The organism is Stenotrophomonas sp. 364 (assembly GCF_009832905.1).
In the GTDB taxonomy this organism is placed as follows: Bacteria; Pseudomonadota; Gammaproteobacteria; order Xanthomonadales; family Xanthomonadaceae; genus Stenotrophomonas; species Stenotrophomonas maltophilia_AP.
Window position 1 is genome coordinate 3280763 of sequence record NZ_CP047135.1, and the last position, 57671, is coordinate 3338433.

The 57671-nt window shown below is 61.4% G+C and carries 51 protein-coding genes, 1 tRNA gene and 3 pseudogenes (2 of these 55 running past the window's edge); 27 read left to right on the forward strand and 28 right to left on the reverse strand.

Annotated elements, in window-relative coordinates:
* The 5 genes from GQ674_RS14830 to GQ674_RS14850 all read right to left on the reverse strand — a co-directional run.
* On the reverse strand, positions 1-628 hold the 5' portion of the coding sequence (locus GQ674_RS14830) for a HAMP domain-containing sensor histidine kinase (RefSeq protein WP_159497687.1). 740 nt of this gene lie to the left of the window's left edge; the window shows 628 of its 1368 coding nt (coding positions 1-628); it begins with the start codon at positions 626-628; its stop codon lies beyond the left edge, outside the window.
* Positions 591-1268 carry a response regulator transcription factor gene (locus GQ674_RS14835; RefSeq protein WP_017356179.1) on the reverse strand — a complete coding sequence of 226 codons (678 nt, stop codon included), beginning with the start codon at positions 1266-1268 and terminating at the stop codon, positions 591-593. Before GQ674_RS14835 ends, GQ674_RS14830 begins: the two co-directional genes overlap by 38 nt.
* An 8-nt stretch (positions 1269-1276) precedes the next feature.
* On the reverse strand, positions 1277-1741 hold the full coding sequence (locus GQ674_RS14840; protein ID WP_328803786.1) for a hypothetical protein: 465 nt from the start codon (positions 1739-1741) through the stop codon (positions 1277-1279).
* A 253-nt stretch (positions 1742-1994) separates the two neighbouring features.
* Positions 1995-2888, reverse strand: a complete 894-nt coding sequence (gene rimK, locus GQ674_RS14845; RefSeq protein WP_038686616.1) for a 30S ribosomal protein S6--L-glutamate ligase — start codon at positions 2886-2888, stop codon at positions 1995-1997.
* Between the two features lie 103 nt (positions 2889-2991).
* Positions 2992-4152, reverse strand: a complete 1161-nt coding sequence (locus tag GQ674_RS14850; RefSeq protein WP_159497689.1) for a hypothetical protein — start codon at positions 4150-4152, stop codon at positions 2992-2994.
* A gap of 262 nt (positions 4153-4414) precedes the next feature.
* Here GQ674_RS14850 and GQ674_RS14855 point away from each other — a divergent pair, with 262 nt between their 5' ends.
* The gene (locus tag GQ674_RS14855; RefSeq protein WP_159497690.1) at positions 4415-5152 is read left to right on the forward strand and encodes a hypothetical protein; all 738 of its coding nucleotides are present in this window, start codon (positions 4415-4417) and stop codon (positions 5150-5152) included.
* 837 nt (positions 5153-5989) lie between these two features.
* Here the strand turns inward: GQ674_RS14855 and GQ674_RS14860 are convergent.
* Complete coding sequence (locus GQ674_RS14860) at positions 5990-7519, reverse strand: MobA/MobL family protein (protein WP_159497691.1); 1530 nt, start codon at positions 7517-7519, stop codon at positions 5990-5992.
* 119 nt (positions 7520-7638) lie between these two features.
* Between GQ674_RS14860 and GQ674_RS14865 the strand changes: the two genes are divergently transcribed.
* The 3 genes from GQ674_RS14865 (at position 7639) to GQ674_RS14875 (ending at position 11334) form a co-directional block, all read left to right on the forward strand.
* On the forward strand, positions 7639-9420 hold the full coding sequence (locus tag GQ674_RS14865) for a patatin-like phospholipase family protein (RefSeq protein ID WP_159497692.1): 1782 nt from the start codon (positions 7639-7641) through the stop codon (positions 9418-9420).
* Between the two features lie 297 nt (positions 9421-9717).
* The gene (gene tcmP / locus GQ674_RS14870; protein ID WP_159497693.1) at positions 9718-10584 is read left to right on the forward strand and encodes a three-Cys-motif partner protein TcmP; all 867 of its coding nucleotides are present in this window, start codon (positions 9718-9720) and stop codon (positions 10582-10584) included.
* Between the two features lie 9 nt (positions 10585-10593).
* The gene (locus GQ674_RS14875; protein WP_159497694.1) at positions 10594-11334 is read left to right on the forward strand and encodes a phage Gp37/Gp68 family protein; all 741 of its coding nucleotides are present in this window, start codon (positions 10594-10596) and stop codon (positions 11332-11334) included.
* Positions 11335-11531: 197 nt separating this feature from the next.
* Here GQ674_RS14875 and GQ674_RS14880 read toward each other — a convergent pair whose 3' ends face one another.
* The 6 genes from GQ674_RS14880 to GQ674_RS14905 all read right to left on the reverse strand — a co-directional run bounded on the left by GQ674_RS14880 (position 11532) and on the right by GQ674_RS14905 (position 16167).
* The gene (locus tag GQ674_RS14880; RefSeq protein ID WP_159497695.1) at positions 11532-12134 is read right to left on the reverse strand and encodes a hypothetical protein; all 603 of its coding nucleotides are present in this window, start codon (positions 12132-12134) and stop codon (positions 11532-11534) included.
* 157 nt (positions 12135-12291) lie between these two features.
* Entirely contained in the window at positions 12292-13629 is a 1338-nt protein-coding gene (locus GQ674_RS14885) for a hypothetical protein (RefSeq protein ID WP_159497696.1), read from the reverse strand.
* 208 nt (positions 13630-13837) lie between these two features.
* Positions 13838-14065 carry a hypothetical protein gene (locus tag GQ674_RS14890; protein ID WP_159497697.1) on the reverse strand — a complete coding sequence of 76 codons (228 nt, stop codon included), beginning with the start codon at positions 14063-14065 and terminating at the stop codon, positions 13838-13840.
* A 49-nt stretch (positions 14066-14114) separates the two neighbouring features.
* The gene (locus GQ674_RS14895) at positions 14115-15188 is read right to left on the reverse strand and encodes a Shedu anti-phage system protein SduA domain-containing protein (protein ID WP_159497698.1); all 1074 of its coding nucleotides are present in this window, start codon (positions 15186-15188) and stop codon (positions 14115-14117) included.
* 37 nt (positions 15189-15225) lie between these two features.
* Positions 15226-15960, reverse strand: coding sequence for a hypothetical protein (locus GQ674_RS14900; protein WP_236546094.1), 735 nt, complete (start codon positions 15958-15960; stop codon positions 15226-15228).
* A 60-nt stretch (positions 15961-16020) separates the two neighbouring features.
* A complete protein-coding gene (locus GQ674_RS14905) occupies positions 16021-16167 on the reverse strand; it encodes a hypothetical protein (RefSeq protein ID WP_201290298.1) in 147 nt (48 codons plus the stop codon).
* A 354-nt stretch (positions 16168-16521) separates the two neighbouring features.
* Between GQ674_RS14905 and GQ674_RS14910 the strand changes: the two genes are divergently transcribed.
* The 3 genes and pseudogenes from GQ674_RS14910 to GQ674_RS14920 form a co-directional block, all read left to right on the forward strand.
* Positions 16522-17913, forward strand: a complete 1392-nt coding sequence (locus GQ674_RS14910; RefSeq protein ID WP_159497700.1) for a site-specific integrase — start codon at positions 16522-16524, stop codon at positions 17911-17913.
* A gap of 109 nt (positions 17914-18022) precedes the next feature.
* Positions 18023-18808 carry a hypothetical protein gene (locus GQ674_RS14915; RefSeq protein ID WP_159497701.1) on the forward strand — a complete coding sequence of 262 codons (786 nt, stop codon included), beginning with the start codon at positions 18023-18025 and terminating at the stop codon, positions 18806-18808.
* 1368 nt (positions 18809-20176) lie between these two features.
* Positions 20177-20302 (forward strand): annotated as a pseudogene (locus tag GQ674_RS14920) (IS3 family transposase); the annotation flags it as partial.
* Between the two features lie 8 nt (positions 20303-20310).
* Here GQ674_RS14920 and GQ674_RS14925 read toward each other — a convergent pair.
* Positions 20311-20910, reverse strand: coding sequence for a CGNR zinc finger domain-containing protein (locus GQ674_RS14925; RefSeq protein WP_159497702.1), 600 nt, complete (start codon positions 20908-20910; stop codon positions 20311-20313).
* Positions 20911-20987: 77 nt separating this feature from the next.
* On the opposite strand from GQ674_RS14925, the gene GQ674_RS14930 reads away from it, so the two are divergent.
* Both GQ674_RS14930 and GQ674_RS14935 read left to right on the forward strand, forming a co-directional pair.
* Complete coding sequence (locus GQ674_RS14930; RefSeq protein ID WP_236546095.1) at positions 20988-21965, forward strand: alpha/beta hydrolase; 978 nt, start codon at positions 20988-20990, stop codon at positions 21963-21965.
* Positions 21966-21978: 13 nt separating this feature from the next.
* A pseudogene (locus GQ674_RS14935) lies at positions 21979-22338 on the forward strand (IS3 family transposase); the annotation flags it as partial.
* A 183-nt stretch (positions 22339-22521) separates the two neighbouring features.
* Here the strand turns inward: GQ674_RS14935 and GQ674_RS14940 are convergent.
* Positions 22522-22902: pseudogene (locus tag GQ674_RS14940) on the reverse strand (H-NS family nucleoid-associated regulatory protein); the annotation flags it as partial.
* Between the two features lie 796 nt (positions 22903-23698).
* Between GQ674_RS14940 and GQ674_RS14945 the strand changes: the two are divergent.
* Positions 23699-24685: a hypothetical protein gene (locus tag GQ674_RS14945; protein ID WP_159497704.1), complete on the forward strand. Its 987-nt coding sequence runs from the start codon at positions 23699-23701 to the stop codon at positions 24683-24685.
* On the opposite strand, the gene GQ674_RS14950 is transcribed toward GQ674_RS14945, so the two are convergent.
* Together GQ674_RS14950 and GQ674_RS14955 are read right to left on the reverse strand one after the other, a co-directional pair.
* A complete protein-coding gene (locus tag GQ674_RS14950) occupies positions 24682-25095 on the reverse strand; it encodes a nucleoid-associated protein (protein ID WP_159497705.1) in 414 nt (137 codons plus the stop codon). The genes GQ674_RS14945 and GQ674_RS14950 overlap by 4 nt on opposite strands.
* 62 nt (positions 25096-25157) lie before the next feature.
* Entirely contained in the window at positions 25158-25493 is a 336-nt protein-coding gene (locus tag GQ674_RS14955) for a helix-turn-helix transcriptional regulator (protein ID WP_159497706.1), read from the reverse strand.
* A gap of 109 nt (positions 25494-25602) precedes the next feature.
* Here GQ674_RS14955 and GQ674_RS14960 point away from each other — a divergent pair, with 109 nt between their 5' ends.
* The 6 genes from GQ674_RS14960 to GQ674_RS14980 all read left to right on the forward strand — a co-directional run bounded on the left by GQ674_RS14960 (position 25603) and on the right by GQ674_RS14980 (position 31006).
* Positions 25603-26376 carry a hypothetical protein gene (locus GQ674_RS14960; protein WP_159497707.1) on the forward strand — a complete coding sequence of 258 codons (774 nt, stop codon included), beginning with the start codon at positions 25603-25605 and terminating at the stop codon, positions 26374-26376.
* A 39-nt stretch (positions 26377-26415) separates the two neighbouring features.
* On the forward strand, positions 26416-26721 hold the full coding sequence (locus GQ674_RS14965; RefSeq protein WP_159497708.1) for a hypothetical protein: 306 nt from the start codon (positions 26416-26418) through the stop codon (positions 26719-26721).
* Complete coding sequence (locus GQ674_RS21645) at positions 26700-27083, forward strand: hypothetical protein (RefSeq protein WP_236546312.1); 384 nt, start codon at positions 26700-26702, stop codon at positions 27081-27083. The genes GQ674_RS14965 and GQ674_RS21645 overlap by 22 nt, the downstream gene beginning before the upstream one ends.
* 677 nt (positions 27084-27760) lie before the next feature.
* The gene (locus GQ674_RS14970; RefSeq protein WP_159497709.1) at positions 27761-28321 is read left to right on the forward strand and encodes a hypothetical protein; all 561 of its coding nucleotides are present in this window, start codon (positions 27761-27763) and stop codon (positions 28319-28321) included.
* 81 nt (positions 28322-28402) lie between these two features.
* Positions 28403-29680 carry a retropepsin-like aspartic protease gene (locus tag GQ674_RS14975; protein WP_159497710.1) on the forward strand — a complete coding sequence of 426 codons (1278 nt, stop codon included), beginning with the start codon at positions 28403-28405 and terminating at the stop codon, positions 29678-29680.
* 48 nt (positions 29681-29728) lie between these two features.
* Complete coding sequence (locus GQ674_RS14980; RefSeq protein ID WP_159497711.1) at positions 29729-31006, forward strand: HlyD family efflux transporter periplasmic adaptor subunit; 1278 nt, start codon at positions 29729-29731, stop codon at positions 31004-31006.
* On the opposite strand, the gene GQ674_RS14985 is transcribed toward GQ674_RS14980, so the two are convergent.
* The 5 genes from GQ674_RS14985 to GQ674_RS15005 form a co-directional block, all read right to left on the reverse strand.
* On the reverse strand, positions 30921-33125 hold the full coding sequence (locus tag GQ674_RS14985; RefSeq protein WP_159497712.1) for a peptidase domain-containing ABC transporter: 2205 nt from the start codon (positions 33123-33125) through the stop codon (positions 30921-30923). The two genes, GQ674_RS14980 and GQ674_RS14985, sit on opposite strands and share 86 nt — an antisense overlap.
* Complete coding sequence (locus tag GQ674_RS14990; RefSeq protein WP_159497713.1) at positions 33125-33757, reverse strand: Fic family protein; 633 nt, start codon at positions 33755-33757, stop codon at positions 33125-33127. The genes GQ674_RS14985 and GQ674_RS14990 overlap by 1 nt, the downstream gene beginning before the upstream one ends.
* 200 nt (positions 33758-33957) lie before the next feature.
* Positions 33958-35013: a hypothetical protein gene (locus GQ674_RS14995; RefSeq protein WP_159497714.1), complete on the reverse strand. Its 1056-nt coding sequence runs from the start codon at positions 35011-35013 to the stop codon at positions 33958-33960.
* A 438-nt stretch (positions 35014-35451) separates the two neighbouring features.
* Entirely contained in the window at positions 35452-35772 is a 321-nt protein-coding gene (locus tag GQ674_RS15000; RefSeq protein ID WP_159497715.1) for a hypothetical protein, read from the reverse strand.
* Between the two features lie 943 nt (positions 35773-36715).
* The gene (locus tag GQ674_RS15005; protein ID WP_159497716.1) at positions 36716-37171 is read right to left on the reverse strand and encodes a hypothetical protein; all 456 of its coding nucleotides are present in this window, start codon (positions 37169-37171) and stop codon (positions 36716-36718) included.
* Between the two features lie 505 nt (positions 37172-37676).
* Between GQ674_RS15005 and GQ674_RS15010 the strand changes: the two genes are divergently transcribed.
* The 3 genes from GQ674_RS15010 to GQ674_RS15020 all read left to right on the forward strand — a co-directional run bounded on the left by GQ674_RS15010 (position 37677) and on the right by GQ674_RS15020 (position 42215).
* The gene (locus tag GQ674_RS15010; RefSeq protein ID WP_159497717.1) at positions 37677-37940 is read left to right on the forward strand and encodes a hypothetical protein; all 264 of its coding nucleotides are present in this window, start codon (positions 37677-37679) and stop codon (positions 37938-37940) included.
* A gap of 794 nt (positions 37941-38734) precedes the next feature.
* Positions 38735-40240 carry an EAL domain-containing protein gene (locus GQ674_RS15015; RefSeq protein ID WP_159497718.1) on the forward strand — a complete coding sequence of 502 codons (1506 nt, stop codon included), beginning with the start codon at positions 38735-38737 and terminating at the stop codon, positions 40238-40240.
* 238 nt (positions 40241-40478) lie between these two features.
* A complete protein-coding gene (locus GQ674_RS15020) occupies positions 40479-42215 on the forward strand; it encodes a sensor domain-containing phosphodiesterase (protein ID WP_159497719.1) in 1737 nt (578 codons plus the stop codon).
* Positions 42216-42535: 320 nt separating this feature from the next.
* On the opposite strand, the gene GQ674_RS15025 is transcribed toward GQ674_RS15020, so the two are convergent.
* From GQ674_RS15025 to GQ674_RS15035, 3 genes are all read right to left on the reverse strand, one after another.
* Positions 42536-44056 (reverse strand): site-specific integrase, encoded by a 1521-nt coding sequence (locus GQ674_RS15025; RefSeq protein WP_159497720.1) that lies wholly within the window; start codon positions 44054-44056, stop codon positions 42536-42538.
* 101 nt (positions 44057-44157) lie between these two features.
* Positions 44158-44231: transfer RNA gene (locus tag GQ674_RS15030), tRNA-Gly, on the reverse strand.
* 124 nt (positions 44232-44355) lie between these two features.
* A complete protein-coding gene (locus GQ674_RS15035; protein WP_159497721.1) occupies positions 44356-46185 on the reverse strand; it encodes an autotransporter domain-containing protein in 1830 nt (609 codons plus the stop codon).
* Between the two features lie 200 nt (positions 46186-46385).
* On the opposite strand from GQ674_RS15035, the gene thiS reads away from it, so the two are divergent.
* The 4 genes from thiS (at position 46386) to GQ674_RS15055 (ending at position 50050) form a co-directional block, all read left to right on the forward strand.
* Positions 46386-46586, forward strand: coding sequence for a sulfur carrier protein ThiS (gene thiS, locus GQ674_RS15040; protein WP_159497722.1), 201 nt, complete (start codon positions 46386-46388; stop codon positions 46584-46586).
* A gap of 63 nt (positions 46587-46649) precedes the next feature.
* Positions 46650-47441 (forward strand): thiazole synthase, encoded by a 792-nt coding sequence (locus tag GQ674_RS15045; protein ID WP_128096404.1) that lies wholly within the window; start codon positions 46650-46652, stop codon positions 47439-47441.
* A complete protein-coding gene (gene trmB / locus GQ674_RS15050) occupies positions 47441-48175 on the forward strand; it encodes a tRNA (guanosine(46)-N7)-methyltransferase TrmB (protein ID WP_159497723.1) in 735 nt (244 codons plus the stop codon). Before GQ674_RS15045 ends, trmB begins: the two co-directional genes overlap by 1 nt.
* Positions 48176-48202: 27 nt before the next feature.
* Positions 48203-50050, forward strand: coding sequence for an SLC13 family permease (locus tag GQ674_RS15055; protein WP_159497724.1), 1848 nt, complete (start codon positions 48203-48205; stop codon positions 50048-50050).
* A 30-nt stretch (positions 50051-50080) separates the two neighbouring features.
* Here GQ674_RS15055 and GQ674_RS15060 read toward each other — a convergent pair whose 3' ends face one another.
* Positions 50081-50428, reverse strand: a complete 348-nt coding sequence (locus tag GQ674_RS15060) for a Rieske 2Fe-2S domain-containing protein (RefSeq protein WP_159497725.1) — start codon at positions 50426-50428, stop codon at positions 50081-50083.
* A 177-nt stretch (positions 50429-50605) separates the two neighbouring features.
* Between GQ674_RS15060 and GQ674_RS15065 the strand changes: the two genes are divergently transcribed.
* From GQ674_RS15065 to GQ674_RS15080, 4 genes are all read left to right on the forward strand, one after another.
* Positions 50606-50881, forward strand: coding sequence for a hypothetical protein (locus tag GQ674_RS15065; RefSeq protein WP_159497726.1), 276 nt, complete (start codon positions 50606-50608; stop codon positions 50879-50881).
* Between the two features lie 108 nt (positions 50882-50989).
* Complete coding sequence (locus GQ674_RS15070; protein ID WP_159497727.1) at positions 50990-51697, forward strand: fumarylacetoacetate hydrolase family protein; 708 nt, start codon at positions 50990-50992, stop codon at positions 51695-51697.
* A gap of 54 nt (positions 51698-51751) precedes the next feature.
* Positions 51752-52165, forward strand: coding sequence for a large-conductance mechanosensitive channel protein MscL (gene mscL / locus GQ674_RS15075; protein ID WP_159497728.1), 414 nt, complete (start codon positions 51752-51754; stop codon positions 52163-52165).
* Between the two features lie 245 nt (positions 52166-52410).
* Positions 52411-53832: a M28 family peptidase gene (locus tag GQ674_RS15080; protein WP_159497729.1), complete on the forward strand. Its 1422-nt coding sequence runs from the start codon at positions 52411-52413 to the stop codon at positions 53830-53832.
* A 44-nt stretch (positions 53833-53876) separates the two neighbouring features.
* Here the strand turns inward: GQ674_RS15080 and GQ674_RS15085 are convergent, their stop codons facing one another.
* The 3 genes from GQ674_RS15085 to GQ674_RS15095 all read right to left on the reverse strand — a co-directional run.
* Positions 53877-55343: an alanine/glycine:cation symporter family protein gene (locus GQ674_RS15085; protein WP_159497730.1), complete on the reverse strand. Its 1467-nt coding sequence runs from the start codon at positions 55341-55343 to the stop codon at positions 53877-53879.
* Between the two features lie 43 nt (positions 55344-55386).
* Complete coding sequence (locus tag GQ674_RS15090) at positions 55387-56382, reverse strand: hypothetical protein (protein WP_159497731.1); 996 nt, start codon at positions 56380-56382, stop codon at positions 55387-55389.
* Between the two features lie 564 nt (positions 56383-56946).
* Positions 56947-57671: the 3' portion of a TrmH family RNA methyltransferase gene (locus tag GQ674_RS15095; protein ID WP_236546314.1), read on the reverse strand. The gene runs 55 nt beyond the window's last position; 725 of the gene's 780 nt are visible here — the last part of the coding sequence; the start codon falls outside the window, past its right edge — the gene reads right to left on this strand; the stop codon is at positions 56947-56949.

A 57671-nucleotide genomic window follows, 5' to 3' on the forward strand; every position in this document is an offset into this window, starting at 1 on the left:
TGGTGCCACCGCGATAGGCGCGCAGGCGCGCGGCCAGGTCGGACACCGGCTTCATCACCTTGGAGGCCGACCACCAGCCCACTACCAGCGACAGCACGCTGAAGACCAGTACCGAGAAGAACAGCGCGCGGTTGAGCTGAGCTTCGCCGCGGATGCTCTCGGTCATGTCGTAAGCGAGGAAGAACCAGGCATCGGGCGTCTTGCGGACCGCCAGCTTGTAGGAAAACGGACGATTCTCTTCGTCCACACCGGCCACGTTGTAGTTGCCCGTGGCGTAAGCGGCCCATTCCGGGCGCTCCTCACGTACCCGGTCAAACTTGTCCTTGGGGTAGGCAAACGCGCGCACCTGCTGGAAAGGCACCTCCGGGCTGCGGCCCGGATCGAGTTGATACCGCATCGCGAACTCGTCGATGTTGCGGTTCAACACGTCTTCCACGAGCTGGTTTTCCACGCGTGCGCGGGTCCAGTTGGTGGCAAACGCAAACAGCGCTGTCAGGCACAAGCCCAACAGCGCGAACGATACGATGATGCGACTGCGCAGCCGCCGCCGGTACGGTGCCCGGCGGCGCTCCCCCTTCGCCGTCACCGGATCAGGCTTCCGGGGCGGCGATGCGGTATCCGATGCCATGGCGGGTCTGGATCAACGGCACCTCGAAAGGCTTGTCCACCACCGCGCGCAGGCCGTGGATGTGCACGCGCAGCGAGTCCGAATCCGGCAGCTCCTCGCCCCACACGCGGGTTTCCAGCTCTTGGCGGGTCACCACGGCCGGGGCCGCTTCCATCAGCGCCTGCAGGATCTTCAGTGCGGTCGGGTTGAGCTGCAGCAGCTTGCCCTGGCGGCGCACTTCCAGCGTGTCCAGGTTGTACTCCAGGTCGCCGGTTTCCAGTACGCGGGTCTGCACGCCCTTGCCGCGACGCGACAGGGCGTTCAGACGGACTTCGACTTCCTGCAGCGCGAAGGGCTTGATCAGGTAGTCGTCCGCGCCGGAATCGAACCCGGCCAGCTTGTTGTCCAGCGAATCCCGTGCGGTCAGCATGAGCACCGGGGTCTGCTTGCGTGCTTCATTGCGAAGCTTGCGGCAGACCTCGATCCCATCCATGCCCGGCAGATTGAGATCCAGCACGATCGCATCGAACTCATGGACCACGGCCAGGTGCAGGCCGGTCACGCCATCGGCGGCGAAGTCCACGGTGTGCCCGCGGTCTTCGAGGTAGTCGCCCAGATTGGCGGCGATGTCGCTGTTGTCCTCAATTACAAGAATTCGCACTGTGACCTCTAGAAGTTGTCGAAATTGCCAACGCGCTGCGCGTTGTTCATCCGCTGCTGCGCATCGTTCTTGTTGCGCTCACGCTGGGCGAGAGTCAAGCACTGGGTCACTGCAAAGTTGGACCCGGTTGCCTTCTCACGTCGGCATATTAGACGGCTATCTTCTCGGGCCTGTGTCAAAAGCGTGTTCACAATCTGCTGGTCGTTGAACAGATCCGTCTTGGCCACGGCGGGAATGCCGGACTCGTCGGGGAAGCGCTCGAGGGTGATACGCATGCGCCCCAGTGCTTCGCGGACGCGGCTGCGATCTTCCAGCTTCAATTCGGCATAGGTTTTGCCGTCGCCCATCTCCCCCTCGATGCGTTGGATCTGTTCAGCCAGCGGCTTGCCCGGCACGAACACATCGTTTTTCTTGGCAGCCTGCGCCACTCCAGCGCTCAGCAACAGGAGCGTGGCGACAACGGCGAGCGTCATGCATTTCATTTCAACCAATCCTTAGTCAGCCTGAACAGAGCGTCGACTGTATCCCTGTCGGGTTTGCCGCAGCAAGTGCGCTTTGGCAGGTGTGCCGGGGGCGGTAAAAAGGCCCAGACGGTAAACCGCCTGGGCCTGAAGTGTGTTCCCGATTACCGATCCTGCTGAGGAGGGCAGAGCTGCGGTTCGTCGGAGCCTACGCCGGGGTCGATTAAACCGGTGTTAAGCGCTCCGAAAGATTTCGAAAATCATCTCAAGCCTTTGAAATAGAAGGTTTTTTCATGGACGCCACGTGGTCAATGATGCGGCCCGCGAGGTCGGCCTGGCAGATCGCCTCGATGCCCTCCAGCCCGGGCGTGGAGTTCACCTCCAGCACCAGCGGGCCGCGGCTGGAGCGGATCAGGTCGACCCCGGCCACACTCAGCCCCAGCGCCTTGGCCGAGCGCACCGCCACCTGCTGCTCGGCGCGGCTGGCCTTGGCCGCGCGGGCACTGCCGCCGGCATGCAGGTTGGAGCGGAAGTCCCCGTCGGGGGCCTGGCGCTGCATGGCGCCCACCACCTGGTCGCCCACCACTAGGCAGCGCAGGTCGGCGCCCTGGGCCTCGCCTATGAACTCCTGCATCAGGAAGTTGGCATACAGCCCGCGTAGTGCCTCGACAATGCCGCGCGACGCGCTGGCCTTCTCGGTCAGGATCACCCCCCTGCCCTGGGTGCCTTCGTTGAGCTTCACCACGTGTGGCGGCGGGCCGAGCATGGACAACAGGTCCACGGTGTCGTCGGGGTTGTCGCCGAATACCGTCACCGGCATGTCGATGCCCTTGGACGCCAGGATCTGGTGCGCACGCAGTTTGTCGCGGGCTCGCAGGATGGCATCGGAGGGATTGGGCGTGCGCGCGCCCATCATCTCGAACTGGCGCAACACCGCGGTGCCATACCGGGTGACCGAGGCCCCGATGCGCGGGATCACCGCGTCCACCCCGGTGATCGGCCGACCCTTGTAATGCATGGTGAAGCCGTCGGCGGCAATCCGCATGTAACAGCGCAACGGATCGAGCACCCGCACGGTATGGCCGCGGGTGCGCGCGGCTTCGACCAGGCGGCGCGTGGAGTACAGCTTGCTGTTGCGGGACAGGATGGCGAGTTTCATCGCGGTGCGAAGGGGCGGGAAAGCGCGCAGCATAGCGCGGGGCTCCCGTGTCCAGATGACGGTGGTGTGCTTGCACTGGCATGCGCACCTTATGGACGCCCCGTCAGCCGCTGGGCAACGCCAGCCACGCGCGTTGGCCCCTGCCGCCCACTGATACGGCGGTCTGCCGCCACTCCACCATCAGGTCCAGTGCAACGTCCACCAGCGGCTCCCGATGCCAACCCTTCGCGTCCGCCCATTCGCGGCAGGCCTGCAGTTCCAGCCGTCCGTCGTCGCTGGCGGCGAGCACGTCCAGCGAGGCACTGCGACGCTGCTCGCCCTCCCCTACAAACACATGGCGACACACCGCCTGCCAGTGGCCGCGCCAGTACACCAGCCACACGCCCTCCACAGGCCGGTGGGTGGCATCCAGGCAGACACCGGCCACCACGATGCAATGGCCACCGGGACTGGCAATGACAGTGTGCAGATAGCAGACGTGACGCCCGCTGTCCATGCCGTCCAGGGCCAGCGCATAGGGCTGCGTGTGCGTGAACAGGTCAGGGTGTGCGGTCAGCCGCAGGTCGTCGGGCAGCAGCAGGCGTGCGCTGAGCTCGCGACCGTCGGGAAGGCGGCGGCGAAGCTGCGCCTGCATCGGGCTGGCCAAGGCCGGATCATCGGGCGCCAGCCAAAGGCCGTGGTACGCGCGCAGCGCGGTGGCCACATGCGGCTGGCGCGACACCCACGCCGCCGCGGCCGCATCCCCATCCGCCTGACGCCGTTCGCCGAGCATCTGCCAGAACACGTGGGGGACCGCGTTGAAGTGAAGCACGACCTTGCGCTGCTCGTCGTACCCCAGCACCACTTCGCTGCGGTCAACGTAGCCCGACGCGAGGCGCAGCGACGTTCCCGCCAGGTCGGTCCAGGTGCCGGTTTGCGCCGTGCCGCCGTCGCAGGCGACGTCGTCCACGATCGCACCGTCGCGCAGCATCTGCGTGCAGTACGCCGGACCGCCCATGCCCAGCTCGGCCCAGCCCAGAGTGACATCGCCGGCGGGCGGCTGGCGGGCGAAGGGCGACAACGGCGCCGAACGCAGTGCCGCGCCGCCCACCGGCAGCACGTCGCCGGCCAGGTCGAAGCGCGTCAGCAGGCTGTGCGTTGCAACGGTGGCAGCCAGTGCCGCAATCACGCCCAGTGGCGACCACCAGGCGATGCACACCGCCACCAGCACCACACTGGGCAGCCAGCGGGTGTAGCGCCGGAGCGCCGTGCGCTCAGGTGGCATGCGCCGCCGTCCAAGAACCGGATGTACCCCTCGCCCAGCCGACTACGATGTCCATTGCACTCCGGTTGCCACGCTGGTCCAGAGCATGTCATTCAAGCCGATAGCAGCGGCACGAGCAATGGCTGCATGGCCATCGGGAAGAGATCGGCAGCGTGGCGATGGCGCGTCCGGGATGGCCCAGCGTGTGTCGCGGCGGGTTACATTGAGCCCCGTCTGCAATACCCACACTCCCCTCAGTGCCACTGCTCGCATGGATCGCATGATGAACGCCCGCCACCGCGCACTGGCAGGCCTGTTGGGCATCTGCCTGGCCACGGCGACGCATGCGGCGCCTGCGTCGTTCACCGGCTACGGTGATTTTTACCGATCCCTCGGCGGCACCCTGTTCCCGGGTTCGGGCACGGACATGGCGATGCCCTGCACGGACGCGCCCCGCAACTGCGTCTGGGTGACCTCGATGGGCCAGGCGCTGCGACGCTTCGACCAGACCCTGTGGAGCGGACCGGGCGACCTGGCCATGACACCCCCTGCCGGCGTACCCGACGTGGCGTTCGACGGCGAGGCGTTGGTGGTGGGTACGCAGCGCTGGCCCCTGAGCGATGCGATCAACCTCGCGCCCGCACCGTGGCATGACAACGCGCCGATCGCTGCCGAAAACGTGGCGGTCATGACGCTGTGGCACCGCGGTAGCTCGGTGTGCCTGGACATCCGCCAGGTCAGCAGCGGCAAGGGCGACCGCTACACCAAGGTAGTGCTGCTGCATGAGAAGCGGCTCTACGTGCTGCCCCCGCTGTTTGGCACCTGTGCCGCCATCCGCGAAGCGCCGCACCACGGATTCAGCTATCCGAGCAACACCTACCTGGGCGCCGGGATGGAAAGCGATCCGGAAGGCCTGCAGGTGGACTACCTGCTGTCTGACGGCATCACCCGCGTCGAGCGGTACCGGCTGCGCTTCCCTGACCACGACAATCCCTTCGTGTTCGAGGCGATGCGCGAATAAGTGGGGAATGGCAGCGGCCAATGCGCGCCGATGGTTGCCTGGACATGCTGGAAATGCCCGGATCTGGCGTCCTGTACGGATGCCGCGGGCGAGAGCTGCGATAGCGGTGCGCATGCAGGCAGGCGGTAGGCCGCAGGGTTCAACGGCTTGCAGAACGCCGCAGGCAGCAGCGGAAGCCGGTGATGGAGCGGGTGAAGGGAATCGAATTCAGCCTCCCTAACCCGTTGATTGCTTAGTTCTTGCGATCCTCGGCACGGCCGAACGCCTGATACCCAACGTGATATCCGGATCCTACCCCACCGGAAGGACTGATGAGAAGGCCTAGCCAGCGCCGGTGCCCCTCCGATATCTAAGGCATACGCCCCCATGATCAGATCTGTGAAGTTTGTCGCGCTCATCTTCTTGCGCAGGTGAAATGGAGTGCTTGGATGAATCGTCATTTCACTCAGGAGCCCTCGTGCCCACAGACGTTCAACTCCGCATCGCAACCCAAGTCTTGCCTGGATTGCTAGCTCAGAACCCCACCCGGACCATCGACGCGCAGATGGTGGACCTCCGGTATTCCTTGGAACTCGCCTCTGCGCTGGTCCAACTCCATGCAGAGAAGAGCCTGGGCGGGGCGCTCGCCCTGCTTCCGCCATCCGGCTCGGCGCCTCGAGTGCAAGCGGTCTCGGTCGACCGAGACCTGCAGCCTCCACCCATGCCGGCGTCTCCGGATGCGTGGCGCGCTTCTCGGGGACTCCCACCAGCCAAACCAGAGAAACCCAACCCCAGCCGCTCTGGCCCTCAAATCCGATAACAGCCAAAGCCCCGCAGATGCGGGGCTTCTTCTTAGGCTCAGTGGAGTCGGGGCGGCTTCGGACTGCCAGACAAACCTAGGGCGGGTGGAGCCGCGCTGTTGCCAGCAGGACGTTCGGCCTTCGGGGCAGACGCACATCTCCGCAGCAGCGCATCGGCATGCCCGTCAATGGCCCGATCCAGCGTCTCGAGGGCTTCGGAGGACGCCTGCTTGCGCGCCTGTCCCAGTTCAGCCGTGCGCTTCTCAAGGGAAGACAGCCGCCGGGTCCGGCGCTCGGTCCATTCGCTTGGCGACCAGTAGCCAGGTCTGGGGTGATCAGTGGTGAATCGCTCCCACTCCTGCTCCGCCATGTGACGCAGCCGCTCAACACTGGAAAGCGTCATCAGGCGCCTGGCCCGGCTCATAAGAAGGTTCCGTAACACCCTGATCTTGGCCACCACCTCGCTGACCACGCCTCGAAGCCCTCGGGACTCCCCACTGGAAAAGACTTCGGTTCTTGCCTGCTCCAGCCACCGACGGACGGGCTGAAGCGCAAGATCGGCGCGGGCTTGTGCGACCTCGGCTAGAGCCCTTATCCCCTCGTCAATGAGTTCAGGCAGCGATTGCTGGGGAGGCGTCGGATCCGCGTCCGCGCCAATGAGCTTGGAAAGCCGCATGCCGGATATGCCGCGAATCTCCAACCCTGGGACCGGGGTGACGACTCCCGGACGGGCGCCAGCGCTTCCATGGGCGGTGCCAGGGCGGGCATCTGAGTCCGATGCCATTGGCTCGCCCTGGAACGGTATCTGGTCCAGCAGTTGCGCCCGGCGCTCCTGGTTCTCCCATCGGATCTTGTCATTTTCCTGGGCCCGGTCCGAAGCTTGCCCCCTGCGAGCCAAGGCCGTGGCTGCCTTGCCGACGTGGCGGGTGGGTTCGCGCGCCAAGACGGCCGCCTCAATGGCGTCGCCGCGCAACATGGCCGACCGGGCCTGCTCCGCCAGGCCACGGTGGTCAATGCAGGCGTCGATCCCGGCGGCTGCCAAATGGGCATTGGTGGTTGCGGCCACCATTTCCCGGATCCACTCAACTTGGGCCTTGCCTGAAGGTCCGCCATCCAGCTCGCGCGTCTTATCGGCGAACCCGTTCGCGCCAATGCGCCGAGTCGTCGCCAGCAGATGGACATGGTGGTTCAGGCCGTCCGCAGTGCCAGGCGAATGAATGCTGGCTTGGAGCGCAAAGCCGTATCGGGCCACCAACGTCTCAGCAATGCAAAACGCGAGCTCGGCTCTCTGCTCCCCCGACAGCTCATGAGGCAGAGCAACCTCAAACTCCCGAGCCACCGTAGCGTCCCTTCTCTTCTCAGCGGCCTCGACAGCAGGCCAGAGCTCTGCAACATCGGTCGCCCAGGACGGGGCGCCCTGGGGGGCAAGGCAGAAGCTCTCGACCACCCCGCCGCGGCGGCGGTAGTCGTGCTGCTGCCCGGTGAGGAAATCGGCGAGCAGCAAGCCGCCGCGGTAGGCGGCCGCTGCGATAGCGGATTGGCCCTTTCGGCGGCTGAAGGTTTTGACTGAGGCGTGGTAAATAGCCATAGAAGCTCCATGTAGACATGGAACCTTTATGGCGGAGATTTGGCTCTTGGCAAGCCGCGCAGAGGCTTGGGGTTCAAGGGGCGGAGCCCTTTGCGCACACGTTACGCAGTAACGTCTAAGTGCGCTCTTCGCTTCCGAACTACCGCCATTTTCACGACCAGCCTATGCACTGCATTGCCCCAATAGTTCAACTTGAACAGCGACTTTTTCAGTTGACGACCGGCATCAGTCACTTGCAACATCAGCACACGATCAAAACACTCAGGGGAAATATGGACGTATCCATTGCGTTTCAGGGAGGCGGGGCCCGCGTCTTGGAACTTTTGGCCGCAGCGCAAGCATGCCGCCAACTCGAAACAGAAAAGAAACTTACAGTATTTCGCGCATCAGGATCTTCGGCAGGTGCAATAGCGGCTGCGATGTTAGTCACCAACTGCAACATCTCAAACGTTATTGAGGGACTGCCAGGACTTGAGAAAGAGGTAAGCAGATACTTCCCTGCGTGGCGACTAAAAGCGGCATGCATCATAAGTCGCTGGATGCGCGGCATGCCCATCTATAGCGAATTAGATGTTAGCGAACTACTCATAAAGATATTTGCAATCGGCGGCGTAGATGCCCGACGACCTCTTGAAGACTTAGTCGATAAACGCTACGAACTGCGAATCCTTCGGTCTGATATCCAGGCGAACACTTCTAGAAATGTAACCGAGAAGTCATCAGAACGCCTTGTGGACGCACTTGTTGACTCCGCCGCTATTCCATTCGTCTTTCGAACGCCCAAGACATCAAGTAGACCAGAACTACTGGATGGGGGGATATTCCAAAACTTGCCCGCCCTTGAAGCAGCGAAAGACTTGGCTGAAGATCACGCAGTCCTTGCATTTTCCTTCGATAAGGCTTCGCGCACAGCTTCCGGTAAAACCACGCTTCTAGAATATGGAAAAATAATCATCGACAGCTTGGTTGACGAGCGAGTGGAAAGCTCCGCTCAAGGAATAAAGGAGTCAAACGTGATCAGACTCCAGCAACGCAGGTCAACTCTCGACTTCAAGAGCATCTTCACGGAGGATTCCAGAAGAGGTTTCAATGATGAAGTTGTTTCAACCAAAAGCAGGATTATTGCGTGGAAGGACCGCTACTTTGGTGCCGCAGGTCAAGACCTGCACTCGACGCACCCAGTAGACGTGGCAGCTGCGGCAAGCCTTGTTCGTAAACGAGCATTAGGATTTTTCGAAAATTCAAAAAGGACCTCCTATCACGCCACCCTCGTTAGACATGAAGTAACTTACGAGACCTTGGGACTTAATGTCGTTGAGAGCATCCAGCTTGAAGTTCACATAGATGGATCTCACAACCTCGGACTCCAATTTCTTCAGTTCAACTACTACGCTGACTCTGAAAGCTCCCTCCTCAGAGACGTTGACCTCCAGGTTTACGATTCAAAAGGAAATTCTAAGAAGGCACTCCTGCTCCCCTTTCGCATTGAAGGGGCTGGAAAAGGAATTACCAACTTGGTTGGCTTGGACCGCCCCTTAGCTGAAGGCGACAGCATTCGAATTGTCAAGATTGAAAAAACATACAATGGCCTTGCGCGCTATGAGCAGGAAGGCTTATGCTGGCAAACGTTCAGAATGTCGCCGGGCAAGACCACTGACCGCTTGCAGATTGTGACAAACTTCAGGGAAGCCAACTTCCCAAAACATTACAGCGATGCCCGTCCGGCCGAAAAAAATCAGCGAATTTTGTACAATGAAGTTGGCCAAGGCAACCAGTTGAAAACGACAACTGAGGTTTCTAGCTCCCATAAACCTGGCTGGAAGACTCTGATTTCGGAAGTGGATCTCGCATCCTTGACAGATGGGATGAATTTTGCTAGCGTTGTTTACTACAAGGATTGAATTTTCTAACGGAGGCTGTGATGCGCGGAATTCAGGAAATTTGACGCTTCGTTTCCCCTAGAGGCTTTGTGCTATCGAGCCAGCCCGGCGCCTCCATCTCGAGGTGCCGGGCTTCTTTGTTTAACGAGATTGCGATCTCCAGACCCACCACTGAGGCGTCGAAATAGCCCGGAAGGCAGCAATCCCCATCAGCCGCCTAGCTTCTGAATAGCCGGCTCTAGCGACGCCCCTCGGCCCCCGCTGCCATACAGGCGTTACCTCTAGAACCCCGCCAGCTTGCGGAGCAACCGGTTCTAGATGAAGATCAAGCCGGGACAACCTGAGGCGGGGCGGGTCTTGGAAGATCATTACGAGCCAGATGAAGACGGCTATCCCAGGGAAATTGTTGGACCTTGGGTTTTGGATAAGCACCATTTCCTCAGGCATTACGTCACTGCGTCACGAGGCGCCCGGGGAAACATGGGCGGCTCTCACTGCCTTATCGATCTCTATTGTGGCCCAGGGAAAGCACGCATCCGGGAAACCCAAGGATCCGTTCCCGGCGGGACGCTGACTGCAATTGATGCAGCGTCTCGAAGCACTCGTGGCCAAGCCGTCCCTTTTAGCCGGGTGTTCATCGCGGACCTATTGGAAGAGAACGTAAGAGCTTGCAGGGCTAGGCTTTCCGCAAGGTCGGACGTTCAAGTCACGTCATTCGTGGGTGGGGCTGAGACTACCGTGCACCAAGTAGTGGGAAACCTTCCTAGGCGCGGCATTCACCTAGCCTACCTTGACCCATACGCGCTTCCCCAGCTCCCGTTCTCCGTTCTCAGGGCTTTGGCGGCTGCCCCCAAGGTGGACCTTCTCATCCATTTTGCGGCGTCAGACATGGTTCGCAACCTAGAACGTCGCGACCTTTGGTCCAGGTTCGATGCAGTCGCACCGGGCTGGCAAGACAGCTGTAATACAAATCGCGGCAAGTCGGTCGTTCGCCAGCAGTTCTTTACTCACTGGACAGGGCTACTCGAAGGCTTGGGCTATCACGTCTCGGATCGAGTTGTCTCAGTAAAAAATACCAGGCGTCGAGAGATCTACCGACTGGTGCTGGCCTCCAAGCACAAGCTTGGCGACAACATCTGGCGGACACTCAACGATCGTTCAGGACAAAAGGGCCTGTCTCTCTGAGAAGCAGTGATGGCAACCAACTCGCGCATCGAATGGACTGAAGCCACATGGAATCCCGTTGTTGGATGCACGAAGGTCTCGCCTGGATGCAAGCACTGCTATGCCGAGGTTATGGCCCGACGCCTGCAGGCTATGGGAACACCCGGCTACGAGCATGGGTTCAAGAAGGTCGTTCTGCGCAATGAAAAGCTGATTGAGCCGCTGCTAAGGAAGAAGCCGACGATCTATTTCGTCAACTCGATGAGCGACCTCTTTCATCCTAAGGTCCCCTCTGCGTTCGTCGAGTCTGTCTTTGAGACGATGCAAGAAGCAAATTGGCATACATACCAAATCCTCACCAAGCGCGCCGACCGCATGGCAGATTTTCTGCGCGACAAGCAGGTAGCAGATCACATCTGGGTTGGAACATCGGTTGAAAACAAGAAGCACGGCGTTCCACGCATCAATCATCTGAGGCGGATTGAAGCAAAGACTCGGTTTCTCTCCGCGGAGCCACTGTTAGAGGACCTTGGTCCGTTGGATCTGGACGGGATTTCTTGGGTCATCGTTGGCGGGGAGTCGGGCCATGGAGCCAGGCCGATGCGGCCCAGCTGGGCCCGATCAGTTCAGCAGCAATGCTGCGCAGCGGGAGTGAGCTTTTTCTTTAAGCAATGGGGAGCCCATGGCGAAGATGGAGTTCGACGTTCAAAGAAGGAAAACGGGCGGGAGTTAGATGGTAGAAGCTGGAGCCAGATGCCATCAACGCTCTAGCTGACAGCCTCACCCCCTACTCCGGTACTGAATTGACCACCCACTCGCTTTTCACTTGGGGCGCCCCTTAAAAGCCGCCCCAAGTCCCTTGTCTTGCCCAAACCCATTTGCCAACGTCATGAGGTGACGCAGCAGCCGGGGCGGACGACCACGTCGGGCAGATACTTAAATCTTGCAGCCTACGATTGCGGGAGGACCTAGGGCCCTTGACTTCCCAAAAATACGCTTTTCTCTTCGCAAACGATCTCCCCACCGTCATCACCATTACCTCTGAACTGAACACCGATCCGTCGCAGCTCTTCCACAATCTCGATTGTGGCCTTGGTCGAAATCGGACGACCCACCAGAATGGTCATTTTTCCCGCAACTGCGACCACAGTGCGAGCCCTACCCTCTGCTTCAAGCCGCTTGAGTGCGACGAGAAGCGCAGCTTGGTCGCGAGTAATCGCCGCCCCAAACGCCGCAAAAAGCGCTAGTAGCGCCGAGATGCAAACCGAGATAGAGACGCTGGCAGACGATGACAGGAGTAACGCTTGCACCAATGCGATTGGATTAAGTGCATTCCGGGAAATGCGAATGCCACCTGAGGCTCTAGGATTTAATAGCACCCACTCCGATACACTTCTAATCGAATCGGAATCCTCACCACTACCTCGGGGAGTGACGGCACCGCCGCTAAGGATCCGCAACGCGAGATCCGGAAAATCCCTTAGATCAAGACCGGCTCCTGTGACCGCGCGAGCGACAACTGACGGCAGCTCATGCTTGGAAAATCCATCCATCTTGGCAACATCTTCCATTTCAACTCCACAGCGTCGTTTAAGGAAAAAACTCGTGACAGGACGCAGCCCGGAAAGCCAGCCTCTACTATCCGACCCGTCAATTAACGCAGATCCCGGGTGCTTTCGGCAACCATGACCATCCTTTGTCTCCCAGCAATCCACCACTGCGCTTCGGTCACTTAATCGGATCAAGAAGCTTGGAACTTTCTAGCACTGCGAGGATTGTTGAAGCAGGTCGTTGTCCGTGAAAAAGACAGCGATGCAATACACCTCCAAGAAGAATTGTTTCGCTACCGTCGAATTCGAACATCAGCCCCTTGCCCTGGTAGATCACTGGCTCTGCCTTGTGCTTCCGCGCCTCTGCGAGCTCTTTTTTTGTTGCAAACCTGAAACGCATCCCGGCCTCCTCACACTCGCTTATGAGCCCCGGAATACTGAGTGCCACACAGACATTCATCCGACCAAACAAAACATCAAACATGACATCGGTCGATAGCGACCTTGAAAAGATCGGCGGAGCAAGAGGATTCTGCATGCAATCGGCCAAGCGGATGATGCAAAAATCGTTCTCTATGTCGCCTTCCTTGGCAAGAATCGAAAGGAAAAGTCCATGACCCGCTCTCCGCCAAGGTTCATTTGTATAGGCCGCCATAAAGATAGACCCGACAACGTCGTAGCCCCAACCTCTTTGCTGAGATTGAGCAATCACTCCCTGTAAGTTCTCGTCCCAGCTTTCGACGAAAATGGTCGGCTCAGGGATTGACACCGCGTCGCCTGAGTCTGGGTCGTGAGCAAACCCATCTTTCATAACGTCCACAACGAACTCCATTCGCGCATGCTGACGCAGCACTCTCTCAAACTGCTGAGCAGTGCTCGAAGACTCCGTATCACGAATCAGATGCCTGAACCTCTCACAGCCGGATTGGTGGTAGAAGCCAATCATGTCCAGGATCTTCTTGTTGTGCTCACCTTCCTTCACTTCCACGATCGAGATCCTTCGATCTTGGGAAACACACATCACATCACCCACTTGGATGAAAGATGTAAGGTCAGAGAGCAGCGGCATGCTGCCCGGCTCGCGCTCACGCATCTGCTCTGCGAAAGCCACCAGGGACTGGAAATTGGAATTGGCTAGGCTTGGCTGTTTTTGACCCCTGTATAGACGACGGGCGTAGCAAAGCTGCCCACCAATCATCGCCCAGGCGATTGAATCCATGATACCTCGAAAGAGCAGTATCTCAGATACGTCAAGAGGCTCCTTGTCGGTCACCCGGCTGATTATTTTAGCTTGGGCCTTATACATACCCTCATGCGCAAGGCCATAGAACTTCTGACGTAGCCCAACATCTTGTTTGAGGCGCTCCGGTGAAAGATCCGCCCACAACTCACGACTTCCAGCGCTCGATAGTTCGTACAGCTCTTGTGCCAACGGTTCTAGATCAGGCCTGAGAGAACGCAGCCGCATCCGCTCTTCCAGCTTTTTCGGCAATTCCATGCCACCTTCAGCGCTCATAGCTCATCCTTTAAAAGGCATAAGGTGCGTGAATGGGCCGCGCTAAGCGCCGGCGACATAACTTAGAAGCTCTCTGGGCATATCACACTTTGGATTTTGCGTAGCCACTCGATTCCATGTCCGCAGGAGAATGCAATGAAGTCTGCCCAGCAGAGCGAGAGCAGAAAGATCACGACCAAGAGTGCTCACCAGATCGCTCCGCGATCCGTTACGAGCGCTCGACCACAAAGACCAGCCCAGCTCGCTTTAGACGGCGCGCCAGGTCTTCGACCTCAGCCAGTAGAGGCTTGCTTTTGAACTCCAGCCGGATATCGGCATCCTCGAGCCCTGGAATATCCAGATACTCTTCGAAAGCAATGTAAGGAGTGTGCCCCAGTGAAGGATCTCCCTCGCAAACTTTAAGGTGAGGGATTGCCCTATGCGGTCGATTGCTCATTCGAACCTCGGTTTTTGGGTAATAGAAGCTCTTTATACCCCACCGTCGCCTACCAAGGAATATCGTCATCAGACTCGGACGCAGTAGCCGCCCCTGCGCCCGTATCTGCTGCCGGCACCATCATGTCTATCAGACGTTCCCCCTGAGCCAGTAGGTGGTCGTAAGTCATGACCGTGATCCCGTTCATCCGCCGATTGAGCCCGTGAAGTGCGCGCTGCTGCTCTTCACTCCAATCATGGGAGCGCCCAATGACGATCGTTGCGCGCGGGTGATAGGCCACGACCTCCTTGTGGTCGAGCAAGCCTTTGTCAGCAAAGTCGTGAAGCATATCCAGGTATCGGTGGCATTGACCGACCGCCTTGGAGACATCCGCAGAAAAATAGAAGTTCTTGTGGGCCTTGTCGTAAATCAGCACATCCATGTCCGGCCGCTTCAGCTCGACGATGTCTCGATATCCCGCAATGACGTTAGGCAAGATCAGATCGATGTTGTCTCCAGCGGTGATTGCCCGAACCTCGTCGCGGACCACGTAAGCGCTCCCGAAAGCCCAACAGTGCTTCTCACACCACGCCTGGTAAATCTGCTCAGCCGACTCTCCACTCCCCAAACTGGAGCGCAGTTCTGCGACCGCCGAGCGCATCTCATTGAGGCGAATAGAGCCCCGGAGCGCGGTCGTCAGCTCGTGGGTCAGCTCAGTGCTGGCGAGATGCTCGACCAGCTCTGAGTGCGACAGGACCTTGGTCAATGCACCCACCAAGGACTGCGGATCATGTCCAACAAGGTCAACCGCGCCGTTGGCCACCTTGATCAGGATGAACTCACCGGCTTCCCGCTGATGCGTCAGAGGGAGATGGGTCTGGAGGTATTTGAAAAGCTTGAGTGTCGATACCTCGCTCAGGTTGATCGTCTTGGGCTCATCTTCCTCCCAAGGTGAGGACTTCGTCTTCTTGTAGCCCTGGAGCTTGATGGAGAAGCCCGTATGGTCGCTGTGCGGAATCAGCAACCCCAAGACATCGAGCTTGGACTTCGTGGTCTCATTGAGCACGACCACAGGGACGTAATCCAACTTGCCACTGCTCGCCGTCTTTCGAACCAATTTAGCCAACTCGGGTGAATCGCTCATGCATAGTCCTCTCGCCCCAAAGCCTTCCTATGGCCCCCTAGTCCCGTTTCGACAGCGCAATGAGATGCCGCAGCGCCGCTGAACGATCACGCCAAGTGTCCACATTCCAGGACGGATGATAGACCCAGCTCATGAGGGCGGAGCCGCCTTTGTAGTCCAAGGACCAAACATCACGCTCTTCGACGTATCGACGGCGACCGCTCTTCCGGTTCACCTCTTTCGCTATGAATGGACTCAAGGCGGGTTCACGTCGGCCATGACTGAGGAACCACCAAGTCATCCGACCCAGCACAAGGACAACGGTCGGCTTTAGCACTGGCAGGATGTCCCTAACTAAAACGTCGCTTCCCTCTCGCAGCGCTTCGTTTCGCGGTCTGTGATTTGCCTGGGAGCCAGCTAACGACTGGGAGAGGTTCATGAATGCCACTCGCTTCCAAGAGTCAGCCGCCTCCTGAAGGTCGAAGTCCTGCTGCCCAACGAGCACCAAGTCGAGTGCCTTGAAGAATGGCCCGTCGCCGTCCTTCCGCACGGGCAAAGCCATCTCACGGAAGTGGTCTTGAGTGAAGGGACGGGTCACTTCGAGCGAATCGCTCAACCCCTCTTTCCGGTAGTGGGACTCGCCCAGCAACAGGACACGTTCCCCGTCCAGACCCTCCCAGTAGAGGTCGCCCCAATACGGTATGAAGCGGACAGCGTCGGGCCACTTGTGGCGTGTCGGATCTACTCTTGCCTTATGGTCCGTTCGCGGTGCAGCTGAGCTAATCCCTGTCATTTTCGCTCCTATGTCCAGACACGCGAAAAGACCAGCACCAGTCGGTGCCGGTCCCTGAAACTACTTCTTACCCTTCTTGCCCTTGTCAGGGGCCTGACTCAGGGCAGAGCCCGCCGCCGTCTTGGACTTGCTGCCGGTCCGACCGTCACGCAAAACGTCACTTGCGGCCTTCGCTGCCTTCGGGCCCGTCTGTTCGTTCTTCGCCATGCCGGCTCTCCTCACCACCATGTGGTGGCAAGCCGAGCATATGAAAAACGTGCCCATAAGCTAACAAGACGCCCACTCCATTTATATTGCGTTCATATTATGAGGTGGGTTTAGTTAGCTTATTCCATTTAAACAGTACCAAAATGACTCCATGACGCGACAGACCAAATCAGCTCAAGTCTTTGATTTACATAGAATCACAAGAGGCGCGCGGCCCAGTACCAAGTTGGCTCGGATTCAAATAGCGAATAGAGGTCCGTGATGTCTACTACGTTAGGATCGCCGACCATTTTGTATTGACGATTCTTCATGCCGGCTTATTGGTACTTCCATCGAAACGATGGAAGCAAAGCAATGCCAGCCCCAGAACTACAGCACCTCCAGGACTACCTGCTCCACCCTATTGGCACGCTGCAATTGAAGAACGTCCATATAGGAAATCTCCGCGTTGGAGAGATGAACATCACCGGTCGAGAGGCGGCCATCCGCGCTCAAGAAATGCTTGATCGAGCGGACGATCGTCAGCGCCGTAACCGTCTCAGCAAGGGACGCACCCACTACCCCGAGCCACTTCCTATCGCATCGGCCCCTCGCCTGCTGTCGGTAGAGATCGCCGATTACGTCCGGTCTCGCGACGACCGCGGCCTAGCCAAGGACACCACAGGCTCTACCCTCCGCACGCTCACCTTTCTCAAGATGGCCTGCGGCGACATCCCGGTATCCCGCATCGACCATGCGCATATCTATCGCCTCTTTGAGCTACTGCGGTGGGCTCCTCCATTGCTCATGTCCGACCCCAAGTATCGCGACTACACATACGACCAGGCAGTCGCGCTAGGGAAGGAGCTCGACGTGTCCCCACTGGCACCCAAAACGCTCGAGAAGCATCGCCGCTTCCTGTCCACCTTCTTCAAAGGCTTGGTCGAGGCCAATGCCATCCCCGCTTCACCGATGGCTGCGTTCAAGAAGTTCAAGGTCGAACTCGCGGAAGACGCGGATAAAGCAGAGCGTCTGTTCGATGAAGCGGACCTCCAACGAATTTTTGCCCCGGAAAACTTTATTCCATGGGCGGGCAAGTATCCGCACCGCTGGTGGATGCCCATGATCGGGCTCCACACCGGCGCGCGTATCAATGAGGTCGCACAACTCAAGCTGGCGGACATCGTCGAAATCGACGACAGCTGGTGGATCCGTATTCGGGTCACGATCGATCCGGACTTGGCACACAAAAGCCGAGGCCGTAGCCGTCAGCGTGTTAAGAGCAAATCCGCAATCCGGGATATCCCGATCGCCCAAGCCCTGATCGATGCGGGCTTCTTGGAGTTCGTGGAGGACATGCGGCAGTGCGGTCACCCCCGGCTATTCCCCCACCTGTCGGCAGGCATCAACCGCCAGACGGGGGACTCGAACGCCCGATACAGCCAAGCGGCGCTCAACCAGTTCAGCACCTACTTGAAGGGCTTGGGCTTCAAGAAGGGGGTCGGCTTCCATGCGTTCCGCCACACGATAGCCACGGAGCTTCATCACCAAGACGTTCCTGATGAAGTCATTGCGCTTATCACAGGGCACTCAGCAGACAAGCGGGTCGCCGTGCTGCACGAAGCTTATTACCACAAGAAGCCGGCGCTGGCTAAGAAGAAGAAGATTCGCACGATCAAGCGATACAAGCCCAGCGTGGAGCTTCCGAAGTATCAAAAGGGCCAGTTCGCCGAGCAGTTGTCGGATCCCAGCAAGTTCTATCCATGACGCATGTAGGTGGCTGCAGGCGGCTGTCGGCTGTCGGCGGCAAAGGTCCACCAATCATCAGCAATGCCGTGTCTTTTACCCCCTTCCCCAAAATCTTGAGAGCTAAACAATGATCATCAGCACGCCCATCCATGGCCACCAGGTCATCCCAGGACTCGACCAACGCTTACTGACGCACGCGCCTACTTCAAGGCGGGATCGATTCCGCTCGAAAGGGTCAGGCAGCAAAGATCGCCACGACAAAATAGAAGCACTCGATAGCGCGCTCTCGGACGTGTTTGCGTCGCCTGGATACGAGCGGTGGGCCACCGAACCACTCCTCTTCTGGGCACCTCTGCTCGCGCTTTGCATGGGAATCCGAGCGTCGGAGGCCACGCGCATCGCTGTAGAGGATGTCGTGGAATGTGACGGAGTGGCTTGCATCACACTCCGGGAAGGCTCAAATCTTCACCTCGAGGATCTTGAATCCACCCGCCGTCGCAGACGCTTCACTAAGCACTCGAAGATCCCTGTGCCGCAGTCATTGCTTGACGCCGGATTCATGGGCTACGTCACAGCAGTGGCCCAGAAGGGAGAAAGACAACTTTTCCCCTGTGACGGACAACGGTCGGCTGACCAGAGGACAGCATGGTTAAGGACTCGCTTCGCGCGTCACCTGCGCTCCATTGGCATCGCATCCGGCGGGTTGCCAGAGTTGCGCCGCAGCTACGAAAAACGACTGCACATTGCAGAAGTGCGTAGGGACCGAATCCCTGAACTGCTGAGGGTCGGGGATCCGTGGGCGAAATTCTACAAGCAGTTTTTCTTCGTGAGCTTTAGCAGAAGTACATTGAAGGGCCTGATGGACAAAAGTGCTAAAGGCCTCTTGGATTTGCCTCGCTATCCAAGCAAATAGTCATGTTGACTCCGTCAGCGACGCCCAGCCACAAGTGTGAACTAGGCCTTCTGCGCATACCGAGCAATGCGAAGGATTGAAGACGACGTGGATTGCCACTCGGATCACATCTTTGGCGGCGCACCGTTAACCGTGCTGCCCGGAGTCGCCGCCGAGTTGGCCGCGTGGCTGCGAGTGGCTCGCCGACCGGATACCGCCCCAGGGCTATCGCCAGACGCACCAAGTACGTAGGTGGCCATGGTCAGACCATCCAAGAACTGTATGCCATGCCGAATAGTTCTGAGCAATGTTCAAGACGCCGGGGCTGCCAAGCGTCGAGGCACCTTGCAATAGCCTATAGTGCCAAAATACCTTCGCGACTCCTTAGGAGGAGCGCGCACATGCTTTTTTGGTCATGCAAAAAATGCGGTGGATCCGTTCCCCAGGACTGCGACATCTGCAATCACTGCGGCTTTGATCCATCCCTACCATCGATCGGTGGCAGTCACGGGTATCCACCCGGGAGCTGCCTCCGGTGCCAGTCACCCATGACGTGCTTGGGTACAATGCGGCTGCACGAAGGCACTCACGTGTGGCCATTTCTGCTCGGCAATGTCGGGGAGCTCATGGTAGACCGGAAGCGCTTTTAAACTTTCGCTTGTACGAACTGCGGCAAGGTGGAGTTTTTTATACCACTAGATCCGGACTTGGCCCACTAATCTTGTCGCTAATTGACGGAGCGCAGCTCCGTAACACTCACCGTTGGATGTAAGCACAAAACCCACCTTCGGCGTGCGTCGCGCTCAGCCTGCTACCGGCCTTACTGCCCCCCACTCACGGCGGTGTGGGCCAGCGGTAACGCGCGTGATTGCAAACGGATGGCGCGTTAAAAGGCTGCGTCCCTGCGCTTCCGGCTGATCGCGCGACAGTTTGGCTACTTCAAGCTGCGCTAGAGTGGGCAGGCCAAGGAGACCGTCGGAGCACCGGCTCTGTTGGAGCTGTTGAATTTGTGGATCGCGATTGAGATCATGGAATTGGATTCGTGGCAAAGGGGGGGTGCATCAGAGCCAAGGCCACGAGCCGGAATAGCGGCCGCTAGGCGACGAATTTTCGCTCAAGTAAAATTCGGCGCTCGGGCATTCTCGGGTCACCATACGCTCCGCACTATTGGGGGCCAATGAAAATAGCTCGCGCCGCATCGGCCTTCGCAACATTAAGGAAGCGCACGCGACACGGTTGTACGCGAGGAAGGAAAAGCTTATGAGGGGACTCACGTTAAATACCGTCACATCTGTGGCGGCGCCCGTCGTTGCACTGCTTGCACTGGCCAAGGCGCATCAAACCGATGACCCGTCGCGTGTTATCTAGGCCGAGGGTTTGATCGTGAGACTGGAATGGGTGTCATGGTTCAAGGAGAAGCGTTTGCTGGAACCCATCGGCTATATCCCGCCTGCCGAAGCTGAGGCAAACCACCATCGGCAACTAACCAGTCAAGCCGCCGCGGTGGCGGCCTGACTTAAACCCTACTGGCCTCCACGGAACCCGGGGGGATTCAGTTTGCGAGACCGGAACGCCGCCACTTTCATCCGGTTCCCGCACAGCGCCATGCTGCACCAACGGCGCTTTCGCGACTTGGTCGTGTCATGGAACAGCAGTGTGCAGTCATGCGCTTCACACTCGCGTACGTGCCGCAGGTCGCCACCCGTGAGGAGCCGGCTCAGCGCCACTGCGATGGGCTCCAGCAGGCTCTCTGCGCTGCCATCGCGACGGCGTTCGACCACGCAAGGGCCTGCACCGTCAGTGGACGACTGAAGTTGAACGATCGGTCGGCCAGCCTCCAGCACCTTGTTCACCACCGGTGCCTGGAACGGGCGCCCTGCCCGTGCAGCCGCCAGCAGTTCGCGTGCTTCGTCGCGCAGGGCGGCGGCCAGCGCCGCCACGCCGTTCGGGGTGGGGACCGCGCCTGCGTCTAGGACGCCCGCCGCAGCCAGCCAGTCGATCGCCGCCTGATCGCCCTGAAGCACGTCCACCGGGGCCGCGCTGTGGCCGTAGGCCGAGTTGATGAAGTCGAGCGCCAGATCATTGGCCACGAACAGCGCGGCGGATGGAGCTGAATCGATCATTCGTAACCCCTTTAAATGTTGTTGACAGGTTACCACCACCATGCGTAACCTTCAAATCAACTCCAATGCGGTTACAGATGACGCTCATGACCCCTTCGAATACACTCGCCCGACTCGGCGCGACGGCTGCACTGCTCGCCGCCACCGCCACCGCCACCGCGCACGCCCAGGTCCAGTACCGCTACGAACAGGTGGGCGAGGTCAAGGTGTTCTATCGGGAGGCCGGCCCCCGTTCGGGCCCCACCGTGCTCCTGCTGCATGGGTTCGCGGCGTCGTCGTACATGTACCGGGACGTCATCAAGGCGCTGTCGGATAAGTACCACGTCATCGCCCCGGACCTGCCCTCCTTCGGTTACACCGAGGCACCTTCGCGTGGCGCGTATGACTACACCTTCGACACTCTGTCCGCGACCCTGCAGCGCTTCACCGAGCAGCTGAAGCTGGAGCGCTACGCGCTGGTGGTGCACGACTACGGCGCCCCGGTGGGATGGCGTCTCGCCAGCGCGCATCCAGAGCGGATCACCGCCCTGATCTCGCAGAACGGCAATGCATACGAGGACGGCCTGGCGAAGGGGTGGGATCCGATCCGCGCCTACTGGAACGATCCCAGTGCGCAGAACCGTGCTGCCCTGGCTGAGTTCCCCACGGCCGCTGCGATCAAATGGCAGTATCTGGAAGGCGTGCGCGACCCCAGCCTGGTGGCGCCGGATGGCTACACCCTGGAGGGACTGCATGTATCCAGGCCCGGCAACGCGGATATCCAGCTGGACCTGCTGCTGGACTACGCCTCGAATGTGCGGCTATACCCAGCGTTCCAGGCCTACTTCCGGATGCATCAACCGCCGCTGCTTGCCGTGTGGGGGCGAAACGATCCGTACTTCCTGCCCGCCGGTGCAGAGGCGTGGAAGCGTGACATTCCCGATGCCGAAATCCACTTTTTCGATACCGGGCACTTCGCGCTGGAGACGCATGCGGACGAGATCATTCCGGTGATCCGGGACTTTCTGGATCGGAAGGTTGGCGCGCACCGAAGCGGAGCGCAGTCTGGTCCTTGAACAACAGGAAACGGCGCGGTAACCAGAGCGCGATAACAGCTTGGTGCATCACTCCGACCGTGGCTCGCAAGACGTTTCCATCCGCTACAGTGAGCGGTTGGCCAAAGCTGGCGTGGAACCGTCGGTGGGAAGCAGGGGCGGCAGCTACGACAATGCCTTGGCTGAGACGATCAACGGACTCTACAAAGCCGAACTCATCCATCGCCGCGCACCTTGTAAGACTAAAGAATCTTTGGAGCTGGCTGCGCTGGAATGGGTGTCATGGTTCAACGAGCAGTGTTTGCTGGAACCCATCGGCTATATCCTGCCTGCTGAAGCTGAGGCAAACTCCTATCGGCGACTAGCCAGTCAAGCCGCCGCAGTGGCGGCCTGACTTAAAACCCTACTGGCCTCCACGGAACCCGGGGGATCTCAATCAGGCCTTCTTCGCCGCCTTCCGAGAGGCGGCCTTGGTGGACTTCGTAACGGTCTTTCGGGCGACTTTCTTGGCCACCTTCATGGCTTTCTTTGCGGCTTTCTTCACCACTGGTGCGGCAACCTTGCCACCGTCAGCGGGCGGGAACTTCGCGTCTGGGTTGGCCTTGGCCCAAGCCTTGCCTGCCGCAGACTTCGCCCAGGCAGAGAAGGCCTTGGGGGACAGACCGCGTCCCGTCCAAGTCTCACCGGTCGGCAGCTTGTATTTCGGTGCGACCGAACCGAGTTTGCGTCCCTTCAGTAGGCCCTTTGGCGTAGCGGCAGTGCGACCGGATGGGGCGTCAACCGTCTCCCCAATGATCTTGGCCACCTGCCGGCGTTGAGCTGGAGTGAGCACCTTGGCATATCTTTGCAGCACAGCCAAAGCCTTCGGAACCTCCCCGTCGCGCTTCTCGACCAGCTTCTTCTGGGCTTCCAGTTGTTTGATTTCGGCGTTGAGCGATTTCAGAGTTGTGAGGGCCAAGGGGCGGCTCCATATTCGGAAAACAAGACTTATAGCGCATTTAGCGTTGGCTCGGGCGCTAGCCCACTAATCGGCACAGTTCCGAGCGGCCTTGGCGGACCGAAGCAAGTTCTATCCATAAGGAGGGAACTTGGAGGTGAGTGCAAAAATGGAAAGGGCGCTCCACAGCGCCCAGCGTCGATGACCCCATCCTTGTGTAGGCGGGACTTTAGCAGCCAAGGCATGGGGCCGCCCCATGGATTGACTATCTGAATAACTGATTTAGTGTTCGACACCCCATCCCCGAGATCCCCATGCGGATACCCAGCCCCGAAGAAACGACCCAGTATTTCTCGCGATACGGCTTGCATGTTAGTCCTGTCAATCTCCGGTCTAGCAGAGGCTGGAAAGTGTCCGCCCCAGATCTCCCCTTGGATGAACGGTGGTTCCCATCGCTTGGGGCGCTATGGCTGGAGTGGATGGACTACGCCGCCGAACGATTAAGGATCGAGAGTCAAGTTAAGCGCTTCGTTGCACGCTTTGAAAGTTCCAACCAAGAAGAACGCAAGGTCTTGGTGAGTGCTTTAGCCAACTATCCAGACACCTCCGAAGGACCTCTAAACGATATGTTCGAGGACCTTCCGCTTCCGTCCACGGACCACTTACCTGAAACCTGGCAGAGCGATTTTGATCAGATCTGGGAGGGCCGACGGTTGGGATTCTGCTTTGCCGCGAGGGCAGAATCCGCGTTGGAGAGACTCGCGATAAGCGCCTTGGACTAGGCATACTATGGGTCTTCCCGTTGGAGGACTCTTGGATGACAAGCCCATCTCTGCTCAACGCCTCCCTCGCGGCCGCCGTCGATACATTGGCAGGGCTGTGTAGGGTAAACACTGAAAATGAGGAGACGTTTACTGGGGTCTTTATGGGTGCCATTGCGGCCTCGAGCAACCTTCTCAGCCAGTCCGGATTGTATAACGATGAGCCGAACCCGATTTGGTGGGGCTCGTTCAGCAAAAACCGGGGGCCTGACATGAAGATCACGGAGCCCGGTAGCGGCGCTGACTTTGCGCTGTGCCTTCTTCCCAGAGAGGGCTATGCGCGCCTGATCATTTTCCAAGCCAAGAAGTCGAGCATCGCCGCTGGCAGTGGAGTCAAGCCTACTGAGTGGTATGCGGACCTCAATAGGATTCCAAAAGACCTTGAGGATGGAACACAGCGCGACCCTCAGATATTCATGCTCGCTGAGACCGGTCGACGCATCCAAGCGCTCAGCGAGGGGATACCCTATGTCCGCAAGCAGTCTAAGGAGGTTCACAAGTTGCTTCTGGCACCCGGCGCGGACGTTGCTGCTGTTGGAGAGCTTGGAGGCCTGAGTTGGATTCACTATCTCATCTACACCTTGGGCGAGCCGGTTTGCGTTCCACTAAGCAAACTTGGGGAGGTCTACAAGAAGGAACTTGGACGCGATCGTTCCAAGACGAAGTATTCGCTTCCAGGCGACACCGAGCGTGCACTTCCCTTGCTAAGAAGAGGAGTCCAAGACGATCCTTCGGGATGGTTGCTCATTGATCCCGATGTCGCAGTAGCTGTACTACCGTTACTTGCACCGCTCATGCATGTCGTGGTCGCCGATGCGAGCGGCAGATACGGTCCTACCCTGCAAGCGAGTCATCAGTTCTCTCAGGTGGCTTTCGGACACATCAACGTACCACTATGGAGGGCCAATCGTGCCTCCAAGGGCCCCGAGATCGCGGTAGCCGCGGATGCATCTATAGATGATGCCAGTGACCCCAAGATTTAATCTGACCTCGCAAGATTGATAGGCGCGGCTTGATCCAGCTTCGACAAATCGAGTTCACGGATATCAGTAGGGACCATGTCCGCGGACAAGCTCAATGCTCCGCGCTCTTTTATCATCCCCACAAGCAGGAACGGCGTCGCGTTGACCTCGTAGAACATAAAGAACACATAACCGCCAGTCGACAAAAGCTCCTTTCCCGCAGAAGCCACAAGTTTCGCCATGGCTACCTCAGTGAGCGTCATGAACGCTGCCAGATCAGAACTGGCAGTCAAGTTTTCCACTGCGCCCGGGAACTGCCCCTCCCGATTGTTCGTTCCGAACTGGCCCCAGAATACGGTGCTCCCATCTCGCCCGACGACACGCGACAGCTGTTGTCCGAGCGACTGAACTTGGCTGATTGAGACGTCCAACGGCCCAGGCGCGTGCCGGACTTGTGAATTGCTGAACAGGAGAAGCTTGGTTCCAAGCCAGCCTATGCCGGCGGAGAGGCTAAGTGGTCTCTGATGAGATTGAGGACACCTTTCTGTCGCTCTGTAGGCAAGCGAGCCACGAGCAGGATGACCTCGGCGAGCACATCCGAACTCGCGTGGAAATAGGCCGGCGGCACCCCGAGTGCTTCACTCAACGCGGCCAGCGTCTCGTGGTCAGGCTCCCGCTCTCCCCGCTCGTAGCGAGAAAGGCGTGAAGACGCGGCTTTTTCGTTCATCCCCAGCAAGGCTCCCAGCTCGACCTGCGACATCCCCGCGACGCGCCGGGCCGCCCTTAGGCGACGGCCGAAGATGGATACCGGGGGAAGGGATGCAGGCATGGAGATCTAACTGGAGGCTGACCTCCAAGTCTGCACTGACTAGCATCATAACGCACATATCTGCCATATTGGCAGATACAGCGTTGTCGCTGGATCACGAGAGTCTCCTATGAAGCTTGCACTGAATGGATTTGCTGCACTGGCCGCACTTGCCCTCGCCCCCAGTGTCACGGGCTGGGCACAGAGCGCAGCTCCTACTGAGCCTGCGCCCGCAAGGCCGGGCTTTTTCCGGCAGCTGGGCAGCAGCCTGAAGGACGCTGGCGGCCAAATGATCGGCGTGAAGCCCACCGGGGCTAGCGGAAACAAATCCTCCGGCAGCCAGGCGATCTACACACCAGTGAGCGGGGCCGGGAAGCTGCCCGCGCTCTTTAAGACGGACAACCACCAGTTGGCCCAGCAAGGACGGCTCGACTGGCCCCGGGTCGCCCTGACGTTCCAGGAATGGGGCACGTCAATCTCCTGCTGGACGGTCGAGGCTCGCATCTGGACCAGCCCCTCAACGTCGACCACTGAGACCTTCCGGACCTGTGCCAATGCTGCAGTGACGGAGACCGACGACCTGGGCGATACGGCAGAGCTGAACACATCAGCGCTCTGGAAGGGGCGGGACACCTTGGTGGGCATTCGAGTGCCTGCGAGCAAGCCCAACACCGGCGCCAGCCGCTCGGCCGGCCCAAACCCGCCCAGCCAGCCCTTTGTCGTCAATGTGAGTCGCCCCGGCTTGTCGGACCGAGCCGTCGATGTGGCCCTTCGTGTCGCGTGGGTCTCGGGCTTCATCCAGACCAGCGACCTCCATCCCGGCCCCAGCGGGATCCTCACCCCATTTAAGGATGGCCGCCTGTGGATCGCCGGGTTTCAGCCCGACGGCAACCGCGACCGCTAACCACCAGGGCCGAAGGGCCCATTCAAAGGAATAGAAGCGATGAAAGCATGGACTTTGGCCGCTGCGGCGGCCCTCACGCTGACTGCCTGCAGCGGCAAGCCCTCCGAAGAGCAGGCCAAGCAGGCACTGGCTGACCTGATGGCACAAAGCGCCTCGGCCCCCGTCGTCACGATCGATGGGTTCACACTGACCGGGTGCACGCGGGCCGACGACACGGACGGCTATCGATGCGATACGCGAGGCACAGTGGTGCTGGACATGGCGGGCAACCGGGTCCCGCTTCCCGTCGAAAAAAATCTGCGGTATGCGAAGGTCGACGCCACCTGGAGGGCTTACGCCCAATGAAGAGCCAGCCCCCTTCCCTGCATTTTGCCCACGCAGATCGTGTAACCGCGCCTTCTAGCCGGACCATCAAAAGTGTGAGGACTCCCCGGGAGCGCTTCTTCTGGTGGTATTCGCTGTCCCTGCTCTTCCTGGGACCTTTCGGGTTCATTGTCGGGCCCCTCATGGCCCGGCGAGGGACACGGAAGGTAGAACGGCTTCAGCCGGTCGCGGCTTGGGAGGCTCGGCAACGAGACCAGGGCTTCGCCTGGTGGCAGTGGTGGATCATGACGCCGCTCAGTGTCTTAGGAGCGCTGTGGGTTTTTGGGCTGCTCAGTGGGCTCCCCGTGATTGCGATGGTTCTGTGGGCTCAACTGATCAACTAGGACCGGGACAGCCTGCCGACCGCCACGCATAACGAAGAAGCAAGCAGGGCAGCGGAGAGGAACACCCCGTCCGGAACTGGCCGCTACTTGAGAAGGCGGCCCGATGAAGCAGCCGTTCGATCGTTAGGGGAATTTGGTGCCCATGTAAGTTCCAGGCGGATGCAGCTTCATCCTTCAGCGAGTTGGCCGCCGGTCTCGAGTGCCACCAAATCTCAAGGTTATGGCTACGGAGGGCTAGACTTTGTTGGTCTGTGCCTATGGTCCGGGGACGTCACAGGGATCGGCGTTCTTAGCTAATTCGCTCACCCAATAGCTCGTTCAGCGAAACGCGAAAAATTCCCCATACCTAACGCTAAGCTCGTGGCGCATTTGTAGCGGCCTCTGACTTCTACACTCTCCCGGCGATCGCGAAGTGCCGGGCTGGCCGCCATTTCTGGGCGCCAAGGGCTTGCTAGTTAGCGTTCACGCGACGGCTGCCATCGGTCCGCCCAGAAACGGCTACTACCGTCGGGTGACGCCCGGTCCGAGGTCATATTTTTGCTGCTCATCACCCTTCCGGCCAAATCAGAATTTTCTGATACAGAGACAGCTGATTGATGTGATAAACATTGAGGCGCCGCGCATGGAGGCGGCGATGGACGCACCCTAATCTGCAACGGATAACAAGGAGTTGTGAGATGTCTGCAAGTGGAATTCGTGACCTATCCCCCGAAGAGCGTGCGCTGGTGTCCGGCGGCGCTCAAATGGACACGACCGATCTGCCGCCGATCGATGTGTCGCCTCCGGATGATGGCGGCTGGCCCGACATTGATCCGCCGGACTGGACCGATCCGTATGATCCGGGCGGTGGCGACAATGGTGGCGGTGGCGGTGGCGGTGGCGGTGGCGGCGATTCCGGCGGGGAGACGACGTTCAGCTCCAACGCCAGCATTGACGGCAATGGTGTAGCCAGTGCAACTCAGACTTGGCAGATGCAGGACTACAACCTGACCTTCAATCTGACGGAAAATCTGAACCTCACCAACGGCAATTGGGGGCTGGCCGGTAACGGCAGTTTCGAGTATGCGGGCCAGACCTACTCACTTGGACTGACCACCGACCATTTCAATGTGAGCAACTACAACGCATCGTTCAATCAGGACTTTGGTAACGGCATCTCGTTCAACATCGGCCTGACCTTCGATCCAAACACCAATTCGTTCACCGGCCAGTTCAACCTGGTTATCAGCGGGTTCTAACGCAACACGTGTGTATCGGCCGCTCGGATGTTGCGGGCGGCCGATACACGTCCAAGAGGAGCTGGCGCAATGAGATTCTTGATGTCCGCGGCGATTTTACTCAGCGTGGCTTCGCCTACGTCAGCACGCAACGTTGTCGCTGAAGACAGCCATGGCATCACCGTGGCCGTGATGCAGGGCAATGGGGCGGAGCTGGAGCGCATCGGCAGGTCCACGGGAACGGAACGCTTTGCCGCGCGCGCCGGCTACCACCGCACCCGCGGCGAAATCCCCCAATCCAACCGCTGGGCCGACACCTGCATCGCCGATGCCGCCGTCGTAGCCGAGAAAAGCCAAGGTGTCATGTACCTCTGCCGTAGCCTGCGCGCAGGCAACCGCCTCCTGGAGGGCGACATCCAAGGCTGGGCTACCGACATGCAGAAGGTCCATGCGCTCTACCAACAGCACGTTGCACCGTCGCTACGTGCCGGCGAGGAAGTACGTGCCATTACTGCCCCCAACTTCGATGCATTCAGTCGATGGCCGCGCTCGGCCACGCTGGCCGCACCAGCACCGCCCGGGTTCCGGCTGCCGCTGTCGTCCAAAGCCGGTGTCCCTGTAGTTCGGGGCAAGATTCAAGGTGGCGCAGATGGAAAACAGCGCAACATCGACTCGGATTTCATCATCGATACGGGTGCCACGCGCTCGCACATCAGCCGCAAAGCTGCACAAGCAATGGGCCTGGCAGTCACCGATGGCTTTGCGATAGACAACACGCTACCCGACCAGCCCGTCTCAATTGGCTTGGCCGCCCCGGTGGACGTGCAGCTGGGCGATCTCCACTTCAGAAATGTCTCATTCACCGTTACAGACCAAATTCAGTTCAACATCATCGGCCTCGATTTGCTCTACCAGCTGGGTCCGCTGCTGCTGAAGCGTGGGGAGCTCCAGCTGCTGGGGGCGCTCCCTGCCGGCACGTGCAAGCAACCATTGGCCGTCACGTCTGCACTCTGGGGGGGGCAATACTCGCTGCGCCTGCCTATGCGAATCGGCAAGCGCGACGAACTTGTCCTGCTTGATACGGGCACAGATGTCATGCTGGAAGCTTCTGGCGTCAACCTGGCCACTTATCCACAGACCAGCCTGGTGGAACGACGGCGCTGGACAATGCATGGAATGCAGGCTGTCCGCTATGCCGAAGCCACCGCACCGGTGACATTCAATGGCCGTACTGTGACCTTACAGACCCAGGTCTCGGATCAGCCAGCCAATGTGTTCCCCATATCTTGGAAGGTGGGCTTTGGCTTGAGCAATGACTACGACTATTACGTAGACGTTGCCGCCGGCCGCGGTTGCCTCGCGCCCCGAACTGCCGAATGAAGCGCTTTCCGGCACCAAATTCCGCCACCAGTCGTCACTGCAGGTCAAATGGAACCAGCTCGCAAGGATGAGACAGCGGACGGGATACCCCTGTTCCGCAATGAGGCGATCGAAGCCGCCACACAGCGCTTCGGTTCGCCGGTTCAGGCCCCGGGGGTCGGCATGTGGTTGGCGACCGGCTTCGTGGTGGCCCTGCTGTGCGTGACAGCAGTGTTCTTGATCACCACCTCGTTTCCGCGCAAAGAAACGGTCGCAGGGGCGCTGGTGCCGTCGCGGGGGCTGCTGCCAATCATCAGCCAGCGCTCGGGCGTCGTTAGCAACGTGTACGTCGAAGAAGGCGCGAAAGTTGGCCAGGGTGAGCCTATCGTGACCGTTTCGGTGGACTCGGTGATCGACACTGGCGAGAGCACCGGGGCCACCCTCTCGGGCATGGCCGAACGCCTGACCCAAGCTTCGGTCGATCGCGAGCACGCTACTGATGCATCGCTGGAGAGCCAAGCGGCGGGAATCCGTGAACGCATGTTGGGCACCACCCGCCAGCTCGCTGTCCTGCGCGAAAACGTCACGTTATACCAACAGCAGCAGACCATCGCCGAAAAAACCGTGCACGACCTCGGCCGGCTGCGCGCCGAGCAACTGGTTTCAGAACTGCAGTACCGTGATGCAGAAGTGCGGGTGCTGAGTGTCCGACAGTCGATAGCCGAGGTCCAAACCCGCATAGCACAGCTTGGACAGGAACATGAGCAAATGCGGCACGAATTGGGCCGCTTGAAGGCCGAGCGCGATGCCAACCGCGCCACCTCTCTATCTGAGTTGCTAGGTGCGCGAGAGAAGGCTATCAATTACAAGCTTGGCACCCAATTCAACCTGGTCGCGCAGTCCGCAGGTCGGATCACCTGGCTGCAGGCCAAGCCCGGTGCCACGGTCACGGCCGGTCGCACACTTGGTGTGATGATGCCGGAGGGTTCGCAGCTGTTCGCCGAGTTGTGGGTTCCGTCATCGGCCATCGCGTTCGTGGACGTCGGAACCGAAGTGAGATTGATGTACGACGCGTTCCCGTATCAGAAGTTCGGCGTGGGCCACGCGCGGATCGTAAAGATCGCACGCTCGCCCACCTCCCCGGAAGACCTGCCCGCTGACCTACAAGCTGTCGAAAGCCAGTACCGTCTGCTTGCGGCGCTTGACGACCAACAGATGCAGGCATATGGCAAGGCTCTGGCGCTGGCGCCGGGCATGCGCCTCAAGGCCGACCTGGTTCTTGAGAAACGCTCGCTGTTGGATTGGCTGCTGGAACCGCTACTGGCGGCGAAACGACGGCAGGAATGAGATTCACGGTCGGCAACGACCCGGGCTGCGATGCATTGGGCTTGCGGGTATCTCCGACGATCCGACCGTTCTCGATGCGAATGAGGCGGTCGGCGAGGCGCATGGTGTCAGGCCGGTGGGTGATCAGGATCCGGGTGATGTCCAGCTGGGCGAGCGCCTGATAGATGTGGCTCTCGCGGACCACATCCAGATTCGCGGTTGCCTCGTCCAGCACCAGGATGCTGGGCTTGCGGTACAAAGCGCGAGCCAGCAGCAGCCGCTGCTTTTGGCCACCGGACAAGGTTGAGCCCATATCGCCGACCAGGGTTTCCAGCTGCATGGGCATGCGCTGCACATCTTCCTTTACGGCCGCCATTTCCAAGCATTGCCAGACCAACGCGATGTCCGGGCGCTCAGTGAAGAAGGTCACGTTTTCCACGATCGAGCCCGTCAGCAGCTCATCGTCTTGCATCACTACGCCCATCCGCTGCCGAACTACCCGCGGCCCCCAGTTGGTGATATTCAACCCGTCAAAGAGCAGCTCGCCCGCACTGGGGGGATAAAGTCCAGTAAGCACCTTCACCAGGGTGCTCTTGCCGCAGCCAGAAGGCCCGGTAATGGCGACGAATTCACCCGGTGCGATTGCCAGGTTGATGTCCTTCAAAGTCGGCGCTTCCTGAGCCGAGTATTGGAAATAGACCGACCGCAGCTGGATGTGGCCTTCGATGCTGTCCGAAGCCGTTGGATCTTTGCTAAAGCCCTCTTCGCTCGGGCTTAGGGCTATATCGGCGATACGATCAGAATGTAGCTCGGTCAGGCGCCAAGAAATACACTGATCGACCAGCGTGGTCAGCCGGTTAGTGAGCTGCTGGCGATAGGCCACAAAGGCGTACAACGCGCCCACTGTCATATCCCCCGCCAGCACGGCCTGAGCGCCGATGTAGACGATGGCCACCAGACTGATGCCATCCAGAAGCGTGCGGCCCGCCCCTATGCCGACCTGAAGGTTGGCGCTGTTCAAAGTAGCGCGCACCAGATCGGCGTATTTATTGGCCCAGATCGCCTCTCGGGAGAACTCCCCGCCCATCGTTTTGATTGATTGCATCGCACGCAGCGTCTCTATGCGCGTTCCGCGTTCTGCAATGTTCGCCTGCAGGCTGGCCATGCCCATCTTCATCGAAAGTGGGATGGTCGCCACACGCATCAGCACGTAGATCCCCAGCGCAGCTAGCGCAACGAGGCTCATCAGCGGCGAGTAGATGAACATGAACACGATGATGCCAACAGCCAAAACGCCATCAAGCAGCGCACCGATCAGCCCGTTTGCGATCAGCTGGCGTATTGGATCAATCGATTCCATTCGCGACAGCGCGTCGGCCAAGCGGCGCCGATGGAACCAAGTGAGCGGCAGACTGACTAGATGGTGGAAAAGGCGCCGACTCATGTCCCAGCCCATCAATGCGGATGCTCGCTGCAACGTGACCCCGCGCAGCGCCTCAGCTAGGCTGTTGAATAGAGCTACCGCGCCAAAGCCAAGTGCCAGCGCCATGAGAAAACCGCGATCGCCGCGCAGCACACCTTCGTCTACCGCCAGTTGCATGAAGAAGGGTGACAGCAGCACAAAGCCCTGAAGCAGTAGCGTATAGACCATTGTATGGAACAGCGCGGTGCCGACACCGCCCTTGAATCGGACCATCGACCAGATGTTTAGCGGCGAACGCTGCTTTCTCGGGCGGAAGCTGGGCGAGGAACTTACTTCTACCGCGATGCCGGTAAACGACTTTGACAGCTCGACATCATTGAAGGTAAGCGACCCATGCGCAGGATCGATGATGTGATATCGCCCCCGCGATACCTTCTCCAGCACGACGAAGTGATTCAGCTTCCAGTGCAGAATTGCCGGTGTGCCCAAGTGTTGCAGGTCGCGTGGTTCGCAGCGCACCGGCCGACATTGCATGTCCAAGGCGCTAGCCACCGCAATCAACTGGTTCAGGTCCACACCGCGCTGCGAGTTGTGATACTTGCGTCGCAGCTCACTCATCTCCAGATCCGCGCCCAGCATGGACGAGCAAATCGCCAGGCAGGCCAAGCCGCACTCACTGACCTCGGACTGCACTCTCCAGTAGCGCTTATTGAACATCAGACATCCTTGATCATGTCGGGCGTGGCCGGCGTCTTCCCGAGCCACGCATATATATCGACTGCTGTGCAGTGATAGGCATAGAGGCCATCCCAGCGACCGTACAGTTCTGCCTCGCGCAGACGGATTTCATACCCCCCTCGGGAGACTACCGTCAGCGTCTTTAATGGGACAAAGCACTCGTCCGGCAGGCCAGCCTGGTGAAGGCACAAATTGAAGAGTGCGCGCCCCAGACGCCCATTCCCATCGCCAAAAGCATGGGCATTGTTGACCAGCGCCAATAGCTGCACCGCGGCACGCATGCCCACACCAAATGCGCCGTCGGCGAGCTGTCGCATCAACTCGGCCCACCGCTCCACACTGAGGTCGGCCGGCACCATCGGCAGCTGTGACCGTCCATCGTGCGAGCGTATCCATACCGGCGTCGTGCGCAGGGCCCCATCACCCCTGGTGCAAAGGCTGATAAAACGCTGTATGTCATTGATCGACAACGGCCAGCGCAGGGTGCGGCGCCATTCTTGGTAGATGCGGGCCTCGTTGGCCTCAATCGCTGCCAACGCCGTGAGGTCCAACGCCGGCATCCGCATATGCGGCGACAGCGGATGGCGAAGCTGCCGCATCGCCGCCATCATGTGCGGCTCCTGGCGTTGCGCCCACAGGTGGTGACAGGGCAGTGCGCAGGGGTGGAGCGTCGGCAGCGCAGAGTCGCAGGACTGTAAACGGATTGCCACCTCCCTCGACGGGCCGGGGGGTGGCAGCGGCATCAGCACGCGGGCTCCGGGCGCTGAAGCCAGCTCAGGCGAAATGTAGGTGTGAGCTGTCATCGCCATGGTCAGCCCTGCCCGGGGCCCGGGACAAGTAACACCAAGCCATGACTGCGATCTTTTGTGCCCGACCTGCGCGACTGATACAGCATGGTGAAATAGGAGGCCAGCTTGACCAGCAACCACGGCCCGGCGTCACACGGCACGAATCGCATGTCGATGTGTTCGAGCAGGAATTTTCGGGTCAGCCGCTGCAACGCTCTACCCGGCTCAATCCGCACCTCAGCCCGGGCCTGATAGAACACTACGATGTCCAAATCATTTGGCGCTGTATTTGCCACATCCACGAAGCTGCCGCCGACCAAGCAGCATTGCACATCCACCACCTGCGCCAAGTCAGCGAACGCACGCATCAGCGCTGCCAGCAGTTGGTTTCGCAACGCACTATCACCGAAAGCGCGCTGGAAGCCTGCGGTGTCTGTGAGCCATGGCGAAGCATTGCTCGGCGTACTGGCAGAAACCGGCAGGATGTACTGAGGTAGTCCGGCATCCACGATGTGCTGGAAATCAGTTCCTGCCGCAATGATATGGGCAGCGGATGCACCTGTAGGCGTGGCGGCCCGATCATGGACCGCTATACCGAGGAACTTACGGATCCGCACGGCCTGAGCGCGCACCAGCGCAGCCTGGTTAGGGAACACTGCCACCGAGACGTAAGCAAAGCGACCGGCCACCGACAGTGAGATGCGGTCGAAGGCCCTCCGAACTGCCAACCGCTCCTCGGCAGGGAAATCACGCTCTGGATACCGGGGCGCGTCAGAGGGGGCCTGCGGATCTACCGCGCAACGTTGAAAAAGCCCGGCATTGACTATCGCCAGATCAAGATCAGAGAAAGAGGGGTCGAACGGGGTCCCATCACGCAGCGAAAAACCAAAACGCGCCGAGCCTACGATCCTCACGTCCGCAACCGGGACCGCAAGCAACTGACTGACGGCCTGGAGCAACGGCGCCAAAGTGTCAGGAGAGCCAGCACACATCACGGGCCCTTCAAGCGCGCCTTCAGCAATCCGTTCAATCTTTACGGAACGTACGTACTGCTCGCGAATCCATTCGGCGTAATTCATCAGGCGTCCGAGCCAACTGAAGTGCAACTAAAAACTAGCATATCTCGGCACCGATTTGGTGCACGCCGGACCCAGAAATCGCTGGCACTTTCCCCCACTAGCCCCCGGCGGAAACTAGATGAATACGGGTCCCGACCCCGCCCAAATGATCATCTTGGCAGCAGCCACCAAACAGGTGACCTGCCCCGGGTGAGAGCGAAAGGCTGGTGAAAGTGGAAGCCACGGTTAGCCCACCTGGCCGCCGAGTCAAAGCGAGAACATCCCTCTGTGCGAGGGTTGAGGCTCTTGGCTTCGATCAGCTCGATGCCAGTGTCCTTGAGAGCGGTCTAGTGCCAGGCATCTGATGCGTCGCCCGAGGGAGCCGGAGCCTCTACGTGGATCGTTCCATTTCCAGTCAACCGCGAAGGCTCGATGCCCGATCATGGCTTAAAGGCGCCATTACACTTCCGCCAAATCGGTGCTGGTCGCTTCCCCCTTGCGCAGATCGGCGACCAGCAGCCGTCCACCAGCGACGATACGACCCACGCTTTTGTTGAGGTAGGCCGCCTGCAGCCGGCCGGCCTCCAGGACGGCATCAAGTTCGAAGCTGTCCGAATGCCCACGCAATTGTTCCCCAGGTGACGCTACGCCGCCTTCCAATGGCTGCACCCGTGCCGGACCACCGCCCGCATCCTTGGCATAGGCCGTGGCCTTCATCCGGCCGTTCTTCGGTGACCAGCCGCCCAGAACAAGCTCGCTGTGCAGGATGTCCAGCGCCATAGCCGCCTCCCCACCGGTGTCTACCGCCTGCAACATTCAATTCAGGCCTATCTCCTTAATAGTGTCATCAGAGAGTTCGACGGTCTGGCGGTATCTATCCATCTTTTGCCGGTCAGAACGGACGTGGAAAAGAATTTTGGCAGCCTCACCTGCTTAAGAGCGGCCCGTCCCACATTCAGCACGTTGCCAACGAACCTGGTGGACGTTCAGGCTCGGGGCATCGGTGGTGTTTGCGGCTGCACATTCGATGAGCGGTCACGGGGCTGTTCACTGGAGCGGCTACACTGACAGCGACCCATCGACATTCAGGCCTCTCTGATGCCCTATACAGGCCTCTTCCTACTGCGTGCCGTTTCAGGAGACTTCCATCCATCCACCGGGCATCTCTCCCGCGCCGTGCGGATTCGCGCCACCTGCCTTTCATGCGGCGAACTCCTCGATGCGAAGGGGCTTCCGGATCTTGAAGAGATTCCTGGAGGCGTCATTCTCTACTGCAAAAGCTGCGGGAGTCGACAGGCTATAACGCACCGCCACCTTGAAATGTTTCTGGCTCGGACTCAGGAGCGCGGCGGTGTCTAGTAGCAGGACAGTAATCCGCCCGGCGGCCACTCACGCGTCACAGTGACCCCACCGCGGGGGACGAGCTCCATCGAGCCCAGTGCAGCGGCACGATACTCGCGAGGGCACAACCGCGGAGGCTAGAGGCCAAGCGCTAGTACCTCAACAAGGCGCCCGCCTACCGGGCTATCCGGCGCCACCTGCGCTTTTCCTAATCACGGCGAGTTGACATAGTTACGGCCTATGATGCTTGCCTCTGTAGCTCCCCCGGGCTGCGGAGTGGTCGACAAGGAATCGCGAAGGCAGCCGCTTGCTGCGGGCAAGGATGCCCACCAACTGGGGTGCCCACGTCTTCGCGCTTGCTAGCCTAAAGATTGCGCTTGTCTCATTGAACAAATGAATCTAGGAACGCGAGCGCGACCCTCGCGGGATCCATACCGCTTAATTGGGAACGTCGGGCGAGCTCAAAAAGCTGCTGAAGATCTCCCGGATTTTGCAAGAGCCAATCCGCAACACATGCACCATCGTTGACGTCGATCTGATGCTGCGCAATGTGCCCAACGACAATGGTGAAAAACCTCTCTTCACCGTCCTTCAGGCTCAGCGGCATGAAGATCGCGCGCCCGGCAGCGTAGGCCAGCATCCGCGCACGGAGCAGGCCCTCGCGCTCCGACGCGGTTGCTTGCGGAGCAGGCCCACCCCGAGTTGGCGCTCTCGCCACCTCCACGAACACATCTCGAATCGCATCGATCGCGGCCCTCAGCTGCTGCCCGCCCCAAGCTGGTCCTGTCTCGACCGAATACGTCGTCGATTCCGAACTCTCGACCTTCTCAATCGTCAAAGCCCGATGCGCAAACAGCCCCCTAACCTGGCGGGCAGTCATTTCCAACCGAAACAACAGCTCAACGTCAGAGGGCCGCGCAGCTGCTGGCTCCCGAAGGTTGCTCAGGGTGGCGTGTTGATCCGGATTATCCTCCATATACGACTAGCGGCCGATCACAGCAAACCTTTAGTCATTTGGGGTTCTACGTGCGCGCCATTAAACTGCGCTGGTGGCGATTTAACTATTGAGACGGGGGTGTTTGCGAAGATCCGACAGCACCCCTTTTGTTACCGACGCGTGCTAGAGGAGCTCCTAGAGGGTAACGCAGAGGCTATAAGGCCGCCTACTGCACCTGCGAACGAAGGCACCTGTTAGGGATGCCCTTGCGGCAAGTAGCCCACTCGCAGTTGTCGGCCGTGCTTTCACCCTCAGCACGGTCGTCGGCGCTTAAGATGGGCGCGGAAATGTTCGATAAAGTCGAACCGATTGAGCCATCCGGTTATGTCGCCAAGGAGCCGCGAGCATGCCAAATACCGGCGCATTCCATCTGCTCTCTGTCGTGGGCAAGGCTGACTACGTGGACGAAGTCCTGGAGGAGCTGAGCTCTGTGACCGCAACGTGCCGGAGTTGCGGGGCTGAATTCAGTGCAACCTCTCCCGCGAACGGTCTGGAAAGGATCAGTGGCGGAGTCGTGCTCACCTGCCCCAAATGCGGCAATCGACAGGCCATCTCCGAGGCACGTTTCGCATCTTTCATGAAACGTCTTGGCGATAAGCAGCGCGCGTGAAGCGCAGCCTACTCAAACATTGCGTTCATGTCGCCCACTGTGCAGTCCTCTGACCTGTCCGCTCGGGGAGGGAGTTATACGCTCAAGCACACAGGGAAGACTTGCGAACAAGCGCTGCAAACCGTCTACAGCTGCGCCCTGGGCATGTGAGGAGACGTGCCGTCTGTAAAACCCACTGATTGCCATCATGTCGAACTGCACTATTCGAACTCTTGGGAACTTGGGCGTCTACTCTCTGCTGCGCTCGCTCCACCAAACGTTGCCGCGGAAAAATGGCGACAACCGTTTCTCAACGCTCTTCAAATATATCTGAATATATCAAGGCCTAAGCGTAAGTCTGATTCGAACAAGCGAGGCCTACCAAGGGGGCCCTGATTGTCAAGTAAAGAGCTGAGGCGTTGGGAACTCAAAAGCGCTGCCGATCGCGATACTGTGGCTTTGCAAGCCCAGTTGACGAGGGCCCTGCGATGCCGGGCTATCTCTGGCTATCTACGCCGTTGGCTACCTGGCTGATGCCGTATTTCTACAGCGCAAAGCGAATTCCAGGCCGCGGGGCTGACACGAAGCTGGACTAGAGCCGCTCGATGGCGGATGTCTGCTTGCCGACTCCTCCTCAAGCGGCGATCTGCCCTCAACCCGCGACGGGAAGACCGGCCCAGTGGGGTCTTGGAGCCGTATACGCAGCACCAGCCGCCATCGAGCCGGCTCTCAATCTTTCAACCCTCGGGCCGATAGTGATAACTTTCAGGGTGACTCCACGCGCGAGAGTCTCTTGCCCCCTTGCCTCAAGAACCATGAGAAAGCCGCGAAATCGCCTACTGGAAGCCTTCACTGTCGCCGCCAGCATTGCGCTCGCTCTGCTGGCCTCGGTGGCTTCCACTCAGGCAGTGCTCTATCACTATGACAGTGAGAAAGCCGAACGGACGGCAGCGCTGGCCGTGGCGCACGTTGAGGCCATTGCCGCAGACAGCATCGCCGCTTCACATAGTGCCTCCAAAGGTGGCCAACAATGCTCTCCCGACGATCTCGATGCGCTAAGGCAAATTGCCTTACAAGCGAGCCACCTGAGCGATGTGGGGCGCATCGCGAACGGCCGGATAGTGTGCACCGCACTCTGGGGAAAGCTGGCCGATGCCGTTAAGCTGCCGAAGCCGGGATATCAACGGTCACACTTCAAAATCTGGCGATCAGCCGACGTGCCGGGCACCCGCTATGAGGACACCAACCTGGTGGCGCGTGGCGAGCTTTTGACGGTCAGCTCCCCTTCCGCGTTCGATGATCTTGATCCCGAACGCAAAGGCAGGATCCTTGTGTATACGAAGGACAACCTATATGTATTCAAGGATCTAGAAGCACGCGAAAAACAGGATCTGCTCTCCCCATACGTCATTGAGCGGCATACTTGCAGCAATTACATCGATGCGTGTGCATCCGTACGGCTGGGGCGGACGGCGGCGTGGCACCTTCCTAGCTCCTCCCTTCTAGCCATCGCCGTCGGGAGCATCGTTATCGGCTCAACGGCCTCGATATGGCTGCTAAGGCGCCGGCACCGTCCGAGGGGATTGGATGAGAAGCTCGCCTCTGCCCTGCAAAAGGGTCTCATCGCCGTGGAGTATCAGCCATTGTGCAACGCGTTTACCGGCCAAGTGCTCGGCTGGGAGGCGTTGAGCCGTTGGACAACGCCGTCCGGCGAGGTCATTTCGCCGGAAATATTTGTGCCCCTGGCCCAAATTCACGGGCTCGGCCCAACGCTCGCCCGCTACGTAGTCCAGCGCTCCTTGAGCGAGCTGCGCATCCGTTTGCGAGATCGCAGCTTGTACGTCTGCGTCAACGTTGAGCCCGCGGATGTGGCCGATATCGATTTCCCGTCCTACGTAAGAGCAGCTGTTGCTCGCAAGGATATTTCCCCCGCACAGCTGAAGTTTGAAGTCACCGAGCGCACAGACATCATCCAACCAAAATTCTTAAAAAATATGCAGGCCATGCAGGCAGAAGGCTTCTGCTTTTTGATTGACGATTTCGGCACCGGAAACGCCAACTTCTCCCATCTTGCGAAGACACGGTTTGACGGAGTCAAAATTGATCGTCTCTTTACTTCGGCGCTGGGAACCCCCTCCCCACTCCGTTCGGTGCTACCGGCCATTTACGAGCTTGCGAAGACTCTCAACTTGGACGTGACTGTTGAAGGGGTAGAATCGGGAGTCCAGCTCGACGTGATCCGCCAAATAGCGCCCAAAGCCACGGTCCAAGGCTGGCATCTTGGTCGCCCACAGCCCGCAGAAATGCTGGATATACAGTAGGGACATAGCAACTCGGCACCGCTGGCAGGCAGTAACGCATCTGTCAGCGAAGTTGCGAGGCGCTTTCGCAACCGAGGTCGAATCACGACTTCCTCGAGTCTGAACGATTTCGACTCCTCCCTATGGCATGTTTGCCACACCTTTCCGAAGACGTCCAATCGGGCGTATGGTTGCAATCACCCCCTCCCATTCCCGACCGCGTATGGCTCCCACCGCCTCTGAAGAACGGATGTCTGCGATGGAAGGGCTGAATGTCCTGGACAATGCAGCGGGCGCCTCCTTGGACAGGCTCATTGAGCTGGCCACCTACACCCTCGATGTCCCGGTCGCCTTCGTTTCACTAGTCGATGCCGATAGACAGCGGTTGATATCGCGCCGTGGGTTGGACGTCGCGGAAACCAGCATCCACGACTCGATTTGTTCGCACACCATTAGTCAGGGAAGAACCCTGGTCGTCAGCGACCTTCAACAGGACGAGCGCTTCGCGAAGAACCCGCTCGTCGATGGCGAGCCTTACTTACGGTTCTATGCGGGGTGCCCGCTGATCGCCCAGAACGGCACCCCGATCGGCGCCCTGTGCGTCATGGACAAGGTGGCTCGGGTATTTACAACGGCAGAAACGCGACAGCTTGAGACGTTGGCCCGTGCTGCGATGAATGAGCTGGAGTTGCGGGTGCTCTCAGGGCGGCGAGAGCCCGTGAGCGGGCTGCCCAACCGCCACCAGTTCACGATCGACTATGCAGGTTGGTCGGAGAGAGAACCCAACAAGGCGCTCTATGCCGTGCTCGTTGACATCTTTGATCTTCCAAGGGCAAACGAAGCTGGCCAGGTGCTGGGGATGGGCCCACTAGAGGCCCTCATTAAGCGGGCAGGCGTGCGCTTCAACGTTGCGCTTGAAGGCTTGGCGGTCGTCTATCACGTTGGCGTGACGCGTTTTGCCTTTCTCGTCGACCTACCCACTGCTGAAGATGTGGAGCGGCTAGTCGAGGAGCTGCGTTCGCGGATGCTTCGGCCGCTGGTCGCTGCGGCTGTCCCGATGTCCCCTCTTTTTCATGCGGGGATCTGTGCGGTGACATTGGGCGTGGACAGTGCGGATGATGTGATCCGAAGGATGCTCATTGGCTTACATGCATCGATAGCGGACCAAGTCTCCTTTGCCTGGTACTCGGCAGGCAGGGATGACGGGCTGAGACGGGGCTATCGGCTTGCCGCCGACGCCCAGCGCGGCTTGAAGGAAGACGAATTCCATCTGGTCTACCAGCCGAGATTTCGATCCAGCGACCTGCAGCCGGTCTCTGCCGAGGTGCTCATAAGGTGGAACCATCCTCGTCTGGGCTCCGTCAGCCCGGCGGAGTTCATCCCCGTGTTTGAGAGAACCGCGTTGATGGAGGGCGTCACTGAGTGGGTCCTTGAGAACTCACTCGACCAACTGTCCGCCTGGCGAAGGATCGGCTTGACGCTGGGACTGTCCATCAACCTGTCCGCCAAAGATGTAGCCCGCGCCGACGCTGCCGAACGGCTCATCGCAAAGATCAAATCGAAGGGCCTTTCCTGCAAAGACGTAGAAATTGAAATCACCGAAGGGGAGTGGCTGAGGGCAGACTCGCTGCCGGGCCGGCAGCTCAAGCTCATGGCTTTGGCTGGGATCCGCCTCGCCGTGGATGATTTTGGAAGTGGATACAGCAACTTCGCATATCTGACGGAGCTTCCAATGGACATCTTGAAGCTCGACAAGTCCCTGATCGACAATCTAACAACGGACGAACGCTCACTCCTCAAGGCTCGCGCCATCATCGGCCTGGCTCACGGCTTGGGATACAGCACGGTGGCAGAAGGAGCCGAAACAGAGGAGCAAGTCGCTTTGCTGCAGAGCCTGGGCTGCGACGAAATACAGGGTTTTGCCCTGGCGAAACCGATGAGCGCACCTGAGCTCGCGGATCGGCTGATGTCGGGCTTTGGCGCGTCCTCATCTTAGGAGTTGAGAAAGTCGATCAGATCATGGGGCCTGCCAAACGAGCATGGCCCCTCAACGGCTACCACTCGCAGGCCGCACCGCCGAAATTGTCCGTAAGGCACGTGCTAATGCCGCCAGGCCAACGCAGGAACACCCGAGTATTGCAACTCAAGCCTCACGGAGACCCACTAGCTACTAGGCGCGAGTAGGCATTCCAACGCATCTTTCGCACGAGTCTCGCATTGCTATGCCTTCAGGACAAAACACAGTACACATGACCGCTTTGTAATCTGTTGCGAGGCCAGGGGGTTAGGCTCGTTCGATCCACCCCCTTACTTGCGTTACTTGACGCCTCCCGAAAAGTGGGTCGAGTCATACATTGGCAGCGAGATCGGCGGGGTGAACCTTGTGAGCGTCGCCACCCGGTCCGGCAGACTCCGCCTATCGATGTAGAACTTCTCGAGGATGGTCTGCCCGGTGCCGTGCCCTGTAATCGCCGCGATGGCGGACGCCGACACACCGGCCTCATCCAGCCTTGATGCCATGGTGTGGCGGAACCCGTGGAAGCCCTGACCCTTCGCAGCGATGCCTTGCCGCTTGATGTAGACCGAGAACTGGCGGCTCAGCTGACGCCCAAAGCCGAGCCCCGTTGAGTTAGGCAAATCTGGAAAGAGCTGCTCATCGCCCCGCGCCCGCACCTCTTCTACGTAGTCCAAGAAGCCCGATTCGATGACCGGCCTGGCCAGCGGGACGAACCGTCGGCTGTTTCGGTTCTTGATGCTCTGCCCCTTCCCGCCCTGCCGGACGAAAAATCCAGGGACGCCATCGATGGTGTCGATGTCTTCCAACCGAAGCTGGGCAATCTCGTTAACGCGCGCGCCCGAGTAAAGGCCCAAGATGGGGCCAAACCAGCGGTGCGCATATTTCGATGCCCACTTGGGGAACTCGACGGGGTCAAAGATCGCTTGGAGCTCTGCATCGGTGAAGGGCGAGCCCTTGTCCTCGGCGTCGGGCGTCGAGATGGCCCGGATGCCGTCCAGCGGATTGACGGACAGATGCTTGCCTTGCATCAGCGAGACAAGAAAAACACTGAGGCGTTGCCGATGCTTGGCCATCGTCCAGGCCGCAGGCTCCGGCTCCTGATTCTTCTTTGCCAGCTTGATGACCTCCGGAACCGAGAGGTCCCGATAGTCCGGCCGCTTGGTTGCATTGGACGGCCAGTGACGCACGCCCTCAAAGAACGCGCGGACGTGGGCTTGGCTCAGCGAAGCCACAGGAACATCCTCGCCGATGATCCCAGCAAACAACCGCAAGGTGTGGCGGCTCTCCAAGACGGTCTTCTGATGCAAGCGTGCCCCGGCCAAATCGCTCAGGTGATCAGCCATCGCCCTTGACAGCATCAACGCATTGGGCGCATGGCGGGCAATGCTGTGACTGGAATCACGCACCTGGTCCCGACGCTTGGCCACTCGCGCCGACGTGACTTCAACCGGCTCCACTTGGCGAGACCGTTCCATCAAGGCCCCGAACATCACTGCATCGGCCGGTGTGTCCAGCTGCGCCTGGGCGATACGCGTGCCGTCCGGCAGCGTCACGTCACTCAAGGTCAGTTCCTTGATCGCCCCACTGCGAACCTTCTTCAACAGTTCGTCCAGATCCACGGTCATCCCTTTCCGCATGGCATCGAACGCTGAGCATAGCGCCATCCCCATCATGGCGGCGATCAGCCTGGCCCTGTCACCAGGCGGCTGATGCAACGGACGCACAAGGTAACGCGAACCTACTGAGGGCTGCAGATCACCGGGGACGTAAAAGCGGACATATACGCCGGAAGGCCGCCGGAGGAGCAATGGCGTGGGCATTGGTGAGACCTCGATTGATACCAAAGTTTGGGATCAGTCGGGATCAGCATTCGGCCTAAAACCCCTGCACCATCAACCAGTTGCTGGAAGACGGGAGACAGTGGAGCGGGTGAAGGGAATCGAACCCTCGTCAGTAGCTTGGGAAGCTACAGCTCTACCATTGAGCTACACCCGCGTCGCGCCGGGCAAGTTTATGCGGCGGGGCGGTACAAACGCAACGGGCGGCACTGGGCCGCCCGTTGTTGCTGGCTTTCGCCAGCCGCCTGCAACGCCCCATGCGGGGCGTTGCGCGCGGTGGATCAGAAGCTGCCGCTGAAGCTGGCAAACAGCGACACGTCGCGGGCACGCTTCTGCAGCGTGGTGGTGCTCATGCCCACATTGCTGTTCAGGCCCCACAGGTTCAGGCGCGCACCCAGCACGGCGGTGGCGTAGTTCTTGTCGAACTCCAGCCCCGGCACTTTGTACATGCCCACCTCCGGCATCGACTGCAGCCACGCGCTGGCCTGCTTGTCGTCTTCGAACTCGTGGTCGTAGGTGACCTGCACGTACGGCTTGACGCTGCCGCCGTCGAAACGGGCCTGCCAGCCGATGCGGCCTACGGTGGAGTCGACATCCTGGTTGCCATAGCCCAGCGCGGTGGCGCTCGGGTTGCTTTCGGTGTAACCGTCCAGCTTGACCTTCTGCCAGATCACCGCAGCCACCGGACCATGGCGGAAGCCGCCCTCGGTGCCGAACTCATAACCGGCGTTCAACGCGGCGGTCAGGTTGCTGCCTTCCGGCGAGCCTTCATGGATGCGGGTCGCCGGGCCCAGCTGGACCTTGCGGGTGACGTCGTAGTCCAGCCAGCTGTAGCTGACCTGGCCGTTGACCCACACGCGCTCGCCATACCAGCCGGCGAACAGGCCCAGCGAGGTATCGGACTGGGTGAAGTCGCCCTTGCTGTTGCCGAAATCGGCGTCCATGCGGCCATAGCCGGCGAAGCCGCCGACCACCATGCCGTCACGCGCCCAATCCACGCCGAACAGGCCGGCCGGGGCCATGCCGTCGTACAGGTCGGCATGTGCGTAGCGCTGCATGTCGCCACGCAGGTTGCCCCACCAGCTCAGGCCGTCAGCCGGACGGCCGTCCAGGTGCCAGCTGACCTGGTCGGCGCGCGAACGACCGACCGTCTGCGCCGAGTGGGTCAGGATCTGCTGGTTGCGGGGGGCTTCCAGGATCGACAGGGTGTACTGGCCCAGCATCTGGTGGGTCGCGTTGGACGGATGCACGCCATCGGCGAACACGTAGGTCTGGTAGGCGTCCGGTGTCGCATAGGCGGCCGGGCTGCAGGTCAGCGAGGTTGCGGTGAGGCAGGCCTTGCCGGTGGCGTTGACGAAGCCGTAGGTGGACGGGCTGGCAACGATTTCCTGCAGGATGTGGAAGGTGTCCACCGGAATCACCTGCAGGCCGGCCGCTTTCAGGCCACCGAACAGCGCGTCGTTGTAGGCCTTGGCCAGGGCGGTTCCGGCCGCCATGCCCGCCGGGCCGGCGGCGCGCGCGTCCGGGGTCAGGCCGATGTCGGGAATGGTGGGCACCACCACGTACTGGGCACCGGCCGCCTTCAGCGTGCCAACGATGCCGACCTGATCGGTCACCGCCGCGCCCAGGGTGGCAGCCAACGGCGCGCCGCGCTGGATGGCGAACAGGTCATTGGCGCCGCCCCACACGGTGTACAGCGCGTTCGGGTCGGCCTTGCCGCCATTGGCCGCAAGGTACTGGTTCATCTGCGTCTTGAGCGAATACACCGGCACTGCCGGGGTACCCGGCACCAGCACCTGGCTGGTATCCACGCCGACGCGGGCGCCGCCGATGGCGTAGTTGTCACCATTCTGGCCGTTGCCGTGCGCACCGCCGTTGGTGCCGTAGTAGTCGGCCACGTACTCGGCCCAGATCCAACCGGGGTTGGTGGTGAACTGGCCGATGATCGGGTTCGCGCTGGCCGGCAGCAGCGGGCGGAAGTAGCCGGCGTCGCTCAGGCTGTCACCGAATACCACGGTCTTGGTATACGGCGACTGGGCCATGGCCGGGGCCGCCGCCAGGGCGATGGCGACCGCCATCAGGGAACGCAGGGGGCGCTTGCTGAGCAGCATGTAAAGCTCCTTGAAGTGGGGAACAACCGACGTACGCCGGCGCACGGTGGCAATGGTTTCACTGCGCCCGGGGCAATTCACGCTGCGTCGCCGCATGAAATACCCCCGCAGCCGCGGAAACGCCGCGCGGCGGCCTCCGCCAACCCGCCAGGCGGCCGGCAAGGGTACGCACCCCGGCCACAATTAGGGACAATGGCGTCATGAACATCGTCCTCAATGGCGACACCCGCCAGCTTCCGCAAAGCGCCACCGTCCACGACCTGCTGCACACCGAGCACCTGCTTGAGCGCCGGGTGGCGGTGGAAGTCAACGGCGAGATCGTCACCCGCAGCCGGCATGCCAGCCACACCCTGCAGGACGGCGACGTGGTCGAAATCGTGCATGCGCTGGGCGGTGGTTGACCGTGTTGGACGCCGCGTTGCCGGGGCCAGCATCGTGACGCGCGATAGGCGATAATTCGCGCCATGAATCCACACGCCCCCAACGACGCGCTGGTGATCGCCGGCAAGACTTACGGTTCCCGGCTGTTGACCGGCACCGGCAAGTTCAAGGACCTGGAAGAAACCCGCATCGCCACCGATGCCGCCGGTGCCCAGATCGTGACCGTGGCGATCCGCCGCACCAACATCGGGCAGAACCCGGGCGAGCCGAACCTGCTCGACGTGCTGCCGCCGGACCGCTACACCATCCTGCCCAACACCGCCGGCTGCTACACCGCCGAAGACGCCGTGCGCACCTGTCGCCTGGCCCGCGAGCTGCTGGACGGCCACAACCTGACCAAGCTGGAAGTGCTGGGCGACCAGAAGACCCTGTACCCGGACGTGGTGCAGACCCTCAAGGCCGCCGAGCAGCTGGTCAAGGATGGCTTCGCGGTCATGGTCTACACCTCCGACGACCCGATCCTGGCCAAGCGCCTGGAGGAGATCGGCTGCGCCGCGGTGATGCCGCTGGCCGCGCCGATCGGCTCGGGCCTGGGCATCCAGAACAAGTACAACCTGCTGCAGATCATCGAAGACGCCAAGGTGCCGATCATCGTCGACGCCGGCGTCGGCACGGCCTCGGATGCGGCGATCGCGATGGAGCTGGGCTGCGACGGCGTGCTGATGAACACCGCCATCGCCGGCGCTCGCAACCCGGTGTTGATGGCCAGCGCGATGCGCAAGGCGGTCGAGGCCGGGCGCGAGGCGTTCCTGGCCGGGCGCATTCCGCGCAAGCGCTACGCCAGTGCGTCCTCGCCGGTGGATGGGCTGATCTGATGACCAATCCTTTCGACAGTGCCGGCGCCAAGGCCCCGGCCAAGCCGTTCACCATCACCGAAGGCCGCCGCGAGGTCCGCAGCTTCGTGCTGCGCCAGGGTCGCTTCACCCCCGCCCAGCAGCGCGCGTTCGACGATCGCTGGCCGCGCTTCGGCCTGGACTTCACCGGCCAGCCGCGCGACCTGGACGCCACCTTCGGCCGTGACGCGCGCAAGGTGCTGGAAATCGGCTTCGGCAACGGTGCCGCGCTGCGCTTTGCCGCCCAGCAGGACCCCAGCCGCGACTACATCGGCCTGGAAGTGCACGCTCCCGGCGTGGGCCGCCTGCTCAACGCGCTGGCCGACGACAACGCCGACCACGTGCGCCTGTACCACCACGACGCGGTGGAGGTGCTGGAAAAGGAAATCGGCGATGGCGTGCTCGATGAGGTCCGCATCTATTTCCCGGACCCGTGGCACAAGAAGCGCCACAACAAGCGGCGCCTGATCCAGCCGGCGTTCGCCGCGCTGCTGGTGCGCAAGCTGCGCAGTGGCGGCCGCCTGCACTGTGCCACCGACTGGGAAGACTACGCCGAGCAGATGTGGGACGTGCTGGACGCCACGGACGGGCTGACCAACCGCGCCGGTCCGCGCGGCCAGGTGGACCGCCCCGAATGGCGCCCGCAGACCCACTTCGAAACCCGTGGCCAGAAGCTCGGCCATGGCGTGTGGGACCTGTTGTACGACCGCACCTGATCCTGGCCCTAGGAACCGCGCCACCCCATGGATACCGCGCTGACGCTGACCACAGACATGAAGCTCGTTCTCGGGCTGGTCGGCTTCACGATGGCGATGTTCCTGTTCGAGCGCATCCGCGCCGACGTGGTGGCGCTGGTGGTGCTGGTGGTACTGGGTGTCACCGGCCTGATCGCGCCGGAGGAGATCTTCGGCGGCTTCTCCGGTAACGCGGTGATGAGCATCATCGCAACCACCATCCTCGGTGCGGGCCTGGACCGCACCGGGGCGTTGAACCGGCTGGCGGCGTGGTTGCTGCGCCGGGGGCATGGGGTGGAAACCCGCCTGCTGATGATGACCACCGCCATTGCCGGCCTGAACTCCTCGTTCATGCAGAACCCGTCGGTGATGGCGCTGTACCTGCCGGTGGCCTCGCGGCTGGCCGCACGCACCGGGCTGACCCTGCAGCGCCTGCTGCTGCCGATTGCCGCGGCGATCGTGATGGGCGGTGCGCTGACCATGGTCGGCAACTCGCCGCTGATCCTGCTCAACGATCTGCTGGCGTCGGCCAACAACAACCTGCCCTCGGGCCTGGCCACCATCGAGCCGCTGCGCATGTTCGCGCCGCTGCCGATCGGTGTGGCGCTGCTGGTCGCCTCGCTGCTGTATTTCCGCTACTTCGGCGACCGCAAGCTGGTCGAAGAGGAGACCCTGGCCAACGACGGGGTCACCCCGGCGCGCACCGAGAGCTACTTCGCCAAGACCTACGGCATCGAAGGCGACGTGTTCGAGCTGGTGGTGAGCGCCGAGAGCCCGCTGGTGGGCATGACCCTGGGCGAGGCGGAGAACGTGCACGACGCGCCGCTGCTGCTGGCGCTCAAGACCGGCAATGACACCCGGCTGGCACCACCGGCGGAGATGCGCATCTGGGTGGGCAGCGTGCTGGGGGTGATGGGTGCCCGCGCGCAGGTCAACGACTTCGCGCAGAACCAGTTCCTGCGCATGTCCTCGCGCCTGAAGCACCTGGGCGACCTGTTCAACCCCAGCCGCGCCGGTATTTCCGAGGCCGTGGTGCCGCCCACCTCCGACGTGATCGGCAAGACCGCCTCGGAACTGCGGCTGCGCAAGCAGCGCGGGATCAGCCTGCTGGCGATCAACCGCGACAAGCAGGTGATCCGCGAGGACGTGCGCAACGTGGCCCTGCGCGCCGGCGACATGCTGGTCTTCCACAGCATCTGGACCGACCTGGCCCAGGCCGCCAAAAGCCGCGACTTCGTGGTGGTCACCGACTACCCCAAGGGCGAGCAGCGACCGCACAAGTTCAAGATCGCGATGAGCATCTTCGCCATCACCATCCTCATCGCGCTGACCTCCAAGCTGCCGGTGGCGCTGACCCTGATGACCGGCGTGGCCGGCATGCTGCTCACCGGCGTGCTGCGCATGGACGAGGCGTATGCCTCGATCAACTGGAAGACCATCTTCATGATGGCCGGGCTGATTCCGCTCGGCTGGGCCATGGACAGCAGTGGCGCGGCGGCGTGGATCGCCGGCCACACCATCGACCGGCTGCCGACCGGCATCCCGGTGTGGGTGCTGGAAATCGCGCTGGCGTTGTTGACCACCATGTTCTCGCTGGTGATCAGTCACGTCGGGGCGACCATTGTGATGGTGCCCATCGCAGTGAACCTGGCGCTGGCCGCCGGTGGCAGCCCCACCGCGTTTGCGCTGATCGTGGCGCTGTCGGCCTCCAACAACCTGATGACGGCGTCCAACCCGGTGATTTCGATGATCACCGGGCCGGCCAACTACACCCCGCGCGAGCTGTGGCGCGTCGGTGCGCCGCTGTCGTTGATCTACACCATCGTGGTGGTGGCGATGATCAACCTGATGTTCTGAGGCGAAGGCGTAGCGACCAACGGTCGCTACCTACCCAAGCCACACCTGGCCGTCGCGCACCTGCAACGGTACCGCGCGCAGGCGGTCGCCCTTGCACGGGCCGGCCACGCAGCCGCCATCGTCGAGCGAGAACGACGCGCCGTGCGCGGCACAGACCAGATGGCCGTCCCGGCTTTTCAGGAACTGCCCCGGAGCCCAGTCCAGGCGTCGGCCGGCATGCGGGCAGATGTTCAGCCAACCGCGTACGTCGTCGCCATCGCGGTACATGACCAGCGACTCACTGTCGCCGTCCAGGGTGACCTCGACCTCGGCAAAGCCCGCGTCGGCAATGGCGTCCAGGGCAATCAAGGGAGCGGCGGTGGTATCGGAAACGGACATGTCGGCACGCATATTCAACGGGGCGGCATTCTCTCACGCCGTCACGTGGCTGGCCCGGCGATGAACACAAGTCATTGATTTGAAATGAACGCGCGGTACGTTTAACGAGTTTTTCACTCAATGACAGGGACCACCCCGGATACTGATGGCTCGCTGACTTCAGCCCAAAGAAACGCCATGTACAACCGCTACTTCCAGTTCAACACGTTCCGCACCCTGTTCGCGCCGCGCAAGCCGCGCCACCCGTTGGTGCGCGTTGCGGTCGGTCTGTTGGGCCTGGCAATCCTGGCCGCGCTGGTATTCGTGGGTGTGTTCGTGGGCGCGGCGATGATCATCGCCGGCCTGGCATGGAAGCTGCTCGCCCAGCGCAAGAGTGCGCGCACCGCTCCGTCGCGGGTCGTGGACGGCGAATACCGTGTGGTCCGCAAGCAGGCCTTGCCGATGTCGCGTTGATTGACGCGCGTCCCTCCTGATGACGGCCGCGCCCTGCGCGGCCGTTTCTGTTTGTGGGAGCCGAAAAACGCTCTAGACTGCGGCGAAACCTCTCCACAGGACGCGCGCATGACCGATGTAATCCCCACGCCCGAGCAGCCCCGCATTCCGGTCGCCGGTGGCGGTACGTTCCCGGTGCGCCGGATCTACTGTGTGGGCCGCAACTTCGCCGACCACGCGCGCGAAATGGGGGCGGCCGTGCCCGCCGCCGATGATCGCGGCCGCCCGATGTTCTTCAGCAAGCCCGCCGATGCGATCGTGGTTGGACATGACGATGTGATCCCCTACCCGCCTGCCACGCACGACCTGCACCACGAAGTGGAGCTGGTGGTGGCGATCGGTCGCGACGCGCCGGCCGGCGAGCTGCCGGTGGACCAGGCCGAGGCGTTGGTCTTCGGCTACGGTGTCGGGCTGGATCTGACCCGCCGCGACCTGCAGGCAGCTGCCAAGGCCAAGGGGCATCCGTGGGATCCGGCCAAGGGCTTCGATCATTCCGCACCGATCAGCGAACTGGTCCCGGCCGGCGAAGTGGGCGACCTGGCCGCGCTCAACCTGTCGCTGGAAATCAACGGCGAAGTGCGCCAGCAATCGCTGCTGGACCAGATGATCTGGAACGTGCCGGAAATCCTGCACGAACTGTCCAAGCTGTGGGCACTGAAAGCCGGCGACCTGGTCTTCATGGGCACCCCCGCCGGGGTGGCCGCCTTGAAGCCGGGGGATCGTTTCAGCGCGCGGCTGGAAAACGTGGCCGAGCGCCATGGCATCATCTCCGAATGACACCCCCGGCATTACGCTGGCGTATCTGTTGATTTTCCCCACGAGGAGAGCCTGATGGGCGTACTGACTGAGTTCAAGGAATTTGCCATGCGTGGCAACGTCATCGACCTGGCGGTCGGTGTCGTGATTGGTGCCGCGTTCGGCAAGATCGTCACCGCACTGGTCGACAAGATCATCATGCCGCCGCTGGGTTGGGTGATTGGACGCGTGGATTTCTCGGAACTGGCCTGGACCTTGGCACCTGCGCGCGTGGATCCAACCGGCAAGGAAATTCCGGCGGTGGTGATCGGCTACGGCGACTTCCTCAACACCGTGGTGCAGTTCGTCATCGTGGCGTTTGCCATCTTCATGGTGGTGAAGTTCATCAACCGCCTGGCGCGCAAGAAGCAGGCCGAGCCCGCTGCGCCGCCCGCGCCGAGCGAAGAAGTGCTGCTGCTGCGCGAGATCCGCGACAACCTCAAGCAGTAAGCATTCGTACGGTAGTGCCGACCGCTGGCCGGCTCTGCAGGCACCCGATATTGCGTGGGGCCGGCCAGTGGCCGGCACTACCGGGCATCGGGTTCCGCCGTGGCAGATGCGCATTCAAAAACCCCGCCCCGGCGGGGTTTTCGCGTATGGAAAACAGCGTCCGCGCAACCATGACCTCCCACCCATGTGCGGGCCCGGCAGGCTGCTAAGCTCGGACGCTTCTGTCCTGCTTTCCGGAGCTGTCCATGCGTCGCCGCGTCCTTGCCATCGCATCCTCCCTCGCACTGTTGGCCGCCCCGGCGTTCGCGGCGACCGGCCCCACTACGCTGGCACCCAAGTCGCTGGCCACCGCAGCCGAACTGCGCGAGCAGGCCCTCAAGGACGACACCGGCTGGAAGGTGGTCGAGTCGCTCACCACCGAGATCGGCCCGCGCATCGCCGGTGGCGAAGCCGATGCCCGCGCCGTGGCCTGGGCCGTGGCCAAGTTCAAGGCACTGGGCTTTGACAAGGTCTGGACCGAGCCGGTGACCTTCCCCAAGTGGGAGCGCCGCAGTGAACACGCCCATGTGATCGGCAAGCACGCACAGCCGCTGACCATTACCGCCCTGGGCGGCAGCCCGGGCGGCACGGTCGAGGCCGAGGTGGTGCGCTTTGCCGACCTGGCCGCGCTGCAGGCGGCGCCGGAAGGCTCATTGAAGGGCAAGATCGCCTTCGTCGACTACCAGATGACTGCCTACCGCGACGGCCGTGACTACGGCAACGGGGGCGCAGTTCGTAGCAAGGGTCCGTCCGAGGCGATCCGCAAGGGCGCGGTGGGCTTTGTGATGCGCTCGGCCGGTACCGATTCGCACCGCGTGCCGCACACCGGCATCACCCGTTTCGATGAGGGTCTGACGCCGGTGCCGGCCGCCGCATTGTCGGTACCCGATGCCAACCAGCTCGCTCGCCTGGTCGCCCTCGGCAGCACCACGCTGAAGCTGAGCCTGGATTGCGGGTGGGACGGCAAGGCCACCTCGTACAACGTCATCGGCGAAATCACCGGGCGCAGCCTGCCCAAGGAAGTCGTGGTGATCGGCGGTCACCTCGATTCCTGGGACCTGGGCACCGGCGCGGTGGACGATGGCGCCGGCGTGGGCATCACCATGGCCGCGGGCCATCTGATCGGCCAGCTCAAGCAGGCGCCGAAGCGCACCATCCGCGTGGTGGCGTTCGCCAACGAGGAACAGGGTCTGTACGGCGGCAAGGCGTATGCCGAGGCGCATGCCAAGGACGTGGTGCTGCACCAGCTGGCCGCCGAGAGCGACTTCGGCGCCGGCCGCATCTACGCCTTCAACACCGGCTCGCCGAACCCGCAGGGCTCGCGCGATGCCACCCGCCAGATCGCCGAGGTGCTCAAGCCGCTGGGCATCGAGTACGCGGCCGACAAGGGCGGCCCGGGCCCAGACGTAGGCCCGCTGGCCGCCAAGGGCGGTGCCTGGGCGTGGTTGGCGCAGGACGGCAGCGACTACTTCCACCTGCACCACACCGCCGACGACACCCTGGACAAGATCGATCCGGCGGCGCTGGCACAGAACGTAGCCGCCTACACCGTGTTTGCCTACCTGGCCGCCGAGGCCGACGGCAGCTTCGGCAGCGAAGCCAAGCCAACCACGCCGCCCAACGAATGACGGCTCGCAGGGACCGTGGCAGCAGGCCACGGTCCCTGCCCTGCTCACTTACCGCCGCGCGCGGCGATCTCGTTCCACAGCTCCGCCCGGGCAACGCCGGCCGCCTGCGGGTTGAACACCGGATCGATGCCGGCACGCCGGCTCTTCTCATAATCGCGCAATGCGGCCAGCGCCGGCTTCTGCAACAGCACCAACGCGATGATGTTCAACCAGCTCATCAGGCCGACGCCGATGTCGCCCAGCGACCACGCCACCGTTGCGGTATTGACCGCCGACCACGTCGCCACGCCCACGAACGCCACCTGGAACAGCCGCAGCGCCCACGGCCGATGCTGGTTGCGGCACAGGTACACCACATTGGTTTCGGCGTTGTAGTACAGCGCCAGGATGGTGCTGAACGCGAAGGGCAGGATCGCCAGGGCGATGAAGGCCGTGCCGAACCCGGGCAACGCCGATTCCACCGCGTGCTGCACGAAGTGCGGCCCCGCAGCCAACCCGGGCACGTTCGCCACCAGCATGCCGGCATGGCTGGCCGCGGCCGGGTCGTACACGTTGTAGGCACCGGTGGACAACACCAGGAACGCGGTGGCGCTGCACACCACCAGGGTGTCGATGTAGACCGAGAACGCCTGCACCAGCCCCTGCTTGACCGGGTGCGAGACCTCGGCGGCCGCAGCCGGATGCGCGCCGCTGCCCATCCCGGCCTCGTTTGACATCACCCCGCGACGCACGCCCCACTGGATGGCAGTGCCGATCATCGCGCCAAACGCGGCGTCGGTACCGAACGCGCTGTCGACGATCAGCCGCGCCATGCCCGGCAGCGCGTCCACGTTGAGCGCCATCACCACCGCAGCCACCAGCAGGTAGCCGATCGCCATTACCGGCACCACCACCTGCACCACGTTGGCGATGCGGCGCACGCCGCCGAAGATCACCAACCCGACCACGACCACCATACCGGCCGCCGATGCACTGGCGGGAATACCCCAGGCGCCGTCAAGCGCGCTGGCGATCGCGTTGGACTGGGTGCCCGGCAGGAACAGCCCGCAGCCGATCACCGCACTCCACGCGAAGGCCACGGCATACCAGCGCTGGCCCAACGCGCGTTCGATGTAGTACGCCGGGCCACCGCGGTACTGGCCGTTGGCGTCGCGCTCCTTGTAGATCTGCGCCAACGTTGATTCGATGAAGGCGCTGCTGGCGCCCAGGAAGGCCACGCACCACATCCAGAAGATCGCACCGGGACCACCGTAGGCAATGGCCATCGCGACGCCGGCGATGTTGCCGACGCCGACCCGGCTGGACAGCGACAGGCTCAGTGCCTGGAACGAAGACACCCCGGAAGCCGAGCGGGTGGAACTGAACAACAGGCGCAGCATGTCCGGCAATGCGCGTAGCTGGATGAAACGGGTACGCACGCTGAAGTACAGGCCAGCCAACAGGCACAGCCCCACCAGCGCCGGGCTCCAGACCAGGTCGAGCAGGCGGGCAACGATGGATTCGACGGTCATGGGCGGCTCCCGATGGCGGTGCGGAGGGTCGAAGGCGCGCGCATCAGAAGAACATCCCGAGCGCGATCTGCGGGCTGACGAACGCGCCGCTGTTGCGGCCGCCCACGCTGAACTCCACGCCGGCGATCAGCCCCAGCGACGGACTGAAGTGGTACTCGATGGCCGGCGCCACGCTGACACTGCTGCTGGAAGGTCGGCGCTGGTTGATGCTCCGCAGGCCCTCGCTGCCCGGGGCATAGCCGGTGATGTGCTGGTCGCTTTCGCGGCTGGCGGTGACGTCCAGCGCGGCCACCCAGCGCGCGTTGACGCTGTACTCGGCCCCCAGCGACAGACCGAGCAACGAGCCGCGCGCGATGCTGCCCCGGAACCCGGGATCGGTGCCATACACACTGCTGTCGTGCAGCGCCACGCGTGCCGGTGCCGGGCTGGCGCTGAGCTGGCCACGCCAGCGCAACGGGCGGTCGTTGGGCATCCACAGCACCTGCTGCACACCGAGTGCGAAGGTGGTGCGCTGCACGCCATCGCCCTGGGCGTTGAGTGGATTGCCCCCGATGCGGTCGTAGCTGCCGGTGGCAAAGCGCTGCAGCAGCGCCACCGAGATGGCCGGGCGCGTGCCGTCGGCGCTGGGGGCCTGCAGCAGGTACTGCAGCCGCGCGGTGGTGTCGCCCGCACGCACGGCACCGCTGCGCGCGCCAGCCGCGTCGGCACGTGCCGCGCTGAGATTGACCTGCGCGGTGACGCGCTCGCCCATGCCGTAGGCGATGGGCACGACGGTAAGCCAGGCGCCGCTGTCGCTGCTGCGCTGGCGGCGGCCGTTGGCGTCGTAACCGGCATCACTGTCGACGCGGACCAGGTAGGGCTCGATGTACCAATGGCCGCGCGGCACTCCGGCCGGGTTGGCGGTGACCAGTGGACCCGTGAAATTCACCCCGTCAAGGCTGCGTGCCTGGGCAGCGGCGTGCGGGGCGAACAGCCCCAGGGGAACAGCCGCCAGCGCTAGCGCGGCGACACGATGAAACGACAACGCGGACAAGGTCATGCCAAGGCTCCCGTGAGACTGGAAAGAAGACGGTGCACACGCACACCGCCGCGCCAATCTGCACAGCCCGTTGGGCGGCAACAATGTGCAGAACCCTTGTTTTCGTCGATCTGTGCGGGGCCGCACGCACGCCGTTTCGCATCACATGCGATGGTGGTGTTCTGCGTTCTTGGCCGGCGATCACAACCACGGTGTTCATTGCGTGGGGCAATGACGGAAGCGTGGAGAGCGGGTGTTTCCGCGGGGTGTGCAGCCACCCGTGGGGCGGCTCTACCAATCGATGACGCATAAAAAAGCCCGGTCGAAGAACGACCGGGCTACCGGGACTCGTCACACCCCACGCGGTGAGCGTCACAGACTTGCTGCGATCCGGACAACGGCGCCGCGCTGGGTGGGTGTCTCTCCTCACCTACCCAGCACAGTACCGCCGAGCACTGTGACGCAGCTCAAGGCCGGCGCACTATGCGAAAAATCCGAATCGGCTGTAGTCATAACGCTATCGGTGACACCGATCACATCGCGTTGGGCAAGCGCGCACGCGCGCTACCCGAAACCGCATCCTGCTCAGCGTGCCTGGCGTCCGTACCAGTGCGCCAGCAGCACCGCTGTCGCCGATGCAACGTTGAGGCTTTCCACTGCGCCGGTGCCCGGAATGGACACCTGCGCGTCACAATCCTGCGCCAGTTCACGGTCCATGCCTTCGCCTTCGGCACCCATCACGTAGACCAGACGCGCCGGCACGTCGCTGGCGAAGAGGTTGTTGCCGCCGTCCACCAGCGTCGCGGCCAGGCCGAAGCCGGCGTCGCGCAGCTGCTGCATCGCCTCCGGCAGCGCGGGCAGGCGCACCAGCGGCACCGATTCGGCGCCGCCTTCGGCCACGCGCGCGGCCGCACCGGACAGCGCCAGCGTGGACCCCGGTGGCAGCAGCAGGCCAGCCACGCCGAAATGCGCCGCCGAGCGCAGGATCGCGCCGAAATTGTGCGGATTGCCCACGCCATCCAGCCACAGCGCCAGCGCCGGCGTACCGGCCGGCAGCGTGCCCAGCCACTCGCCCAGCTCCAGCATCGGCGCGCGCAGCACGTCGGCCACCACGCCTTCATGGTGGGTGGTAGCGGCCAGCTTGTTGAGGTCGCCCTCTTCCACCACGCGGTACCCCACCCGGTTGGACACGCACCACTTCAGCATCGGCTGCAGGCGCGGGATCAGCGATTCGGCCAGGTACAGCTTGCGCAGCGCCTGCGGGCGCTTGTCGAACAGGGCCTGCACGGCGTTCCAGCCGTACAGGCGCA

Coding starts and splice junctions, on each gene's coding strand:
- GQ674_RS14890 (WP_159497697.1), bottom strand. CDS start 14,065: ATGAGCAATCGACCGCATAGGGCAATCCCTCACCTTAAAGTTTGCGAG.
- GQ674_RS14905 (WP_201290298.1), bottom strand. CDS start 16,167: ATGGCGAAGAACGAACAGACGGGCCCGAAGGCAGCGAAGGCCGCAAGT.
- GQ674_RS15020 (WP_159497719.1), top strand. CDS start 40,479: ATGGAAGGGCTGAATGTCCTGGACAATGCAGCGGGCGCCTCCTTGGAC.
- GQ674_RS14850 (WP_159497689.1), bottom strand. CDS start 4,152: ATGCCACCTGAGCGCACGGCGCTCCGGCGCTACACCCGCTGGCTGCCC.
- GQ674_RS14910 (WP_159497700.1), top strand. CDS start 16,522: ATGCCAGCCCCAGAACTACAGCACCTCCAGGACTACCTGCTCCACCCT.
- GQ674_RS14980 (WP_159497711.1), top strand. CDS start 29,729: ATGGAACCAGCTCGCAAGGATGAGACAGCGGACGGGATACCCCTGTTC.
- trmB (WP_159497723.1), top strand. CDS start 47,441: ATGACCAATCCTTTCGACAGTGCCGGCGCCAAGGCCCCGGCCAAGCCG.
- GQ674_RS14885 (WP_159497696.1), bottom strand. CDS start 13,629: ATGAGCGCTGAAGGTGGCATGGAATTGCCGAAAAAGCTGGAAGAGCGG.
- GQ674_RS15090 (WP_159497731.1), bottom strand. CDS start 56,382: ATGACCTTGTCCGCGTTGTCGTTTCATCGTGTCGCCGCGCTAGCGCTG.
- GQ674_RS15065 (WP_159497726.1), top strand. CDS start 50,606: ATGTACAACCGCTACTTCCAGTTCAACACGTTCCGCACCCTGTTCGCG.
- GQ674_RS15035 (WP_159497721.1), bottom strand. CDS start 46,185: ATGCTGCTCAGCAAGCGCCCCCTGCGTTCCCTGATGGCGGTCGCCATC.
- GQ674_RS14955 (WP_159497706.1), bottom strand. CDS start 25,493: ATGCCTGCATCCCTTCCCCCGGTATCCATCTTCGGCCGTCGCCTAAGG.
- GQ674_RS14965 (WP_159497708.1), top strand. CDS start 26,416: ATGAAAGCATGGACTTTGGCCGCTGCGGCGGCCCTCACGCTGACTGCC.
- GQ674_RS14960 (WP_159497707.1), top strand. CDS start 25,603: ATGAAGCTTGCACTGAATGGATTTGCTGCACTGGCCGCACTTGCCCTC.
- GQ674_RS14975 (WP_159497710.1), top strand. CDS start 28,403: ATGTCCGCGGCGATTTTACTCAGCGTGGCTTCGCCTACGTCAGCACGC.
- GQ674_RS14880 (WP_159497695.1), bottom strand. CDS start 12,134: ATGGAAGATGTTGCCAAGATGGATGGATTTTCCAAGCATGAGCTGCCG.
- GQ674_RS15070 (WP_159497727.1), top strand. CDS start 50,990: ATGACCGATGTAATCCCCACGCCCGAGCAGCCCCGCATTCCGGTCGCC.
- GQ674_RS14860 (WP_159497691.1), bottom strand. CDS start 7,519: ATGGCTATTTACCACGCCTCAGTCAAAACCTTCAGCCGCCGAAAGGGC.
- rimK (WP_038686616.1), bottom strand. CDS start 2,888: ATGAAACTCGCCATCCTGTCCCGCAACAGCAAGCTGTACTCCACGCGC.
- GQ674_RS15055 (WP_159497724.1), top strand. CDS start 48,203: ATGGATACCGCGCTGACGCTGACCACAGACATGAAGCTCGTTCTCGGG.
- GQ674_RS14875 (WP_159497694.1), top strand. CDS start 10,594: ATGGCAACCAACTCGCGCATCGAATGGACTGAAGCCACATGGAATCCC.
- mscL (WP_159497728.1), top strand. CDS start 51,752: ATGGGCGTACTGACTGAGTTCAAGGAATTTGCCATGCGTGGCAACGTC.
- tcmP (WP_159497693.1), top strand. CDS start 9,718: ATGAAGATCAAGCCGGGACAACCTGAGGCGGGGCGGGTCTTGGAAGAT.
- GQ674_RS15085 (WP_159497730.1), bottom strand. CDS start 55,343: ATGACCGTCGAATCCATCGTTGCCCGCCTGCTCGACCTGGTCTGGAGC.
- GQ674_RS15025 (WP_159497720.1), bottom strand. CDS start 44,056: ATGCCCACGCCATTGCTCCTCCGGCGGCCTTCCGGCGTATATGTCCGC.
- GQ674_RS14970 (WP_159497709.1), top strand. CDS start 27,761: ATGTCTGCAAGTGGAATTCGTGACCTATCCCCCGAAGAGCGTGCGCTG.
- GQ674_RS14915 (WP_159497701.1), top strand. CDS start 18,023: ATGATCATCAGCACGCCCATCCATGGCCACCAGGTCATCCCAGGACTC.
- GQ674_RS15000 (WP_159497715.1), bottom strand. CDS start 35,772: ATGGCGCTGGACATCCTGCACAGCGAGCTTGTTCTGGGCGGCTGGTCA.
- GQ674_RS14985 (WP_159497712.1), bottom strand. CDS start 33,125: ATGTTCAATAAGCGCTACTGGAGAGTGCAGTCCGAGGTCAGTGAGTGC.
- thiS (WP_159497722.1), top strand. CDS start 46,386: ATGAACATCGTCCTCAATGGCGACACCCGCCAGCTTCCGCAAAGCGCC.
- GQ674_RS14945 (WP_159497704.1), top strand. CDS start 23,699: ATGACAAGCCCATCTCTGCTCAACGCCTCCCTCGCGGCCGCCGTCGAT.
- GQ674_RS15010 (WP_159497717.1), top strand. CDS start 37,677: ATGCCAAATACCGGCGCATTCCATCTGCTCTCTGTCGTGGGCAAGGCT.
- GQ674_RS14840 (WP_328803786.1), bottom strand. CDS start 1,741: ATGACGCTCGCCGTTGTCGCCACGCTCCTGTTGCTGAGCGCTGGAGTG.
- GQ674_RS14900 (WP_236546094.1), bottom strand. CDS start 15,960: ATGACAGGGATTAGCTCAGCTGCACCGCGAACGGACCATAAGGCAAGA.
- GQ674_RS15045 (WP_128096404.1), top strand. CDS start 46,650: ATGAATCCACACGCCCCCAACGACGCGCTGGTGATCGCCGGCAAGACT.
- GQ674_RS14895 (WP_159497698.1), bottom strand. CDS start 15,188: ATGAGCGATTCACCCGAGTTGGCTAAATTGGTTCGAAAGACGGCGAGC.
- GQ674_RS15015 (WP_159497718.1), top strand. CDS start 38,735: ATGAGAAAGCCGCGAAATCGCCTACTGGAAGCCTTCACTGTCGCCGCC.
- GQ674_RS15060 (WP_159497725.1), bottom strand. CDS start 50,428: ATGTCCGTTTCCGATACCACCGCCGCTCCCTTGATTGCCCTGGACGCC.
- GQ674_RS14990 (WP_159497713.1), bottom strand. CDS start 33,757: ATGATGGCGGCGATGCGGCAGCTTCGCCATCCGCTGTCGCCGCATATG.
- GQ674_RS15080 (WP_159497729.1), top strand. CDS start 52,411: ATGCGTCGCCGCGTCCTTGCCATCGCATCCTCCCTCGCACTGTTGGCC.
- GQ674_RS14925 (WP_159497702.1), bottom strand. CDS start 20,910: ATGATCGATTCAGCTCCATCCGCCGCGCTGTTCGTGGCCAATGATCTG.
- GQ674_RS14995 (WP_159497714.1), bottom strand. CDS start 35,013: ATGAATTACGCCGAATGGATTCGCGAGCAGTACGTACGTTCCGTAAAG.
- GQ674_RS14855 (WP_159497690.1), top strand. CDS start 4,415: ATGAACGCCCGCCACCGCGCACTGGCAGGCCTGTTGGGCATCTGCCTG.
- GQ674_RS14930 (WP_236546095.1), top strand. CDS start 20,988: ATGACGCTCATGACCCCTTCGAATACACTCGCCCGACTCGGCGCGACG.